The 57,671-nt window shown below is 56.4% G+C and carries 54 protein-coding genes (1 of these 54 cut by a window edge); 35 read left to right on the top strand and 19 right to left on the bottom strand.

The annotated features are described in order from the left end of the window. Positions 1-215 carry the 3' portion of a phosphohistidine phosphatase SixA gene (gene sixA, locus RAC60_RS18375; RefSeq protein ID WP_006120087.1) on the top strand. It extends 268 nt beyond the left edge of the window, so the window shows 215 of its 483 coding nt (coding positions 269-483); its start codon lies off the left edge, out of view; it ends in the stop codon at positions 213-215. 71 nt (positions 216-286) lie between these two features. Here sixA and RAC60_RS18380 read toward each other — a convergent pair whose 3' ends face one another. Together RAC60_RS18380 and smrB are read right to left on the bottom strand one after the other, a co-directional pair. After that, on the bottom strand, positions 287-2,107 hold the full coding sequence (locus RAC60_RS18380) for a methyl-accepting chemotaxis protein (protein WP_375094120.1): 1,821 nt from the start codon (positions 2,105-2,107) through the stop codon (positions 287-289). Positions 2,108-2,381: 274 nt separating this feature from the next. Next, positions 2,382-2,930 (bottom strand): endonuclease SmrB, encoded by a 549-nt coding sequence (gene smrB, locus RAC60_RS18385; RefSeq protein ID WP_039339724.1) that lies wholly within the window; start codon positions 2,928-2,930, stop codon positions 2,382-2,384. Between the two features lie 160 nt (positions 2,931-3,090). Here smrB and prmB point away from each other — a divergent pair, with 160 nt between their 5' ends. The 6 genes from prmB to RAC60_RS18415 are packed head-to-tail and all read left to right on the top strand — an operon-like array spanning position 3,091 to position 7,669. Next, positions 3,091-4,023, top strand: coding sequence for a 50S ribosomal protein L3 N(5)-glutamine methyltransferase (prmB, locus tag RAC60_RS18390; protein WP_006120083.1), 933 nt, complete (start codon positions 3,091-3,093; stop codon positions 4,021-4,023). Positions 4,024-4,069: 46 nt separating this feature from the next. Then, positions 4,070-5,155, top strand: coding sequence for a chorismate synthase (gene aroC / locus RAC60_RS18395; protein WP_185199207.1), 1,086 nt, complete (start codon positions 4,070-4,072; stop codon positions 5,153-5,155). Positions 5,156-5,159: 4 nt separating this feature from the next. Then, positions 5,160-5,978 carry a penicillin-insensitive murein endopeptidase gene (gene mepA / locus RAC60_RS18400; protein ID WP_172912996.1) on the top strand — a complete coding sequence of 273 codons (819 nt, stop codon included), beginning with the start codon at positions 5,160-5,162 and terminating at the stop codon, positions 5,976-5,978. Positions 5,979-5,986: 8 nt separating this feature from the next. Further along, complete coding sequence (locus tag RAC60_RS18405) at positions 5,987-6,790, top strand: sulfite exporter TauE/SafE family protein (RefSeq protein WP_375094121.1); 804 nt, start codon at positions 5,987-5,989, stop codon at positions 6,788-6,790. A gap of 19 nt (positions 6,791-6,809) precedes the next feature. Further along, a complete protein-coding gene (locus tag RAC60_RS18410; RefSeq protein ID WP_039339723.1) occupies positions 6,810-7,352 on the top strand; it encodes an elongation factor P hydroxylase in 543 nt (180 codons plus the stop codon). 32 nt (positions 7,353-7,384) lie between these two features. After that, positions 7,385-7,669 carry a YfcL family protein gene (locus RAC60_RS18415; RefSeq protein ID WP_006120077.1) on the top strand — a complete coding sequence of 95 codons (285 nt, stop codon included), beginning with the start codon at positions 7,385-7,387 and terminating at the stop codon, positions 7,667-7,669. Between the two features lie 28 nt (positions 7,670-7,697). On the opposite strand, the gene mnmC is transcribed toward RAC60_RS18415, so the two are convergent. Continuing rightward, positions 7,698-9,710, bottom strand: coding sequence for a bifunctional tRNA (5-methylaminomethyl-2-thiouridine)(34)-methyltransferase MnmD/FAD-dependent 5-carboxymethylaminomethyl-2-thiouridine(34) oxidoreductase MnmC (gene mnmC, locus RAC60_RS18420; protein ID WP_375094122.1), 2,013 nt, complete (start codon positions 9,708-9,710; stop codon positions 7,698-7,700). Between the two features lie 151 nt (positions 9,711-9,861). Here mnmC and fabB point away from each other — a divergent pair, with 151 nt between their 5' ends. Continuing rightward, on the top strand, positions 9,862-11,082 hold the full coding sequence (gene fabB, locus RAC60_RS18425) for a beta-ketoacyl-ACP synthase I (protein WP_033740697.1): 1,221 nt from the start codon (positions 9,862-9,864) through the stop codon (positions 11,080-11,082). An 85-nt stretch (positions 11,083-11,167) separates the two neighbouring features. On the opposite strand, the gene RAC60_RS18430 is transcribed toward fabB, so the two are convergent. Then, positions 11,168-12,607 (bottom strand): PLP-dependent aminotransferase family protein, encoded by a 1,440-nt coding sequence (locus RAC60_RS18430; protein WP_375094123.1) that lies wholly within the window; start codon positions 12,605-12,607, stop codon positions 11,168-11,170. 88 nt (positions 12,608-12,695) lie between these two features. On the opposite strand from RAC60_RS18430, the gene RAC60_RS18435 reads away from it, so the two are divergent. After that, positions 12,696-13,139 carry a rhodanese-like domain-containing protein gene (locus RAC60_RS18435; RefSeq protein WP_375094125.1) on the top strand — a complete coding sequence of 148 codons (444 nt, stop codon included), beginning with the start codon at positions 12,696-12,698 and terminating at the stop codon, positions 13,137-13,139. Position 13,140: 1 nt separating this feature from the next. On the opposite strand, the gene flk is transcribed toward RAC60_RS18435, so the two are convergent. The 4 genes from flk to RAC60_RS18455 all read right to left on the bottom strand — a co-directional run bounded on the left by flk (position 13,141) and on the right by RAC60_RS18455 (position 17,233). Beyond that, the gene (gene flk / locus RAC60_RS18440) at positions 13,141-14,181 is read right to left on the bottom strand and encodes a flagella biosynthesis regulator Flk (protein ID WP_033740689.1); all 1,041 of its coding nucleotides are present in this window, start codon (positions 14,179-14,181) and stop codon (positions 13,141-13,143) included. Between the two features lie 114 nt (positions 14,182-14,295). After that, on the bottom strand, positions 14,296-15,798 hold the full coding sequence (locus RAC60_RS18445; RefSeq protein WP_033740688.1) for a tripartite tricarboxylate transporter permease: 1,503 nt from the start codon (positions 15,796-15,798) through the stop codon (positions 14,296-14,298). Positions 15,799-15,808: 10 nt separating this feature from the next. Then, positions 15,809-16,240: a tripartite tricarboxylate transporter TctB family protein gene (locus RAC60_RS18450; RefSeq protein WP_375094127.1), complete on the bottom strand. Its 432-nt coding sequence runs from the start codon at positions 16,238-16,240 to the stop codon at positions 15,809-15,811. 12 nt (positions 16,241-16,252) lie between these two features. Beyond that, a complete protein-coding gene (locus RAC60_RS18455) occupies positions 16,253-17,233 on the bottom strand; it encodes a tripartite tricarboxylate transporter substrate binding protein (RefSeq protein WP_039339716.1) in 981 nt (326 codons plus the stop codon). A gap of 119 nt (positions 17,234-17,352) precedes the next feature. Here RAC60_RS18455 and tctD point away from each other — a divergent pair, with 119 nt between their 5' ends. Both tctD and RAC60_RS18465 read left to right on the top strand, forming a co-directional pair. Further along, positions 17,353-18,024, top strand: coding sequence for a transcriptional regulator TctD (gene tctD, locus RAC60_RS18460; protein WP_033740685.1), 672 nt, complete (start codon positions 17,353-17,355; stop codon positions 18,022-18,024). After that, positions 18,015-19,403 (top strand): sensor histidine kinase, encoded by a 1,389-nt coding sequence (locus tag RAC60_RS18465; protein WP_033740683.1) that lies wholly within the window; start codon positions 18,015-18,017, stop codon positions 19,401-19,403. Before tctD ends, RAC60_RS18465 begins: the two co-directional genes overlap by 10 nt. Here RAC60_RS18465 and RAC60_RS18470 read toward each other — a convergent pair. Further along, a complete protein-coding gene (locus RAC60_RS18470) occupies positions 19,384-20,283 on the bottom strand; it encodes a DMT family transporter (RefSeq protein WP_375094128.1) in 900 nt (299 codons plus the stop codon). The genes RAC60_RS18465 and RAC60_RS18470 overlap by 20 nt on opposite strands. A 148-nt stretch (positions 20,284-20,431) precedes the next feature. Between RAC60_RS18470 and pdxB the strand changes: the two genes are divergently transcribed. The 14 genes from pdxB (at position 20,432) to hisP (ending at position 33,729) form a co-directional block, all read left to right on the top strand. Continuing rightward, a complete protein-coding gene (gene pdxB, locus RAC60_RS18475; RefSeq protein WP_110268189.1) occupies positions 20,432-21,565 on the top strand; it encodes a 4-phosphoerythronate dehydrogenase PdxB in 1,134 nt (377 codons plus the stop codon). Positions 21,566-21,672: 107 nt separating this feature from the next. Continuing rightward, entirely contained in the window at positions 21,673-22,683 is a 1,011-nt protein-coding gene (locus RAC60_RS18480; protein WP_039339710.1) for an aspartate-semialdehyde dehydrogenase, read from the top strand. Next, the gene (truA, locus tag RAC60_RS18485) at positions 22,683-23,486 is read left to right on the top strand and encodes a tRNA pseudouridine(38-40) synthase TruA (RefSeq protein WP_006120062.1); all 804 of its coding nucleotides are present in this window, start codon (positions 22,683-22,685) and stop codon (positions 23,484-23,486) included. Before RAC60_RS18480 ends, truA begins: the two co-directional genes overlap by 1 nt. A 24-nt stretch (positions 23,487-23,510) precedes the next feature. Continuing rightward, positions 23,511-24,167 carry a DedA family protein gene (locus tag RAC60_RS18490; RefSeq protein WP_205955521.1) on the top strand — a complete coding sequence of 219 codons (657 nt, stop codon included), beginning with the start codon at positions 23,511-23,513 and terminating at the stop codon, positions 24,165-24,167. A gap of 155 nt (positions 24,168-24,322) precedes the next feature. Next, a complete protein-coding gene (gene accD / locus RAC60_RS18495; protein ID WP_033740674.1) occupies positions 24,323-25,237 on the top strand; it encodes an acetyl-CoA carboxylase, carboxyltransferase subunit beta in 915 nt (304 codons plus the stop codon). A gap of 91 nt (positions 25,238-25,328) precedes the next feature. After that, a complete protein-coding gene (gene folC / locus RAC60_RS18500; protein ID WP_262959319.1) occupies positions 25,329-26,597 on the top strand; it encodes a bifunctional tetrahydrofolate synthase/dihydrofolate synthase in 1,269 nt (422 codons plus the stop codon). Beyond that, complete coding sequence (dedD, locus tag RAC60_RS18505) at positions 26,587-27,366, top strand: cell division protein DedD (RefSeq protein ID WP_033740672.1); 780 nt, start codon at positions 26,587-26,589, stop codon at positions 27,364-27,366. Before folC ends, dedD begins: the two co-directional genes overlap by 11 nt. Before the next feature lie 252 nt (positions 27,367-27,618). Continuing rightward, positions 27,619-28,104, top strand: coding sequence for a colicin V production protein (gene cvpA, locus RAC60_RS18510; RefSeq protein ID WP_026021019.1), 486 nt, complete (start codon positions 27,619-27,621; stop codon positions 28,102-28,104). A 37-nt stretch (positions 28,105-28,141) separates the two neighbouring features. Continuing rightward, positions 28,142-29,659: an amidophosphoribosyltransferase gene (gene purF, locus RAC60_RS18515; protein WP_033740671.1), complete on the top strand. Its 1,518-nt coding sequence runs from the start codon at positions 28,142-28,144 to the stop codon at positions 29,657-29,659. A 101-nt stretch (positions 29,660-29,760) separates the two neighbouring features. Next, a complete protein-coding gene (locus tag RAC60_RS18520; RefSeq protein ID WP_006120055.1) occupies positions 29,761-30,330 on the top strand; it encodes a UbiX family flavin prenyltransferase in 570 nt (189 codons plus the stop codon). 267 nt (positions 30,331-30,597) lie between these two features. Beyond that, a complete protein-coding gene (gene argT, locus RAC60_RS18525; protein WP_006120054.1) occupies positions 30,598-31,380 on the top strand; it encodes a lysine/arginine/ornithine ABC transporter substrate-binding protein ArgT in 783 nt (260 codons plus the stop codon). A 167-nt stretch (positions 31,381-31,547) separates the two neighbouring features. Continuing rightward, positions 31,548-32,234 (top strand): histidine ABC transporter permease HisQ, encoded by a 687-nt coding sequence (locus tag RAC60_RS18530; RefSeq protein ID WP_033740669.1) that lies wholly within the window; start codon positions 31,548-31,550, stop codon positions 32,232-32,234. Then, positions 32,231-32,947, top strand: coding sequence for an ABC transporter permease (locus tag RAC60_RS18535; protein ID WP_033740667.1), 717 nt, complete (start codon positions 32,231-32,233; stop codon positions 32,945-32,947). The genes RAC60_RS18530 and RAC60_RS18535 overlap by 4 nt, the downstream gene beginning before the upstream one ends. 8 nt (positions 32,948-32,955) lie before the next feature. Next, positions 32,956-33,729: a histidine ABC transporter ATP-binding protein HisP gene (gene hisP / locus RAC60_RS18540; protein WP_033740666.1), complete on the top strand. Its 774-nt coding sequence runs from the start codon at positions 32,956-32,958 to the stop codon at positions 33,727-33,729. Here the strand turns inward: hisP and RAC60_RS18545 are convergent. Then, positions 33,722-34,696, bottom strand: a complete 975-nt coding sequence (locus RAC60_RS18545) for a sugar-binding transcriptional regulator (protein ID WP_375094140.1) — start codon at positions 34,694-34,696, stop codon at positions 33,722-33,724. The two genes, hisP and RAC60_RS18545, sit on opposite strands and share 8 nt — an antisense overlap. A gap of 192 nt (positions 34,697-34,888) precedes the next feature. Here RAC60_RS18545 and dalD point away from each other — a divergent pair, with 192 nt between their 5' ends. From dalD to RAC60_RS18560, 3 genes are read left to right on the top strand one after another with little or no spacing between them, the layout of a single operon-like run. Next, entirely contained in the window at positions 34,889-36,280 is a 1,392-nt protein-coding gene (gene dalD, locus RAC60_RS18550) for a D-arabinitol 4-dehydrogenase (RefSeq protein WP_375094129.1), read from the top strand. A gap of 9 nt (positions 36,281-36,289) precedes the next feature. Further along, positions 36,290-37,753, top strand: coding sequence for a xylulokinase (gene xylB, locus RAC60_RS18555; RefSeq protein WP_375094130.1), 1,464 nt, complete (start codon positions 36,290-36,292; stop codon positions 37,751-37,753). Positions 37,754-37,787: 34 nt separating this feature from the next. Next, on the top strand, positions 37,788-39,068 hold the full coding sequence (locus RAC60_RS18560; RefSeq protein ID WP_033740658.1) for an MFS transporter: 1,281 nt from the start codon (positions 37,788-37,790) through the stop codon (positions 39,066-39,068). A 29-nt stretch (positions 39,069-39,097) separates the two neighbouring features. Here the strand turns inward: RAC60_RS18560 and RAC60_RS18565 are convergent, their stop codons facing one another. Continuing rightward, positions 39,098-39,997 (bottom strand): TIGR01777 family oxidoreductase, encoded by a 900-nt coding sequence (locus tag RAC60_RS18565; protein ID WP_033740657.1) that lies wholly within the window; start codon positions 39,995-39,997, stop codon positions 39,098-39,100. Between the two features lie 183 nt (positions 39,998-40,180). Between RAC60_RS18565 and yfcF the strand changes: the two genes are divergently transcribed. Then, the gene (gene yfcF / locus RAC60_RS18570; protein ID WP_205958660.1) at positions 40,181-40,822 is read left to right on the top strand and encodes a glutathione transferase; all 642 of its coding nucleotides are present in this window, start codon (positions 40,181-40,183) and stop codon (positions 40,820-40,822) included. 110 nt (positions 40,823-40,932) lie between these two features. Continuing rightward, positions 40,933-41,457, top strand: coding sequence for an NUDIX hydrolase YfcD (gene yfcD / locus RAC60_RS18575; protein ID WP_033740653.1), 525 nt, complete (start codon positions 40,933-40,935; stop codon positions 41,455-41,457). A gap of 317 nt (positions 41,458-41,774) precedes the next feature. Here yfcD and RAC60_RS18580 read toward each other — a convergent pair whose 3' ends face one another. The 4 genes from RAC60_RS18580 to RAC60_RS18595 all read right to left on the bottom strand — a co-directional run bounded on the left by RAC60_RS18580 (position 41,775) and on the right by RAC60_RS18595 (position 46,322). Then, positions 41,775-42,599, bottom strand: coding sequence for an ABC transporter permease (locus RAC60_RS18580; RefSeq protein ID WP_033740651.1), 825 nt, complete (start codon positions 42,597-42,599; stop codon positions 41,775-41,777). A gap of 10 nt (positions 42,600-42,609) precedes the next feature. Then, positions 42,610-43,875, bottom strand: a complete 1,266-nt coding sequence (locus RAC60_RS18585; protein ID WP_375094131.1) for an ABC transporter permease — start codon at positions 43,873-43,875, stop codon at positions 42,610-42,612. A gap of 45 nt (positions 43,876-43,920) precedes the next feature. Continuing rightward, entirely contained in the window at positions 43,921-44,946 is a 1,026-nt protein-coding gene (locus RAC60_RS18590; protein WP_033740647.1) for an ABC transporter substrate-binding protein, read from the bottom strand. Between the two features lie 113 nt (positions 44,947-45,059). Further along, on the bottom strand, positions 45,060-46,322 hold the full coding sequence (locus RAC60_RS18595) for a 4-aminobutyrate--2-oxoglutarate transaminase (protein ID WP_039339696.1): 1,263 nt from the start codon (positions 46,320-46,322) through the stop codon (positions 45,060-45,062). Between the two features lie 117 nt (positions 46,323-46,439). Here RAC60_RS18595 and RAC60_RS18600 point away from each other — a divergent pair, with 117 nt between their 5' ends. After that, positions 46,440-47,933: a PLP-dependent aminotransferase family protein gene (locus RAC60_RS18600; protein WP_054633416.1), complete on the top strand. Its 1,494-nt coding sequence runs from the start codon at positions 46,440-46,442 to the stop codon at positions 47,931-47,933. A 265-nt stretch (positions 47,934-48,198) separates the two neighbouring features. After that, entirely contained in the window at positions 48,199-49,284 is a 1,086-nt protein-coding gene (locus RAC60_RS18605; RefSeq protein WP_039339690.1) for an ABC transporter ATP-binding protein, read from the top strand. 55 nt (positions 49,285-49,339) lie between these two features. Here RAC60_RS18605 and pta read toward each other — a convergent pair whose 3' ends face one another. Beyond that, positions 49,340-51,487, bottom strand: coding sequence for a phosphate acetyltransferase (pta, locus tag RAC60_RS18610; protein WP_006120035.1), 2,148 nt, complete (start codon positions 51,485-51,487; stop codon positions 49,340-49,342). A 69-nt stretch (positions 51,488-51,556) separates the two neighbouring features. Next, complete coding sequence (gene ackA, locus RAC60_RS18615) at positions 51,557-52,759, bottom strand: acetate kinase (protein WP_033740641.1); 1,203 nt, start codon at positions 52,757-52,759, stop codon at positions 51,557-51,559. A gap of 333 nt (positions 52,760-53,092) precedes the next feature. Between ackA and yfbV the strand changes: the two genes are divergently transcribed. The 3 genes from yfbV (at position 53,093) to RAC60_RS18630 (ending at position 54,852) form a co-directional block, all read left to right on the top strand. Beyond that, positions 53,093-53,542, top strand: coding sequence for a terminus macrodomain insulation protein YfbV (gene yfbV / locus RAC60_RS18620; protein WP_006120033.1), 450 nt, complete (start codon positions 53,093-53,095; stop codon positions 53,540-53,542). A gap of 142 nt (positions 53,543-53,684) precedes the next feature. Beyond that, positions 53,685-54,179 carry a YfbU family protein gene (locus RAC60_RS18625; RefSeq protein WP_006120032.1) on the top strand — a complete coding sequence of 165 codons (495 nt, stop codon included), beginning with the start codon at positions 53,685-53,687 and terminating at the stop codon, positions 54,177-54,179. A gap of 13 nt (positions 54,180-54,192) precedes the next feature. Then, the gene (locus RAC60_RS18630) at positions 54,193-54,852 is read left to right on the top strand and encodes a sugar phosphatase (RefSeq protein ID WP_006120031.1); all 660 of its coding nucleotides are present in this window, start codon (positions 54,193-54,195) and stop codon (positions 54,850-54,852) included. Between the two features lie 30 nt (positions 54,853-54,882). Here the strand turns inward: RAC60_RS18630 and yfbR are convergent, their stop codons facing one another. Both yfbR and RAC60_RS18640 read right to left on the bottom strand, forming a co-directional pair. Further along, positions 54,883-55,482, bottom strand: coding sequence for a 5'-deoxynucleotidase (gene yfbR / locus RAC60_RS18635; protein ID WP_006120030.1), 600 nt, complete (start codon positions 55,480-55,482; stop codon positions 54,883-54,885). A 70-nt stretch (positions 55,483-55,552) separates the two neighbouring features. After that, the gene (locus RAC60_RS18640; RefSeq protein ID WP_033740636.1) at positions 55,553-56,770 is read right to left on the bottom strand and encodes a pyridoxal phosphate-dependent aminotransferase; all 1,218 of its coding nucleotides are present in this window, start codon (positions 56,768-56,770) and stop codon (positions 55,553-55,555) included. Positions 56,771-57,671 lie beyond the last annotated feature (901 nt).

Here is a 57,671-nt window from a genome sequence, read left to right on the forward strand (position 1 = left end):
GCTATTTGCAGACGCTGGCAAACGAAGGGGTGAAATCGGTGCTGGTGATCTCTCACCTGCCGCTGGTCGGTTATCTGGTGTCGGAGCTGTGCCCTCAGGAAACGCCACCGATGTTCGCTACTTCGGCCATTGCCTGCGTGGATTTTGACCCGGCGGAAAGCCAGGGCAAGCTGCTCTGGCAGGTCAGTCCTAAAAAACTGGCAAAAGCGATGTAAACGCTGTCGGGCCATCCTCTGGCCCGACACTGAAAACGTTTGACTCACTTCACCCGTTTTCTTTCCACACGTTACGCAATCACAAAACGCGACACCGATCCTGCCAGCGTTTGCGCCTGATCGTGCAGCGCACTGGCGGCAGCGGACGACTGCTCCACCAGCGCGGCGTTCTGCTGCGTCACGTTATCCATCTCAACAATCGCGACGCCTACCTGCGCAATGCCGCGATTCTGCTCTTCCGACGCATGAGAAATTTCGTTCAACAGATCCGTCACGTTACTGACCGAGTTGACGATCTCCCCCATGGTGTTCCCCGTCTGACTCACCAGTTGCGAACCGGCATTAATACGCGCCACAGAATCATGAATCAGCGCTTCAATCTCCTTCGCCGCCTGCGCACTGCGTTGTGCCAGATTACGCACTTCGCTGGCTACCACGGCAAAGCCCCGACCTTGTTCTCCGGCCCGTGCCGCTTCTACGGCGGCATTGAGTGCCAGGATATTAGTCTGAAACGCGATACTGTTTATCACGGAGGTGATTTCTGAGATTTTGCCAGAGCTGGTGGTGATCTCATTCATGGTGCTGACCACATCCGTAACCAGCTGCCCACCGCGGCTGGCGGTGTCGAAGGTTTGCTGCGCCAGTCGACTGGAATGATGAATGTTGTCTGCGTTCTGCTTAACCGTTGCGGTCAGTTGCTCCATGCTGGCTGCGGTCTGCGCAAGGGCGGCGGCCTGGCTTTCTGTGCGGGCTGACAGATCATTATTGCCGGAGGCAATCTCCGCTGAAGCCTGACTGACGCTGGTCACGCCACTGCGGATACCGCTGATAATGCGACGCAGCTCATCGCTCATTTCACCGACTGCATGCATCAGTTCGCCCAGCTCATCCCGACGGGACGATTTCAGCACGGTGCTGAGGTTGCCACGCGCCATCTGATTAGCGACGTGCAGCAGTTCAGCGAGAGGACGCGTCAACTGGCGGGTAATAAACAGGGCGATAAGAATGCCTGCTACAATAGCGGCGGTGATAATCACCGTCATCAGCCAGACGGCCTGATTCGCGTCGTGATTGGTCGCATCTAACTGTTGGGTAAACAAGGCGTTGCTCATGTCGGTCAGGATTTTGCCCGCAGCCGCCAGTTGCACAGTGGCTGCGTCACCTGCCGCCACCGACGCCATCAGCGCATTGATATCGCCCTGTTTGGTCTCAAGCTGTGCGCTGACTTTTTCAAGCGCAGCACTGTCTGCGGCGTTAAGGCGCGGTTTGACCTGAGCCATCAGCTGCACGGTTTCCGACAGGAAGTTGCTCAGGGCGTTGCGATCTTCTTCTTTGTGCTCAAGGCCAAAGAGTTTGACACGTACCGCCACGCCGCCCAGGTGTTTATTGATTTCCTGTAACGCCGCGCTCGTCTGCGGGTCACTGCTGTTGCTTGCGGCCAGTTGGCTGATATCCCGCATCTCATCCGCCACGGACAGGTTCTGAAGCGCCTGTGCCCCGTTACGGACAGCCTGTACCGTATCGGCGCGTTTCTGCCGGTAAGTGGCAATAGCGGACGGCATCGCCGTAATCATCGCCTGCTGACTGTCATCCCAGTGAAAAACGCCCAGGTTTTTCAGATTCTGATCCACCTCTTTCAGCAGATTTTCGTTAACGTCGATGAATTTTTCATCATGCGTTTTCACGAACTGCAGTCGGGCATCTTTGGCCTGTGAAAACCGGTCATTAACGCTTTTCAGCTCCCTGAGCTTTTCGGCCCGGACGCTGATGTCGTTCAGATTTTTAATCCCGCATATCGCTACGGCCAGACTCAAAAGTAAAATCAGTCCAAAACCGAGCATCAGCTTTTTGCCCACTTTCAAATTCTCAAAAAAATGACTTAACCCGCTCATTCAAAAAGTTCCCTTGGTCAATGTGCCGAAATATTCAAACGTAATGTGCCTAAATGCTTAGACGTTATCGGCAGCGAGTAAATTGTATTCAGTATAAATAATTACATAAGCAAATAGTCTGCGTCAGTCTGAACAAAAACGGGCAGAACAGAGGACCAAAAACAGGCGCAAAAGTGAAAGAAAGCGGGCGTCGGTTAAACCGGTTTCCCCCGGCAAAGGGGGGAAGAAACGGGGCGAAACGGCGGGGTGAAAAAGACGTCTCAGGGCAGGAATATCAAGGCAGCTCTGGCGGTTGCCATTCTTCGACTTCAATCAGGACCAGCAGCGCGGCGTCGCCACCAAACATTTTGGGTGCCTGATGAAACGCCATTACCCAGGGATGCTGGGCCAGCCACAGCGGCGTTTGTTGCTTTAAAATATGTTTACCATGTCCGGTCATCACGCTGGCACAAAAAAGGTGTTCGCGACGGCAGGCGGCAATCAACGCGCCCAGTTCCTGTTTGGCCTGCATCTGTGTGAGTCCATGCAGATCGAGAAAAATTTCTGGCGTGTAATCGCCCCGACGCAGCTTTTTCAGCTCGAAATGGCTCACGTCCGCACGGACATAGCGCGTCGCCCCTTCTGTGGACAGCAGCGGCTGGAACTCATCGGAAAAATAATGGCTGTTGTCCGCTTGCTCAGACAGCAGGCGTTTAACCGGCACGTCGCGGGTTTTGACCACCGGCTTATGCACGATAGTATCTTGTTTCAGTTCTCGCGTGCCGGTCATTAACTGACGGAACAGCGCTTGATCATCCTGGCTCAGGGTCGGTTTTTTACGCATGGGTCGTGAATCATGTCTGAGGTGGCTGATTAACAGCAGAAGCCATTACCTTACCGTTTACTGTCATTAATTGTCAGCTTTTTCACCTTGCTGCGCTGAATTCTGCTCGGCTTCGTGGCAAACTATCGGCCGATTTAGTTAAAGGCCTGCGGAGGGCTATGTGGACAAAATTTTCGTCGATGAGGCAGTGAACGAACTGCACACCATTCAGGATATGCTGCGCTGGTCGGTCAGCCGCTTTACCGCGGCTGGCATCTGGTACGGACACGGCACAGATAATCCCTGGGACGAAGCCGTCCAGCTGGTTCTGCCTACGCTTTGGTTACCGCTTGATATTCCGGAAGACATGCGCAATGCCCGCCTGACCGCCAGTGAACGTCATCGCATTGTCGAACGCGTCATTCGTCGCGTTAACGAACGCATCCCGGTTGCCTATCTGACTAATAAAGCCTGGTTCTGCGGCCATGAATTCTATGTCGATGAACGCGTTCTGGTTCCCCGTTCGCCGATTGGGGAGCTGATTGAAAACCGTTTTGCCGGCTTAATTCCTGAAAAGCCGCGTCATATTCTGGACATGTGCACCGGAAGCGGCTGTATTGCCATCGCCTGTGCTTACGCCTTCCCGGACGCCGAAGTTGACGCGGTGGATATCTCCCACGATGCGCTGGCAGTGGCGGAACAAAATATCGAAGAGCATGGTTTGATCCACCATGTCACGCCGATTCGCGCCGATCTGTTCCGCGAATTGCCGCCTGTGCAATACGATCTGATCGTGACCAATCCGCCCTATGTGGATGCCGAAGATATGGACGATCTGCCGGGCGAATATCACCATGAGCCTGAGCTGGGTCTGGCGGCCGGAAGCGATGGCCTGAAGCTGGTCCGCCGTATTCTGGCCTGTGCGCCGGGTTACCTGAGCGAAAACGGCGTGCTGATTTGCGAAGTCGGCAACAGTATGGTGCACATGATGGAGCAGTATCCCGATGTGCCTTTCACCTGGCTGGAGTTTAACAACGGTGGTGACGGTGTCTTTATGCTCACCCGTCAGCAAATCGTTGATGCACAGCACCATTTCTCATTCTATAAAGACTAAAAAGAGGGGCGAGCGTTCGCCCGTCAAACCGTAACAAGGAATCTCAATGGCCGGAAACAGCATCGGACAGTTCTTTCGCGTCACCACCTTTGGCGAATCTCACGGCATTGCTCTGGGATGTATTGTTGATGGCGTGCCGCCCGGCATTCCGTTGACCGAAGCCGATATCCAGCACGATCTGGACCGCCGCCGTCCGGGCACTTCGCGTTATACGACGCAGCGCCGTGAACCGGATCAGGTCAAAATTCTGTCAGGTGTGTTTGAAGGTGTCACCACAGGGACCTCGATTGGCCTGCTGATTGAGAACACCGATCAACGTTCGCAGGATTACGGCGCCATTAAAAATCTGTTCCGACCCGGCCATGCGGATTACACCTACGAACAAAAATACGGTACGCGCGACTATCGCGGCGGTGGCCGTTCATCGGCACGTGAGACGGCGATGCGCGTGGCGGCGGGCGCCATCGCCAAAAAATACCTGCACATGCAGCACGGGATCGTGGTGCGGGGCTATCTGGCGCAGATCGGCGACGTGGCCTGTGAACTTAAAGACTGGACCATCGTTGAAGAGAATCCGTTCTTCTGCCCGGACGCCGATAAGCTTGAGGCGCTGGATGAACTGATGCGCGCGCTGAAAAAAGAGGGCGATTCTGTCGGTGCCAAAGTCACGGTCATGGCGGAAAATGTCCCGCCGGGCCTGGGCGAACCGGTCTTTGATCGCCTGGATGCGGATCTCGCGCATGCGCTGATGAGCATTAACGCCGTGAAGGGCGTTGAAATTGGCGACGGCTTTGCCGTGGTGAATCAGCGCGGCAGTCAGCATCGCGATGAAATTCGGGCTAACGGTTTTCAGAGTAACCACGCAGGCGGCATTCTCGGCGGTATCAGCAGCGGTCAGACTATCAGCGCCAATCTGGCGATGAAGCCGACCTCCAGCATTACCGTGCCAGGCAAAACCATCACCCGCCACGGGGAAGAAGTGGAGATGATCACGAAAGGCCGTCACGATCCCTGCGTGGGCATTCGTGCGGTGCCGATTGCCGAAGCCATGATGGCAATTGTGCTGATGGACCATCTGCTGCGCCAGCGTGCGCAGTGTGGCGATGTCAACTCCACCGTGCCACGTTGGTAACCTGATGAAAGTGATGCTGATGCTCAGCGCGCTGTTACTCAGCGCGGCAAGCCTGGCGGCGACGCCGTGGCAGCGTATTCAGCACCCTGTCGCGGGTGCACCGAATGCGATTGGCGGCTTTGCCAACGGCTGTATTGTCGGCGCGCAGGCTCTGCCGCTTAACTCACCGGATTATCAGGTCATGCGTCAGGATCAGCGCCGCTATTTCGGTCATCCCGACCTGATTCTGTTTATCCAGCGCCTGGCCATGCAGGCGCATAATCTGCAACTGGGCAACGTGCTGATTGGCGATATGGGCATGGCTGCCGGCGGACGCTTCAGCAGCGGCCATGCCAGCCACCAGACCGGACTCGACGTGGATATCTGGCTACAACTGCCGAAAACCCGCTGGAGTGCACAGCAGTTACTGAAACCTCAGCCGCTGGATCTGGTGGCCGCCGATGGCAGGAACGTCGTTGCGCGTCACTGGCAGCCTGAAATCGCCAGTCTGATTAAACTGGCGGCGAAAGATGAAGATGTCACGCGCATCTTCGTCAATCCGGCGATTAAAAAGCAGCTTTGCGCGGATGCGGGTACAGATCGAAGCTGGTTACATAAAGTACGGCCCTGGTTCGCGCACCGCGCCCATATGCACGTCCGTTTGCGCTGTCCACAGGGCAGCCCGGATTGTGAGGAGCAGGCTCCCCCGCCTCCCGGGGATGGCTGCGGGGCAGAGTTGCAGAGCTGGTTCCTGCCAAAGCAGCCGGGTTCTGCGCCTGTGAAGCGTGAACCCCCGCCGCTGCCGCCTGCCTGTCAGGCGCTGCTGGATAAACATTTACTGTAAGGGTTCCCATGGAGTGGTTCATTGCCAGCCCGCTGGCGGTTGTCCTGCTGTTTTTTATTGCGTTACTGGCTGGATTTATTGATTCGATTGCGGGCGGCGGTGGCCTGCTCACGCTTCCTTCTCTTCTGGCGGCAGGGCTGTCGCCGGCGCAGGCGCTGGCGACCAACAAACTCCAGTCGGTCGGCGGCTCTTTCTCTGCCAGCCTGTATTTTGTACGGCGGGGAGCCATTACGTTGCGTGAGCAACGGCTGAATATCGCCATGACCTTTCTGGGCGCGGTGGGCGGCGCGGTGCTGATTCAGCATCTTCAGGCCGATTTCCTGCGGCAAATCCTGCCGCTGCTGCTGATCGCCATCGGTATGTGGTTTTTGTTAATGCCGCGCATTGGCGAGGAAGACCGGGTGCATCGTCTCAGGGGGCTGCCTTTTGCCCTTATCGGCGGCGGCTGTATCGGTTTTTATGATGGTTTTTTTGGCCCGGGAGCTGGCTCGTTTTATGCGCTGGGCTTTGTGACGCTGTGTGGCTTTAACCTGGCGAAAGCGACTGCGCATGCCAAACTGCTTAACTTCACCTCAAATTTCGGCAGCCTGCTGTTCTTTATCTTTGGCGGGAAAGTGGTGTGGGGCACCGGCCTGATCATGATGCTGGGCGCGGTCTGTGGCGCACGACTGGGCGCAAGGCTGGTTCTGGCGCGTGGGCAAAAGCTGATTCGTCCGATGGTGGTGATCGTTTCGGCGGTCATGAGCATAAAATTGCTCTGGGACAGCCACGGCAGTGAGGTTCTGGCCTGGCTGGCGGCGCTGAATCTGTAATACTTTACGTGAATATTGAATGACAACACATGACTACCCGCAGCTCATTACGCTGTTTGACCGCTGCTTTAGCGAAGACTTTCAGACCCGTCTAATTAAAGGCGATGATGAACCGATTTATCTTCCTGCAGACAGCGAATCACCATGGAACCGGGTGGTGTTCGCCCATGGTTTTTACGCGAGTGCGCTGCATGAAATTTCGCACTGGTGCATTGCCGGTGAAGCCCGGCGCAAGTTAGTCGATTTTGGCTACTGGTATTGCCCGGACGGGCGGGATGCGCAAACGCAAAGCCAGTTTGAATCGGTTGAGGTGAAGCCGCAGGCCCTGGAGTGGATGTTTTGCGTTGCCGCAGGCTTTCCCTTCAATGTCAGTTGTGACAATCTCGATGGCGATTGTGAGCCCGATCGCATTGCTTTTCAGCGTAAAGTTCATGCCCAGGTCATGAGCTACCTGGCGTCGGGCATTCCTGCCCGTCCCGCACGCTTTATTTCAGCCCTGGCTGAATTTTATGGCAGGCCTTCTCTGACCGCATCACAGTTTCCATGGCCGGAAGATGTGTAATGCAGAAGGGATTATTTAACAGAGGAATTGAGATGATCGCAGAATTTGAAGCGCGTATTCTGGCCCTGATTGACGATATGGTTGAGCACGCCAGTGACGATGAGCTGTTTGCCAGCGGTTATCTGCGTGGCCATTTAACCCTGGCAGTCGCGGAAGTGGAGCAACTGGATGACCACACGCCGCAGGCGCTGCAGATTCAGGTCACCCGCAGCCTGCAAAATGCCATTGCCGCCGGAGAGTTATCGCCACGGGATCAGGCGCTGGTCATTGGCATGTGGGATAATCTGTTTTTACAGGCGCGTCAGCAGACTGCCTGATTGAGCAGGGCGGCATGCCGCCCTGGTGCTATTTCCCCGCTTTTTTGCCCTTCAGCAGCTTTCTGACCCAGTAACGATTAGGATTCAGCGCCGCCAGCGTGCTGGCATCCAGCGGCTGAGGTTCGCCGCTCAGCTGTGCCGCCAGGACTTCTGCCGCCAGCGGTGCGCTGCACAGCCCGCGCGAGCCAAGTGCGCCGAACAGATAAAGGCCGGGAAAGTACGGCGCCGCTGGGATCGCCGCTCCGCGGGCATTCTGCTGCGCCAGATCGGCATAAAGCGCAAGCGTCGCTGCGTAATCCGGCACACAGCCCACCATCGGTAAGTGATCCCGCGTGGCACAACGTACGCCGCTGCGCGCTGCGTTCTGACTGACATCCACCGCATTAACCCAGTCGCTGTGCGGCAGGCAATGCTGCAGGCGGCGGTGATTCTCCTGCTGATCCGCTTCACGAAAGGCGGTGGAGGTCTCGCCCCGGTGATAGCTGGCCCCGATACAGTGCGTCGCAAACTGGGGACTGGCGGGCGTGAGATAGCCATCGTAGCAGAGCACCGTCCTGAGCGCCGACAGCGCAGGCGATACGGGAACATGGCTGACCTGACCGGCCACCGGATACACGGGCAGCGCGTCGGTCTGGGGCAGGTCGGTGAGGTGATGGCCGTTCGCCAACACCACGGCAGCGTGATGCACATCGGGCTGCTCGCTAAAGGTTAACGTCCAGCCCTGCGCATTCTGACTGAGCGCGGTGACGCGATGCAGCCAGTGTACACGCAATCCCAGTTGCTCGCCCCTGGACAGCAGGGAAGAGGTCAGTTCGGCCGGGGCTAACCAGCCGCCCATCGGGTAATAGATGCCGCCGCAGTGCAGCGCAACCTTCGCCAGCGCCTCGGCTTCCTGTTGCGTCACGCCATGGGCAATCTCTTCAGGTAATCCCATCGCCAGCATCTGTTCAATCTTGCTGGCACTTTTATCGTCCCAGCCGAGCTGCAGGACGCCGCTCCAGTCGTGTTCGAACGGCAGATCCAGCGCGTCATACAGGCGACGGGCAAACGTGAAGGCGGCGGGGAAAAAGGTGGCAAGCGCCGGATCGTGCTGATTAAGCAAAGGGTATAGTGCGCCCTGACGATTGCTGGATGCGCCCAGCGCGGGGGCTTCGTCGGCGCAATACAGCGTAACGCGCCAGCCGCGGCGCAGTAAAGCCAGGGCCAGCGTCGCACTGGCGATACCGCCGCCCACCAGAGCAACCTCTTTCTCAGACGGCGCAGGCCGGGCATACCAGGGTTGGCGCGGGCACTGTGCTGGTGCCTGTTCAAGCGAGCCGCACAGCATTTCCCGTTTTGGACCAAATCCTTTACGGCGCGTGACTGCAAAGCCCGCTTCCTGCAAGCCACGACGTACGAAACCGGCGGCCGTAAAGGTGGCAAATGTGCCCCCTGGCCGGGCCAGCGCCGCCATCGACTGAAACAGTTCCGGCGTCCACATATCGGGATTTTTCGACGGCGCAAAGCCATCTAAAAACCACGCGTCGACCTGACGATGCAGACTGTCATCAAAATTATTAATTAGCGCATTAATATCGCCTAACCACAGATCCAGCGTGATGCAACCGGCATCTAATAACAGCCGCTGGCAGCCGGGCAGGGCCAATGGCCACTGACGCTGAAGTTGGTCGGCCCAGGGCGCAAGTTCAGGCCAGTGCTGATGGGCCGCCATCAGATCGGCCTGGGTCAACGGAAATTTTTCAAAGCTGATGAAATGCAGTCGCTTCAGCGCCGCATCGGGATGATGACGCTGGAACTGGTCAAACGCCTGCCAGAGCGTAAGAAAGTTAAGGCCAGTGCCGAAGCCGCTCTCGGCCACAATCAGCAGGTCGCGTGGATGGTGGTGAAATCGTTGGGGGAAATCATTGCCACCCAGAAACACGTAGCGCGTCTCTTCCAGACCATTGTCGTTGGAAAAGTAGACGTCGCCGAAGGCTCGGGAAACAGGTGTACCCTGTTCATTCCAGCTCAGTTGGGCATGTTCAACCGGAGACAGTTTCACAGTAAAGGCTCATTTTTCAGGGAATGGCAGGAGTTTATCGGCCGGGGGAAGATGACGCAAATTTACAAAGGAATTGGCTGATCGGACTTGTTCGGCGTACAAGTGTAAGCTAGAGTGCTCGTCAAATAACAGAAGTGTTGAGGAAGATTGAATGAAACGTGCTGTGATTACTGGCTTAGGGATCGTTTCCAGTATTGGTAATAACCAGCAAGAGGTGCTGGCATCTCTGCGTGAAGGCCGCTCAGGCATCACTTTTTCCCAGGAGATGAAAGATTCCGGCATGCGTAGTCACGTCTGGGGTAACGTTAAACTCGATACCACCGGCCTCATTGATCGCAAAATTGTGCGGTTCATGAGTGATGCGTCCATCTATGCTTACCTGTCAATGGAAGAAGCTATCAAAGATTCTGGCCTGAGCAACGAAGCCTACCAGAACAACCCTCGCGTAGGTTTGATTGCAGGTTCCGGCGGCGGTTCTCCACGTTTTCAGGTTTTTGGCGCGGATGCGATGCGCAGCCCACGCGGCCTGAAAGCCGTTGGCCCTTATGTGGTGACCAAGGCGATGGCATCCGGTGTTTCTGCCTGCCTGGCCACACCGTTTAAAATCCACGGCGTAAACTACTCTATCAGTTCAGCCTGTGCGACCTCTGCACACTGTATTGGTAACGCGGTTGAGCAGATTCAACTGGGCAAGCAGGATATCGTTTTTGCCGGCGGCGGCGAAGAGCTGTGCTGGGAAATGGCCTGTGAGTTCGATGCGATGGGCGCCCTGTCGACCCGTTACAACGACACGCCAGAAAAAGCGTCACGTACCTATGACAACGAGCGCGACGGCTTCGTTATCGCAGGCGGCGGCGGTATGGTCGTGGTGGAAGAGCTGGAACATGCGCTGGCTCGTGGCGCGCACATCTATGCTGAAATCGTGGGCTACGGTGCCACCTCTGATGGTGCTGATATGGTCGCACCGTCAGGTGAAGGCGCTGTACGCTGCATGAAGATGGCGATGCAGGGCGTGGACACGCCAATCGACTATCTGAACAGCCATGGTACCTCTACGCCAGTGGGCGATGTCAAAGAGCTGGGTGCTATTCGTGAAGTGTTTGGCGAAAACACACCGTACATCTCTGCGACCAAAGCCATGACCGGCCACTCCTTAGGAGCGGCGGGTGTGCAGGAAGCGATTTACTCACTGCTGATGCTGGAGCACGGCTTTATCGCCCCAAGCATTAACATCAGCTCGCTGGACGCCGCGGCAGAAGGCATGAACATCGTGACTGAGCCGACGGAAAAAGCCCTTACCACCGTGATGTCTAACAGCTTTGGTTTCGGCGGCACCAACGCCACCCTGACCCTGCGTAAATACCAGGCATAAGTGTGGCGAAGCGTCATGTTGCGCGCAGCATGACGCACACACATCCAAAAGGTCGGCGATTGCCGGCCTTTTTTGTTTCGGTCCATTAGTCACGTTGACGGGATGCGCTGCGTGACAGCAGCCTGACCAGACTGTCACATCCCGCCACAATTTCATCCGGCGTGAGCGCCGCAAAACCTAATAGCCAGCCTTGCCGGTTTGTTTTTTCGCTATACAGCGGGCTGAGCCGGGGTAACAGTAAGCCCGCGTTTGCCGCCTGTACGGTCAAAGCGCCTTCATCCCCCTGTAACAGGTTAACAGCCAGTTGCAGTCCGCCCGGACAGGGAAAGGGGGTGAGCCACGGCGTCAGACGCTGTTCAATCTGTTCCAGTAAGCGATCGCGACGGCTCTGGTAAAGCTGACGCATCAGGCGCAGATGACTGGCGAAGTGCCCCTGCTGCATAAACGCGGCGGTCACCGCCTGGGGAAGCAGGGCGCTGTGACCATCCAGAATGCTGCGTACGCGACCCGAGGGTTCCACCAGCGCCTCGGGCACGACCATCCATGCCAGGCGCAGGGACGGGAACAGGGATTTTGAAAACGTGCCTAAGGTTATCACCCGCTGATCCCTGTCGAGTGCGTGCAGCGCGGGGGCGGGGCGCTCATCATAGTGAAACTCACTGTCATAATCGTCTTCGATGAGCCAGCTACCGTTGCGGCGAGCCCAGTCGAGCCAGGCGAGACGACGTGGCAGACTCAAGGCAACACCTGTCGGATACTGATGGGAGGGCGTCAGGTGCATCAGCTTTGCCGCGCCAGGCTGAGGGACGGCGCCCTGGCCATCCACACTTATTCCGCTCACGCGGGCACCCGCAGCCAGAAAGGCGTTGCGTGCGCCCGCATAACCCGGCTCCTCCATCCACACGTTATCGCCAGGGTCGACCAGCATCAGCGCCAGTAGCTGAAGGGCCTGCTGCGAGCTGGTCAGAATCACGACCTGCTCAGGCTGGCAGTGAATGCCGCGCGACAACGCAAGGTAATCAGCCAGCGCGTGGCGCAGTGGCATATAGCCTGACGGATCGCCATAGCCCATCACGCTCTGGCCTGCGCTGTGCTGGATACGTGCGGTTAACCGCCGCCAGACCGCATGAGGAAACGCCCGCAACTCCGGAGAACCCGCTGCAAACGCACAGGGAAACGGCGCGTCCTGGCAGCCGCCTGTCGCCAGGACCTGCTGGCCGCGTCGTGACAACCGGGCCATGCGGCTGGCGCGAATGCGGGGAGCTTTGTCAGGGAGAGTGATGGCAACAAAACTGCCCCGGCCTGTTTCCCGCCGCAGATAACCCTCGCTTTCGAGCTGGGCGTAAGCCGCTTCCACCGTCACGCGTGACAGCGTTAAATCCGTGGCCAGCTGACGTGTAGAGGGCAGTTTCTGTCCGGCCTGAATGTGCGCGGTTTCTATCCACTGACGCAGCGTGGCGCACAGGCGGTCACGCAGACCGCCCGTGGTCTGATGATGAAACAGTTGCAGAAGCGGTGACGACATAATGGTCTTATCAACAGGTTCAGATGGGTCTTAGTCAGGCATCCACTTTGCCGTACACTGCCGTCATCACACAACAGGAGAAATGCCGATGTCATCCGTTTTACGTTTCCCTCCCGCCTCACCGTCGCAAAGCGTAGCGTATCTGCAGGCTAAACTGGCGTATTACACCGATGCCTGGGATCTGGCTGAGGATCTTTCCCGTCAGGTTCAGGGGATTATGGTCGTGGATGCGCGCCAGGCAGAGGCATATCGCGGCGGTCATATCTGTGGCGCGATCTCTTTCCCGCACCGGGAAATGAACGAAGCCAGCACGGCCCGCCTGGATCGCAATAAAGTGTACGTCACCTACTGCGATGGGATTGGCTGCAATGGCTCAACCAAAGCGGCGCATCAGTTAGCCTTGTTGGGCTTTCAGGTGAAAGAGCTGACTGGGGGGCTGGATTTCTGGAAGCGGGATGGTCACCCCATGGCATGGGGCGATGAGGCGGGCGAATGGCCGCAGACAACGGCTGCGGCATCCTGTGGTTGCTGACTTACAGCACCAGCCAGAGCAGAAAGGCCAGTACGATCAGCCCGACGACCGCGGCCAGTAAGGGGCGCTCAGCCAGCGGTTTCAGCGCGGGCGGCAGCGAGGCGGAAATCGGTGCCCAGATGGGGTGAGGATTCAACTCACTGTCGGCCAGCGCCTGCTCATGGGCTCGCTCTGCGCGCCGTGAAAACAGGAAGTTAAGCAGGTCCTGCGTCTGGGTCGGCGTCAACACCGTCTGCGGGGTAGCCTGGAACCGTTGCTGGCTGTAATCCTCCAGCATCTGCTGCTCACGCTTGTCCAGAGGATGTTTCAGTGAGCTTTCAATCAGCTGCAGCGTTGGCGCGCTGTGCTGGCTCAGCGTCTGGCGCACCTGGAGATACTGAGTCAGTAACGGGTAATGGCGTGAAGGAATCGGATCGCCACTGGTCAGGTTCACCAGCTTCAGCGCCGCCGTCCAGATTTTGCCGCTGGATTCGCCGGTGGCGGCCGCCAGGCGGACGATCTGCTGATTCAGCGCCTGGTGTTCGGCGGGCAGCAGAGAGCGATCGCTGGTGCGGCTCTGTTGCGGCTGGGGGATTGCCATCTGACCATTTTGCAGCATGGTTAACACCTGACGCAGCTGGTCCTGCGTCAGGGCACTCAGCACCGTCTGACCAAACTGCTGACGGATAAAATCACTGACAGCCTGACGATTGTTTCCTTTCGGCAGCAATTCGGTCAGTTGCGTCATCAGCTGACGTGTGGCATGGCCATTTTGCACCTGCGCAAGGCGGGCGTTGAGAAACTGCTCGGCAGCCGGGAAGTGGCGCGACTGCAGTTCCGCTTCACTCTTCACACCCACTTCATGGCGCAGCCCAGCCCAGAGCTCCGGCGCTTTTAACGTGCTGAGGGACATGATGCGCACGATCAAACGCTCAAGCGTCGTACGCTGGGCAGGCGACAGCGGTTGTTCACCGGCAACGCTGCCCGGACGTGAAGTGTCAGTTTGGGGATTAACAGATGAACGATCGCCGACCGGCACACCGGGGCCGCTGACAGGTTGCATGGCGGATTCCTTGGAAAACAGACTAGCGTGGGGTGCGCCGGAAACAGAATACGCTATGATAACAAAAGCCCCCTGGAAATCCACGGGGCTGATGTGTTTCAACCAAAGATTTACTTACTGATGCGCAGGCGTGGCTTTACGGCGCAGACGTTTCCATACAAACGGAACAATCAATACCGCCACGGCCAGGATCAGCAGCACTTTGGCAATCGGGCTCTCCCACAAAATCGCCATTTCACCATTGCTGATAGACAGCGCACGGCGCAGGTTCTGCTCCAGCATTTCGCCCAACACGAAACCTAAGATCAGCGGTGACATCGGGAAGTCCATTTTTCGCAGGATATAGCCAAAAACACCAAGCCCGACCATCAACAGCAGGTCAAAGGTGGTGCTGTGTACGGCGTAAACGCCAACCGCAGAAATGGCGGCAATGGCCGGTACCAGAAACCACAGCGGAATGGTCAGCATGCGCGCGAACACGTTGATCATCGGGATGTTCATAATCAGCAGCATCACGTTGCCAATTAACAGCGCCGCAATGAGCCCCCAGACGATATCCGGCTGTTCGGTAAACATCGCCGGACCGGGCGTGATGTTATATAGCGTCAACGCGCCGACCATCACCGCGGTGGTGCCAGAGCCCGGAATGCCCAGCGTCAGCATCGGAATAAACGATCCGCACGCCGAAGCGTTGTTGGCGGCTTCCGGCGCAGCGACACCACGAATATCGCCCTTACCAAACTGGTCGCTGCCGCTGATTTTTTTCTCTGTCATGTAGGCGATTGCGCTGGCGATGGTGGCACCGGCACCGGGCAAGACACCGACAAAGAAACCAATAAACGATGATCGCAGCGTCGCCCCGGTCGACTGAGCGGCTTCTTTCATGTTGAACATCATGCGGCCACTGGCGCGTACCACCTTTTGTCCCGTATGGGTGGATTCCAGCATCAGCAAAATTTCGCTCACCGAGAACAGGCCAATGACCACCACGACAAACTGAATGCCGTCGGAGAGGTGAACGCTGTCAAAGGTAAAGCGGTAAACGCCGGTGTTGGCATCCACGCCAACGGTCGCCATGCTTAAGCCAATCAGGGCGGACAGAAATGACTTGAGCGGATTCTGGCTCATCATGCTGCCCAGGCAGGCAATGGCAAACACCATCAGCGCAAAATACTCCGCCGGGCCAAACGCCAGCGACCAGCGCGCCAGCAGCGGGGCGAACAGGATGATGCCGATAATCGCAATGGTGGAGCCGACAAACGAACTCACGGCAGAGACAGACAGCGCTACGCCCGCTTTTCCCTGCTGTGCCATGGGGTAGCCATCCAGCGCGGTCATAATCGCGCCAGCGTCGCCCGGCACATTGAGCAGTATCGACGAGATGCGTCCGCCGTATTCGCAGCCCAGATACACCGTTGCCAGTAAAATCAGGGCAGACTCCGCAGGCAGGTGCAGCGCAAAGGCCAGCGGCATCAGAATGGCCACGCCGTTGATCGGACCCAGACCGGGCAGCAGGCCAACAATCGTTCCGATAAAGCAGCCAGTTAAGGCAATCAGCAGGTTTTGCGGTGTCATGGCAACGGCAAAACCCTGCATGAGAAAAGACCAGATATCCATTTTTCTCTCCTTAGCTCATCAGGCTGCCAGCCGGCAGGGTGACATCCAGCAGATGGTCAAAGGCGTAAAACAGCGCCCACCCCATAACCGCGCCGGACAGGACGGCGGCCCACCAGCGCGCGCCAAACAGCATGCCGATGCCGAAGGTCAGGAGCGCGGTGGATAGCGGGAACCCCAGACGTTCAAACAGCCAGCCATACACGAACAGCATGACGGCCAGCGCCACCAGACGTTTCATCGTCTGCGGTGCGGGCCACTGGATGGCATCGGGCTTTCTCAGTTGCAGCATGACGGCACACAGCGCCATCAGGGTGAGCAGCGCCAGCGGAAAAGGCCGCGGGCCGACGGGTTCATAACTGTATTCACTCTGGATTTGCCAGGCGACAACTAACCCTGCCAGACATAACACCAGCCACAGCGTGGCAAAAATACGATCGCTCATGATGCGCTCCGGTTACTTAGCCAGACCAAAGGATTTCGCCTGCTCACGGTAAGCGGCCACCTGATTCTTCACGTATTTATCCAGTTCTGCGCCAAAGAGATTGAACTCAAACAGGCCACGCAGTTCGCGCTGTTGCCTGAATTCGGGCGTTTGCACCATTTTTTCGAACGCGTTCTGCCACCACTGGTAATCCGCGTCGCTGACCTTCGGCCCCAGATAGAAGCCACGAATAATGGGCCATTCCACGTTAAACCCTTGCTCTTTCGCCGTCGGAATCGTGGCCAGCTGATCGGGCAGACGCTTGTCGGCCATCACCGCCAGGACGCGCAGTTTACCGCCTTGCAGGTGCGGCACCATTTCGCTGAGATCGCCCGACATCACCTGAATATGATTGCCCAACAACGCGGTGACGACTTCGCCCCCGCCTTCAAAGGCGACATAGCGCATCTTACGCGGATCGATACCGGCTTCTTTCGCCACCAGCGCGGTTTTCATCCAGTCCTGACTGCCGATGGAGGCACCCGCACCGACCACCACCTTGGTCGGATCTGCCTTCATGGCCGCCATTAATTCGCCCAGATTTTTCCACGGCGCGTCTTCCCGCACGGCGATCATGCCGTAATCTGTGCCGATGGCCGCTAACCACTTCACATCATCGACCGAGTAACGACCAAATTTTCCCTGCGACAGATTCAGCAGTGAGCCGCCCGAAAAGGCGACCACAGTGCCTGCTTCAGCCGGGCGCTGAGCCACAATAGCGTTATAGGCCACAGCACCCACGCCGCCAGGCATGTAGGTAATGCGCATCGGTTTTTCGATCTGTTTGGTTTCCATGAGTGAAACCTGAATCAGCTTACAGGTCAGATCGAAACCGCCACCCGGTTTGGCGGGGGCAATGCATTCGGTCCTGTCGGGGGCAGCGGCATTACCTGGCGACGGCAACATGAGAGCCAACAGGGCAGAGGCGAGGGCGGTGTGGATTATTTTTTTCATCGTGCGCTCCATCTTTCTTTCAGAGTGTGATTACTACCGACAATTCGGCGTTATTGAATTGTTAAATCGGTAACCTTTCATTTACCTTTCAGCCATCAGGTTTAGTGAAAGGATGTGATATGCGTCTCTTACTGGTGGAAGACACGGCCGAGCTGGCGCGATGGTTACAGAAGGCGTTAACGCAAAAAGGGTTTGCTGTGGACTGGGTCGCGGACGGCGTTTCGGCGGATCACAGCCTGCAAAGTGAAGATTATGCGCTGGTTGTGCTGGATGTTTCCCTGCCGCGTCTGGACGGCATTGAGGTGTTAACCCGGTTACGTCGGCGTGGACAAAATGTTCCGGTGTTGCTGCTGACCGCACGCACGACGCTGGACGACCGCGTGCGCGGCCTGAATACCGGCGCGGATGACTATCTGACCAAACCCTTCGAACTGGATGAGCTGGATGCGCGCCTGCGTGCGTTGCTGCGTCGTGCGCAGGGACACTCGGCCCGGCACCAGACCCTGGGCCAGTTGGTGCTGAACGGTGAAGGCTACTTTTTGCTGGCAGAGAAACCGCTCGCGCTGACACCGCGTGAATCCAGCGTACTGACCACGCTGATGCAGCGTCGGGGCCGCCCGGTCTCGCGGCAGCATTTGTATGAACAAACCTTCACCCTGGCGGATGACGCCAGCCCGGAAAGCATCGAGCTGTATGTACACCGGGTACGCAAAAAGCTGGCGGGCAGTAACGTGGGCATTGTGACGCTGCGCGGACTGGGCTACAGCCTGGAAACCCTGGCATGCGACTGATCACCTCGCTACGGGGCGAGTTACTGGCCTGGCTGGGGCTGCCGCTTTCCCTGCTGTGGGTGCTTTCTGTTTACACGCACTATCAGAGCGGACTGGCGGCGGCGAATCAGGCCTACGATCGCTCTCTGCTGGCCTCGGCGCGCACAGTCGCTGAACGGCTGGTGGTGCGTAACCAACACCTGGAGGTCGACGTGCCCTGGGTGGTGCTCGACAGCTTTGAGCGCAACATGAATGATCGCCTGTTTTATCAGGTGATTTCGCCTCAGGGGAAAACGCTGTCCGGCTATGACGGGCTTCCCCCGATCCCCGTCACCAGCGCGATGTCAGAGACCTATCCCGCGCTGGTCCATTTCTATGACGGCTATTATCAAAAGCAGCGCATCCGGGTGGCGGCCTTGTGGCAGCCCGTCAGCGAGACGGGCGCGGAAGGTATGGCGCTGGTGCTGGTCGCGGAAACCATCCATTCCCGTGAGGCTTTCGCGAAAGGGCTGATGCGCACGGCTTTGCTCAGCCAGAGCGCGCTGGTGTTAATTGCCGTGTTGCTGGCAAGCCTGATGCTACGCCGGGTGTTGCGGCCTTTACGCCGTCTGTCCCGCATTGTGCTGCGTCGCGATGGTGCTGAACTGACGCCGCTGCCGTCCCTGCCGTGGTCGGAGCTACAGCCGCTTATCGTGGCATTTAATCGCTATCTGGAACGGCTGCGGGGATTGCTGGCGCGTCAGGATCGGTTCAGCGCCGACGCCGCTCATCAGCTTCGCACGCCGCTCACCATTCTGAAAACCCAGATCGGCACGGCGCTGGACAGCCATCAGCCCGAACAGTGGCGGGAAAGCCTGCAGAGCATGCGCTACACGCTGGATGACACCATCCTGCTTACCGACCGGCTGCTGCAACTGGCGCGTATCAAAGCCCGACACGGCGAAGATAAACCCATGGTGAAAGTGGATCTGGCGACGGTGGTGCGCGAGGCGTGCCTGAGCCGCTATGCGGCTGCGCGTGCGAAACAGATTGACCTGGGTTACGAAGGTGATGCGCACGGCGACGTCAAAGGCGATGCGCTGCTGCTGGGCGAGCTGTGCGCCAACCTGCTGGATAACGCTATTACCTATACGCCGGTGCAGGGTACGGTGACGGCGCGCCTGGAGAGCGGCAGATTATACATTGAGGATTCAGGGCCGGGCATTCGCCCGGAAGAGCAGCAAAGCGCTTTACGGCCATTTATCCGGCTGGATAACGCCGCGATGCAGACGGGAGCAGGTATCGGGCTGGCGCTGGTGCACGATATTTGCGCCTGGCATGGCGCAACCGTCACGCTGGATAGCAGCCCGTCACTCGGTGGGCTGCGTGTCACTATCCGGTTTAATGCGGATCGGCCTTAAGCGATTCCCGTCGCGTTAACGGCCTGCGCAGACGCTGTGCCAGCAGAACGCCTGCCAGCGTCAGACCGCCGCCAATCCAGTGATAGCTGTGCAGATGTTCATGCAAAAACAGCACCGCAATCAGGGCGGTAAAGAGCGGTGTCAGATTCATAAAAATACTGGTGATGCTGGCCCCCAACTTTTGTACGCCATGAATCCACAGCCACGGGGCCAGAATGGAGGCGAACAGGCTGGCAAAGGCCACCAGGGGAAGATTCCGTGGCGTGAGCGAGACATCCGGTGTCATCAGAAAACCGGGCAGCAACAGCATCACGCCAGCGGCAATTTGCACATACAGACTCTGCCAGACGGGCAGGGGAATCGACCAGCGTTTTGTCATCACGCCGTAAAGCGCATAGCAGGCTGAGGCCGCCAGCATCAGGGCTTCGCCCGTACCGATGCCGTGATGCAGCAGCTGGTCAGGATTGCCTTCACTGACCAGCCAGATTAAGCCACAGAAGGAGATCAGACTGCCGGCCAGAATCCCCACGGTCGGGGCAATCCGCAGAATAAGGACACTGAGCAGCACGGTGAGTAGCGGGATGAGCGCGGCGATAATGCCCATAAACAGGGCACTCACGCTATGGGCGGCGTAATAGGCCAGACTCTGATACAGCGCCATGCCCAGCAGGCCCAGAATCATCAGTCGTCCCAGATGCGGCCGGATCGTCTGCCATTGCCGCAGCACGCCCGGCAGGACAAAAGGCGTCAGCACCAGCAACGCCAGCAGCCAGCGATAGAACGAAATTGCGGCAGGCTCAATGGCACCTGCCGATAATTTATTCACGATAGCGTTAACCGACCAAATCAACACCGCAAACAGCGGAAATAAAAAGACCATAACAAGGCTCCCGTCTCAGACCCGCGGCAGTGTACGCCTGTGATGCCCCTTTCTGCCAGCCTTACCCGCCCCTGCACTGCGTGGTTAGGCGAATGTCAGGCTTTTGTGCCAGAATAGCGGCCTTCAATACACAGACAGGAAAGCCGTGGTGAAAATTCTCGTCGATGAAAATATGCCGTATGCCCGTGAACTCTTTAGTCGTACGGGCGATGTGGTCGCCGTACCTGGCCGACCGCTTCCTGAAGCCGAGCTGGCGGATGCCGATGGTCTGATGGTGCGTTCCGTCACCCAGGTCAACGCCGCGTTGTTGCAGGACAAACCCGTTAAGTTTGTCGGCACTGCCACGGCGGGCACGGATCATATTGACGAAGCGTGGCTGCAGCAGGTGGGCATCGCCTTCTCTGCGGCCCCCGGCTGTAACGCGATTGCGGTGGTTGAATACGTGTTTTCTGCCTTGCTGCTGCTGGCAGAGCGGGACGGTTTCCAGTTGCGCGATCGTACTGTTGGCATCGTGGGCGTGGGAAATGTGGGCGGACGCCTGCAGAAGCGGCTGGAAGCCTGGGGCGTGAAAACCCTGTTATGCGATCCCCCGCGTGCCGATCGGGGTGACGACGGCGAGTTTCTCTCGCTTGATGCGCTGGTGCAGCAGGCCGATATTCTGACCTTTCACACGCCGCTGTTTAAATCGGGCCCTTATAAAAGCTGGCATCTGGCCGATGCCGCGCTGCTGATGGCTCTGAAACCGAAGACGATTTTGATTAACGCCTGCCGTGGCCCGGTGGTCGACAATGCCGCACTGCTTGAGGTGCTGAACCTGCGTCACGATCTGAGCGTGGTGCTGGACGTCTGGGAACCGGAGCCGGATCTCTCCCTCGCGTTGCTGGATCGGGTTGATATCGCCACGGCGCACATTGCCGGTTACACCCTTGAGGGCAAGGCGCGCGGCACCACCCAAGTGTTCGAAGCCTGGTGCGACTTTATTGGTCAGCCGCAGCAGGTGCCCCTGAGCAGCCTGTTGCCTACGCCAGAGTTCAGCCAGATCAGCCTGAATGGGCCGCTCGATCAGTCAACGCTGAAACGTCTTGTGCATCTGGTGTATGATGTGCGCCGCGATGATGCGCCCCTGCGAAAAGTGGCGGCAAAACCGGGTGAATTTGACCGCCTGCGCAAGCAGTATGAAGAGCGTCGCGAGTGGTCATCATTGCAGGTGAACTGCGATGAGGCCGCGACCGCAGAAATGCTCACTCAGTTGGGCTTTAACGCCGTATTATCCTCCACCTGATTGTCAGCCTGCGTAAAACGCGGGCACAGGTGCAGGGATAAATCTGAATCCCTGGGCGGTGACATCACCGCCTTCTGTTTTTATGTCATTGTCTGAGGTAAACCAACATGTCTGACGGCTGGAATATTGCGCTTCTTGGCGCAACAGGCGCAGTAGGGAACGCTGTACTGGAACTGCTGGCTCAACGCCAGTTCCCGGTTGGTGAATTGTATTTGCTGGCAAGCGATAACAGCGCCGGTGAAAGTAAACGTTTTGAAGGGCGCTCTCTGCGGGTTGAAAACGCCGCGGAGTTTGACTGGTCACAGGCGCAGCTGGCCTTCTTTGTTGCCGGTCGTGACGCCTCGGCCCGTTATGCGGAAGAGGCGGCGAGTGCGGGTTGCCTGGTTATCGACAGCAGTGAGCTGTTTGCCCTGTCGCCGGATGTGCCGCTGGTGGTGCCGGATGTGAATCCGCAGGTGCTGGCCGATTACCGTAATCGCAATATCATCAGCGTGGCCGATAATCTGGTGAGCCAACTGCTGACGGCTATCAAACCGCTGGTCGATGCCGCCGGTTTAGGCCGTTTGCAGGTCACCAATCTGATCTCCGTCTCCACGCACGGCAAAGTGGCTGTGGATGCGCTGGCCGGGGAGAGCGCCCGCCTGCTGAACGGCGTACCGGCGGATGACCACCATTTTGGTCGTCAGCTGGCTTTTAACCTGCTGCCACAACAGGCCGATGCAGAGGGCAGCGTGGAGAGCGAGCGTCGCCTGGTTGATCAGGTGCGCAAAGTGTTGCAGGACGACGGTTTGCCCGTGGCGGTCAGCAGCGTTCAGGCACCGGTGTTTTATGGCAATGCCCAGATCGTCCACATTGAAAATCTGCGCCCGCTGTCGGCAGACGAAGCCAGAGCAGAGCTGGCCCTGGCCGCCGATATTCGCCTGAGCGACGAAGAGGACGTTCCCACGCCGGTAACGGATGCCTCAGGTAGCGATGCGCTGAGTATCGGCAGTGTACGTAATGACTACGGTATTCCGGAGCTGTTGCAGTTCTGGTCCGTGGCGGACAACGTTCGTTTCGGTGGCGCGCTGATGGCGGTGAAAACCGCAGAGAAGCTGGTGCAGGAGTATATGTACTGATGTCGGAAGGTCAGACAAGAAAGCTGGCACTGGGCATCGAGTACGACGGCAGCCGATACTACGGCTGGCAACGGCAGCAGGAAGTGCGCAGCGTGCAGGAAAAGCTGGAGCGGGCGCTGTCGAAGGTCGCAGACCATCCGGTGAGCGTATTTTGCGCCGGGCGTACCGATGCTGGCGTGCACGGCACCGGACAGGTGGTGCATTTTGAGACCGTGGCGCAGCGAGCGGATGCCGCCTGGACATTGGGTGTCAATGCCAATCTGCCGGACGATATCGCTGTACGTTGGGTGAAAGCCGTGCCGGACGAGTTTCATGCACGTTTCAGCGCCACAGCCCGGCGTTACCGTTACCTGATTTACAACCAGCGCTTACGCCCGGCTATCCTGGGCAAGGGCGTGACGCACTTTTACTATCCGCTGGATGTGGAAAAGATGCAGCGTGCCGGGCAGAGCCTGCTGGGCGAGAACGATTTCACCTCGTTTCGCGCCGTACAGTGCCAGTCGCGTACGCCATGGCGCAACGTGATGCACCTGAACGTCAGTCGTCACGGGCCCTATGTCATTGTGGACATTAAAGCCAACGCTTTTGTGCACCATATGGTGCGCAACATTGTCGGTAGTCTGATGGAAATTGGCTGTGGTAATCAGCCAGAATCCTGGATGGCAGAACTGCTGGCCGCCAAAGATCGCACGCTGGCGGCGGCCACGGCAAAAGCCGAAGGGCTTTACCTGGTGGCGGTGGATTATCCCGCGCACTTTGCTTTACCTCAGCCGCCGATGGGGCCGTTGTTCCTCGCGGATTAATCAACCTTAGCTAAAGGGATCGTTATGGAGTTCATCCATTTTGTGGTCGATTTTATTTTGCACATTGATGTGCATCTGGCCGAATTAGTCGCGCAGTATGGCATCTGGATTTACGCCATTTTGTTCCTGATTTTATTCTGCGAAACCGGCTTAGTGGTCACGCCGTTTTTGCCAGGCGACTCGCTGCTGTTTGTCGCGGGGGCACTGGCGGCATTGCCCGGTAACGATCTGAACGTCCACCTGATGGTCGCGCTGCTGGTTATCGCGGCGATCCTGGGTGATGCGGTGAACTACACCATCGGTAAACTGTTCGGTGAACGCCTGTTCAGCAACCCGAACTCGAAAATTTTCCGCCGCAGCTATCTGGATAAAACCCATGCGTTTTATACCCGTCATGGTGGAAAAACCATTATTCTTGCCCGTTTCGTGCCGATTGTGCGTACCTTTGCCCCTTTTGTCGCCGGCATGGGCCACATGTCCTATCGGCATTTTGCCCTGTTTAACGTTACCGGTGCGCTGGCATGGGTGCTGCTGTTTTCCTATGCAGGCTATCTGTTTGGCGATTTGCCAGTGGTGCAGGAAAATCTTAAGCTGCTCATCCTGGGCATTATCGTGGTATCGGTTCTGCCGGGCATTATCGAAATCTGGCGTCATCGCCGCCAGGCTAAGCAGCAAAATTAACCCTGAGCAGGCTTACCGCTCAGGGGTAAGACCAGATTTTTATCCACAGTCTTAACTGGTTGTGGTTTAATGAGCGACATTTACCGTCTGCTGAAGCGGTTTTCAGCAGCATCAAGACGACTGGACCAGGTCAGTTTTTAACAGAAAGGTCATCAATGAGCTGGATTGAACGCATTCTTAATAAAAGCAATATTACGCCTGCACGTCGTGCCAACATTCCGGAAGGAGTGTGGACGAAATGCGACAGCTGTGGCCAGGTACTTTACCGTGCCGAGCTGGAGCGTAATCTTGAGGTCTGCCCGAAGTGCGACCACCACATGCGCATGCACGCCCGTGAGCGTCTGGCGAGCCTGCTCGATCAGGGCACGCTGGTTGAACTGGGCAGCGAGCTGGAACCCAAAGATCTGCTGAAGTTCAGGGATTCCAAAAAGTACAAAGATCGTCTGGTTGCGGCACAAAAAGCGACAGATGAAAAAGATGCGCTGATCGTCATGAAAGGCCAACTGCACGGTATGCCGGTTGTCGCGGCGGCCTTTGAGTTCGCGTTTATGGGCGGTTCAATGGGCTCTGTTGTCGGGGCGCGTTTTGTTCGCGCGGTCGAGCAGGCGCTGGAAGACAACTGTCCGCTTATCTGCTTCTCCGCCAGCGGCGGTGCCCGTATGCAGGAAGCGTTAATGTCACTGATGCAGATGGCGAAAACTTCTGCGGCGCTGGCGAAAATGCAGGAACGCGGTCTGCCCTATATTTCGGTGCTGACTGACCCAACCATGGGCGGTGTTTCCGCCAGCTTCGCGATGCTGGGCGATCTGAACGTGGCCGAACCGAAAGCGCTGATTGGCTTTGCGGGTCCACGCGTTATTGAGCAGACCGTGCGTGAAAAACTGCCGCCGGGCTTCCAGCGAAGTGAATTTCTGATTGAAAAAGGCGCGATTGACATGATCATTCGTCGTCCGGAAATGCGCTTTAAACTGGCAAGTCTGCTGGCAAAAATGATGAACCTGCCGGCACCGTTGCACGATGGTGAAGAGTTCGCACCTGCGACGTCCCACCCGGAGAGTAACGAGGCCTGACAGGAGACAGAAGGCGCGCCGGTCGCGCCTTCCACCCATGCACCCTATACCTTGTTGCTTTCACCAGGTATAAATTTGCAAAACGGGACATATGGACAATCTTCACCTCCCTCAAGCCACGTCGCCTTTGGCCACGTGGCTTTATTATCTTGAGCACCTCCACACTCAGGCAATTGAACTGGGCCTGGACCGTATTCGCCAGGTGGCGCAACGTCTGGACCTGCTGAAGCCTGCCCCTTTTGTTTTCACCGTTGCCGGTACCAATGGTAAAGGCACTACCTGTCGGACGCTTGAAACCCTGTTGATGGCCGCGGGCTATCGCGTGGGCGTTTACAGCTCGCCGCATCTGGTGCGTTACACGGAGCGTGTCCGGGTGCAGGGACAGGAGCTGAGTGAAGCGCAACACAGCGCCAGTTTCGCTGATATTGAAGCGGGACGCGGTACTATCTCCCTGACCTATTTTGAATTCGGCACGCTGTCGGCACTTAACCTGTTTCAGCAGGCGAAGCTTGACGTGGTCATTCTGGAAGTCGGGCTGGGTGGGCGGCTGGACGCAACGAATATTGTGGATGCCGATGTCGCGGTGGTGACCAGTATTGCGCTGGACCATACCGACTGGCTTGGCCCGGATCGCGACAGCATTGGTCGGGAAAAAGCGGGCGTATTCCGTCAGGGTAAACCTGCGGTGGTGGGTGAACCTGCTATGCCGGTGACGATTGCCGATGTCGCCAGGGAAAAGGGCGCTCAGCTCATTCAGCTTGGCCGTGACTGGCACTATCATGCGCAGGCAGAAAGCTGGTCTCTGCGCGATGCGCACGGTGAACTGAGCGATCTACCGCTGCCGCAGGTGCCCCTGCCGAATGCGGCAACGGCGCTGGTGGCGCTGCGTGCCTCGGGCCTCAACGTCAGCGACGCACATATCCGCGCCAGCCTGCCACTGGCGGTGCTACCCGGGCGCTTTCAGACCGTCAGTGAGTCGCCTCGCGTGATTCTGGATGTGGCGCATAACCCGCATGCAGCAGGCTACCTGGCATCGCGCCTGGCTGCCTTGCCGACGCGGGGGCACGTTCACGCCGTGGTCGGGATGCTGCATGATAAGGATATCGCCGGGACGCTGTCCGCGCTGGCCCCGCAGGTCGACTTCTGGTACTGCGCGCCGCTGCCCGGCCCGCGCGGTGCCAGTGCAGAACAACTCATGGCACACGTAACGTCTGCCCGGGCATTCGCAGATGTCGAACAGGCCTGGCAACAGGCGCGGCAGCAGGCTGAACCGCAGGACATCATCCTGGTATGCGGCTCTTTCCTGACCGTCGCGCAGGTGATGGAATCGATTGAAACGGAGAGAGGACGTGGCGAGTAAGTTTCAAAACCGTTTAGTCGGTACCGTTATTCTGGTGGCCATCGGCGTGATTGTGTTGCCGGGGCTGCTGGATGGTAAGAAAAAACACTATAAAGAAGAGTTTGCGGCGATTCCACTGGTCCCGAAACCGGACGACCAGCAGGACAGCGAAATGGTGCCGCCGGTCACCCAGTCGCTGCCAGCCCATCCGCCTGCCGGCGCGGGCAGTGCGGTAAGTCATCCTGACGGGGGCAACTCACAGGCGCAAGAGGGCAGCACGCAGCCCGAGCAAAACAGTGCGCCGAGTGTCGTATCACCGCCGCCTGTACATTCGACGACAGCGAAAGAAAAACCAGCTGAGACGACAAAACCGAAACATACCGAGCAGGCTAAACCGAAGCCGGTAGAACAGACGCAGAGCAAACCGGTCGAGAAAACCAAACCGGTTGAGCAAGCGAAGCCCGTTGAAAAAACCAGGCCGGCCGAGCAGGCAGCGCGCACCGAGGAAGCGGCCCCGGCAGAGCAACCGAAAGAGACGCAACCCTCGGGACAGGCGTATGTTGTCCAGTTGGGCGCATTGAAGAACGCCAGCAAGGTCAACGAGATTGTCGCGAAGCTGCGCCTGTCGGGTTACCGGGCCTATACGGTGCCGTCAACGCCGGTGCAGGGACAAATCACCCGCATTTATGTGGGACCGGATGCGTCTAAAGCGAAAATGCAGGCGGCAGTGGGCGAGCTGAAAAACGTCTCGGGTCTAAGCGGCGTGGTTAAACCCTACAGCGCGCGTTAAACCCGCGATTGGCGCTGCCGATAAGAATAACAGGCAGCGACAATCAGCCCTGGTTAAGCGGGGCGGGCAACGTTTAGCCTGGCTTTTCAAGGGGTTAACCGGATAACAATCTCACAGGCGAAGTTCGTTTTTTTCTTCGCCTTTTTTATGGATGCAGAACCTGAAAACCCCTACGCAAACGTTTTCTTTTTCTGTTAGAATGCGCCCCGAACTGGATGCAGGGGTGCAATGGCACTGGCGCTGGAAGAGTTCATGATCTGGATTGATTACGTCATTATTGCGGTAGTTGGTTTTTCGGCTTTGGTCAGCCTGGTTCGAGGGTTTGTCCGCGAAGCCTTATCTCTTGTTACCTGGGGATGCGCGTTTTTTGTCGCCAGTCATTACTATGCCTACCTTGCTGTCTGGTTTACAGGTTTTGACGACGAACTGGTTCGGAACGGAATCGCCATTGCGGTGCTGTTCATTGCGACCCTGATTGTGGGGGCGATAGTGAACTACGTTATCGGCTCGCTGGTAGAAAAAACCGGCCTGTCGGGAACCGATCGGGTATTAGGCGTTTGTTTCGGGGCCTTGCGTGGTGTGCTTATTGTAGCCGCTTTGCTGTTCTTCCTGGATACATTCACGGGTTTTTCAAAAAGCCCGGACTGGCAGCAGTCTCAACTTATTCCCGAGTTCAGTTCTATAATCAGGTGGTTTTTTGACTACCTGAAAAGCACGTCGAGTTTTTTGCCCCGGTGAGACCATCGGGCGTACGGCTTAATGAGGAAATGACAACATGTGCGGTATTGTCGGTATCACCGGTTTCATGCCGGTAAACCAGTCGATCTATGACGCGTTAACGGTGCTCCAGCATCGTGGGCAGGATGCCGCAGGCATTTGTACGATTGATGCGCTCAACTGCTTTCGCCTGCGTAAGGCCAACGGCCTGGTCAGCGATGTTTTCGAAGCCCGTCATATGCAGCGTTTACAAGGCAACATGGGGATTGGTCATGCACGCTATCCTACAGCGGGCAGCTCCAGCGCTTCTGAAGCGCAACCGTTCTACGTCAACTCGCCGTACGGGATTTCTCTTGCACACAACGGTAACCTGACCAACGCACATGAACTGCGTAAGCAGCTGTTCGAAAAAGGCCGCCGTCATGTGAACACCACGTCAGACTCAGAGATCCTGCTGAATATCTTCGCGCAGGAACTGGATCGTTTTCAGCACTATCCGCTGGAAGCCGACAACATTTTTGCCGCTATCGCCGCCGTGCATCAGCAGGTTCGCGGCGCGTATGCGGTGGTCTCGATGATTATCGGTCACGGCATGGTCGCCTTCCGCGATCCTAACGGGATTCGTCCGCTGGTGCTGGGCAAACGCGTCATTGCGGATGGCCGTACCGAGTATATGGTGGCCTCAGAAAGCGTCGCGCTGGATACACTGGGTTTTGAATTCATCCGTGACGTCGCGCCGGGTGAAGCGGTGTACATCACGGAGCAGGGCCAGCTTTCGACCCGTCAGTGTGCCGAGAACCCCAAGAACAATCCGTGCCTGTTCGAATACGTCTATTTTGCCCGACCAGACTCCTTCCTGGACAAAATTTCGGTCTACAGCGCGCGCGTCCGCATGGGCACCAAGCTGGGCCAGAAAATTGCCCGTGAATGGGAAGATCTGGATATCGATGTGGTGATTCCGATTCCGGAAACCTCCATGGATACGGCACTGGAAATCGCCCGCATCCTTGATAAGCCTTACCGCCAGGGATTTGTGAAAAACCGCTATGTCGGTCGTACCTTTATCATGCCGGGTCAGCAGCTGCGCCGCAGCGCCGTGCGCCGCAAACTCAATGCTAACCGCGCCGAATTCCGCGATAAAAACGTCTTGCTGATCGATGACTCTATCGTGCGTGGCACCACGTCTGAGCAGATTATTGAAATGGCACGCGAAGCAGGGGCTAAAAAGGTTTATCTCGCCTCTGCGGCTCCGGAAGTGCGCTTCCCTAACGTCTACGGCATTGATATGCCGAGCGCCACTGAGCTGATTGCCCATGGCCGCGAAGTCGAAGAGATTCGTCAGATTATCAAAGCAGATGCGCTGATTTTCCAGGATCTCAATGACCTCATCGAAGCCGTACGCGAAGAGAATCCCGATATCGTTCAGTTCGAGTGCTCCGTTTTTAACGGGGTTTACGTTACTAAAGATGTGGATCAGGGCTACCTTGAATATCTGGAATCCCTGCGTAACGACGACGCGAAAGCCATTGCGCGGCAGAACGAAGTCGAAAATCTTGAACTGCATAACGAAGGCTAATCAGGCCTAATGCAAAAAAAGAGGGCGGGACTTATCCCGCCCTCTGTGTTTTTTGTCGCGCTGCGCTATTATGGTGCACTTTGCCACTGCAAGGTTGAACGATGAAACGACTCATTATTGGTATTTCCGGCGCAAGCGGTGTGATTTACGGCGTGCGGTTACTGCAGGTCTTGCAGCAGGTCAGCGACGTGGAAACCCATCTGGTCATCAGTCACGCGGCGCGTCAGACGCTGAGCCTGGAAAGTGACTACAGTCTGCGCGATGTTCAGGCGCTGGCCGATGTGGTTCATGATGTGCGCGACATTGCCGCCAGCATTTCCTCCGGGTCGTTTAAAACCCTGGGCATGGTGATTTTACCGTGTTCAATGAAAACCCTGTCGGGCATTGTGCACAGCTACAGCGATTCCCTGCTGACGCGCGCGGCGGACGTGGTGCTTAAAGAGCAGCGCAAGCTGGTACTCTGCGTACGTGAAACGCCGCTGCATATTGGCCACCTGCGGATGATGACGACCGCCGCTGAATTAGGGGCGATTATCATGCCGCCGGTACCGGCGTTTTATCATCGTCCGACAACCATTGACGAACTGGTCGATCAAACAATTAACCGGGTTATCGATCAGTTCGACATTGAACTGCCTCAGGATTTGTTTGTGCGCTGGCAAGGTGCATAAGGTTCAGCTTGTGCACTTATTTAGTGCAAAAGCGCGGGAGCGATCACTGTTCCTGCATTTGATGAACTAAAAGTTCACAACATCGCTTTTTCTCTGTGACTTCACTGATATATTCCTTTCACAAACCCAGCCTTTATGTGGCAAAAAAGGCGGGCTGGGTGCGCGGCAGACCTGCATAACTGGCACGAAACGTGCACAGGTTAATGGCAGTGTTCGTTGCAAACACACATCATGCATCACATAACAATAATTTGCTGAGGGTAATCTATGAAGAAGCGTGTTCTGGCTCTTTCTTTAATGTTGGGCCTGTCCAGTGTGGCCAGCGTATTTGCAGCCGTACCGGCCTCGATTCGTGTCGGCACTGACCCAACATACCCGCCGTTTGAGTCAAAAAACGCGCAAGGACAGTTAGTCGGTTTTGATATCGATCTGGCTAACGAAATCTGTAAACGTATTCAGACCAAATGTACCTATGTGGAAAGCGACTTTGATGCGCTGATTCCGTCGCTGAAAGCTAAAAAAATCGACGCTATTATCTCCTCGCTCTCTATCACCGCGAAACGTCAGGAAGAGATTGCTTTCTCTGACAAACTCTATGCGGCCAACGCCCGTTTAGTCGCGCCTAAAGGTTCGAAAATTCTGCCGACGGTTGAATCGCTGAAAGGCAAAAACGTCGGTGTGCTGCAAGGCACCACGCAGGAAACCTATGCTAACCAGTACTGGCGTCCAAAAGGTGTGACCGTCACGCCTTATGCGAACCAGGATCTGGTGTACCAGGATCTGACTGCGGGCCGTATTGATGCCGCATTCCAGGATGAAGTGCAGGCGGCTGAAGGCTTCCTGAAGCAGCCTGTCGGTAAAGACTACGCTTTTGCCGGTCCGGCCGTGAAAGATGACAAGATTTTTGGTGTCGGTACCGGTATAGGATTACGTAAAGATGACACCGAGCTGAAAGCGGCCATTGATAAAGCGTTTGAATCCATGCGCAAAGACGGTACGTACGACAAAATTGCGAAGAAATACTTTAATTTCAACGTGTACGGTGACTAACCTGTCGACTTTGCCTCTGGTAATCGCCTGACCGGATAACGCCTGGTTGCCCTGGCCGCACTGGCCCCGGCAACCTCTGCGTTGTGGTTGATGCCTTACCAGAAGCAACGCTGCCCGCCCACGTGGCGGGTTCAGCGCCGTTTCCACCCCACGACAGGATCTTTTCCATGTTGTATGGCTATTCTGATGTCATTTTAAAAGGCACGTTGGTCACGCTGGAGCTGGCACTGAGTTCCGTGCTGCTGGCGGTGATTCTCGGGCTGATTGGCGCAGGCGCGAAGCTGTCACGTCATCGCCTGCTGTCGCTTATTTTTGAGGGCTACACGACGCTGATTCGTGGCGTGCCCGATCTCGTCCTGATGCTCCTGATCTTCTACGGTCTGCAGATAGTGCTGAACCACATCACCGATGCGCTGGGTCTGGCGCAGTTCGATATCGATCCTATGGTCGCGGGCATTATCACCCTGGGCTTCATCTACGGGGCCTATTTTACCGAGACGTTTCGCGGGGCCTTCATGGCCGTGCCCAAAGGGCAAATCGAAGCCGCGACCGCGTTTGGTTTTACCGGTTCCCAGGTTTTCCGTCGCATCCTCTTTCCGGCGATGATGCGTTATGCGCTGCCCGGGATTGGTAATAACTGGCAGGTGATCCTGAAAGCGACCGCGCTGGTCTCGCTGCTGGGGCTGGAAGATGTGGTTAAAGCCACGCAGCTGGCGGGCAAGAGCACCTGGCAGCCGTTTTATTTCGCCATCGTCGCGGGTGTGATCTATCTGGTGTTTACCACGCTGTCTAACGGCGTGCTGTGGTGGCTCAATCGCCGCTACACGGTTGGCGTGAAGAGGGCAGAGCTATGATTGAGATTATCCACGAGTACTGGAAATCACTGCTCTGGACTGACGGTTACCGCTTCACCGGCGTGGCGATTACGCTATGGCTGCTGATTGTTTCGGTGGTGCTGGGCGGCTGTATGGCGGTACTGCTGGCGATTGCACGCGTGTCGCCGAATCGCTTTATCAGCCTGCCGGTCTGGCTCTTTACCTATGTTTTTCGAGGTACGCCGCTGTATGTTCAACTGCTGGTATTCTATTCCGGCATGTATACGCTGGAGATCGTGAAAGGCACCGAGTTGCTGAATGCGTTTTTCCGCAGCGGGCTGAACTGTACCTTACTGGCGTTTACCCTGAATACCTGCGCCTATACGACGGAGATTTTCGCCGGTGCGATTCGTGCTGTGCCTCACGGGGAAATTGAAGCCGCGCGCGCGTATGGTTTCTCAACGTTTAAACTGTATCGCTGTATTATTTTGCCTTCTGCGCTGCGCACCGCCTTGCCGGTTTACAGCAATGAGGTGATATTGATGCTGCACTCGACCGCGCTGGCCTTTACGGCAACCGTGCCTGATTTGCTCAAAATCGCCCGGGACATCAACGCGGCAACGTATCAGCCCTTTACCGCGTTTGGCATTGCGGCCGTCCTGTACCTGATTATTTCCTACACACTGATTAGCCTGTTCCGCCTGGCGGAGCGTCGCTGGCTGGCCCATGTGAAACCTTCTTCATCGCATTGAGTAAGACTATGGCTGATAACAAATTAAGCGTCACCGAACTGCATAAACGTTACGGTGAACATGAAGTATTAAAAGGCGTGTCTTTACATGCTAATGCGGGCGATGTCATCAGTATTATTGGATCGTCCGGCTCAGGGAAAAGTACCTTTTTGCGCTGTATTAACTTCCTCGAAAAACCGAGCGAAGGCACCATTACGGTCAATAACACCGCCATTTCGCTGGTCCGTGATACCGACGGTCAGCTAAAGGTGGCCGACAAAGAGCAGTTGCGCCTGCTGCGCACCCGCCTGACGATGGTGTTTCAGCACTTTAATTTATGGAGCCACATGACGGTGCTGGAAAATGTCATGGAAGCGCCGATTCAGGTGCTGGGCCTGAGCAAAGCCCAGGCGCGCGAACGCGCTGTCACCTATTTGAATAAAGTCGGCATTGATGAGCGGGCGCAGTCAAAGTATCCGGTGCACCTGTCAGGCGGCCAGCAGCAACGTGTGTCGATTGCCCGCGCGCTGGCGATGGAGCCCGAGGTGCTGTTGTTTGATGAGCCAACTTCTGCCCTTGACCCGGAACTGGTCGGGGAAGTGCTGCGCATCATGCAGAAGCTGGCCGAAGAGGGCAAAACCATGGTGGTGGTGACGCATGAAATGGAGTTTGCCCGTCACGTTTCCAGCCATGTGATTTTCCTGCATCAGGGTAAGATTGAAGAGCAGGGGCCGCCGACAGAGTTGTTCGGCAATCCCAAAAGCCCGCGCCTTCAGCAGTTCCTGAAAGGTTCTCTTAAGTAAGCCGATCCGCGCCTGTTGAGCCATTGCTTAACAGGCGCGTGGCGGTAGATTCGTCCGTGACCAGACCCGAGATCCAGCCGCCTGTTAATGCCGCCCGAATGGCGGCAAATTTGCGCTCGCCGCCTGCAAAACCGATGATCGGACGCGTTGTCCGGCTTTCCAGCGTGACGCTGGTGAGCAGCGCATCGGTCTCGCCCATCACACGTTCACCCTGTTGATTGAAAAAGTGGCCAAGCATTTCGCCAACGACGCCGCGCGCGTTGAGTGCCTGAACCTGGCTGTCGGTGATAAACCCTTCAGCATGGAGCGGACAGCCGGGTGTGACTTCGCCGATGCCGAGAAAGGTCATACTGGCCTGTAAGGCCCGACTGACCACGCGTTGATAGACCTGATGCTGGCACCACATCTGTTTATCTTCCGGACTGTCGGCATACAGCGGCGCAGGAATAAAGAAATACTTGCCCTGCATTTTTTCAGACAGCTTGAGCGGCACGTCATAGCGGGTGCCGGAGTCGTCTCGCGCAATAGCACCAATCATGGAAACGCACTGGTGCTGGGGCCGCTCCACCCAGGGCAGGGCATCAATAATCGCCCGCAGAGTTTTACCCGAACCGATACCAAACACCTGCGGCTGGTCATCGTTGATAAACTGCGACATAACCTCTGCGCCTTCGACCGCCAGCATTTGCTGAATAGCGTCGTCATCCAGCCCGGCAGAAGGGACGACACGACAGTGCTGCAGGCCAAAGGCTTCCTGCACCGCGTGTGCCAGGCGCAGGCAGTGCGTGACAGGATGGTCAATCTTGACGCTGACCATACCCATTTCGCGTGCGCCTGAAATCAGGCGCTGGGCAACCTGCCTGGAGAGTCCCAGCGCCCGGGCAATCTCTTGCTGTGTTAACCCGGCCACGTAATACATCCAGGCGGCGCGTGCAGCCAGTTCCTGCTTTTTCTCTTCTTTGTTCATCACGGCATTCCCTTCTCAGCGAATCGCTAGTTTATCGCGTATAGCCGGCAAAAACCTATCAGGGCAAAAGCTCAGGTATTGGGCAATTGCTTTTATCGTGAGATCTGTCACAGATAATACTCGTAACCTCTGATTAACATACAGCGTTCGGGCAATTGCCCTCTGTTATGACAAATGCTTATTGAGGTGACTATGACAACATCCGTGTGGATGCATATTGGGGCAGGCTCTTTTCATCGCGCTCATCAGGCATGGTATCTGCACCGGCTGATGCAGCAAGGGGACAGTCGGTGGCACATTGCGCTGGGAAACATCCGTGAGGATGCGTCACCGCTGTTGACCCAGTTGGCTGCGCAGCACGGCGAGTATGTGCTGGAAACGGTCACGCCGCAGGGCGAACGCGACTATGAAACGATTACCTCGATTCGCAAGATTCTGCCCTGGGATAAGGCGCTTCGCGCCCTGGTGCATCAGGGCGCCGATCCTGCCACCCGGATCCTTTCTTTTACCGTGACGGAAGCCGGTTACTACCTGACGACGGAACATGCGCTGGATCTACAGCAGCCCGATATTCGCGCGGATCTGCAGGGCGAGGCGCGCACCCTTTACGGTGCGCTGGCGCGGATCCTGGCAGCGCGCGTCGCGAACGGCGGCGGCCCCGTTACCTTGCTGAACTGCGATAATCTGCGCCATAACGGTGAGCGTTTCCGCCAGGGCTTTTTGGCGTTTCTTAACGCACAAGGGAACGAGGCGCTGGCTGACTGGGTGCGGACTCACACCACCTCGCCGAATACCATGGTGGACAGGATCACACCGCGTCCTACGGCGGATATTGCCGGACGTGTGCTGGCGGCCACGGGTAAAGATGACGCGGTGCCGGTGATGGCGGAATCCTTTATCCAGTGGGTGATTGAGGATGACTTTATTGCCGGGCGTCCGGCGCTGGAGCAGGTCGGCGTTGAGCTGGTGGAGTCGGTGTTGCCCTGGGAAGAAGCCAAGATCCGCATCCTCAACGCCACCCATAGCGCGATTGCCTGGGCGGGCACGCTGATCGGCTTGCGCTACATCGACGAAAGTACCCGGCAGAAAGCGATTCATCAGATGGCCCGGGAGTATGTTTCGCGGGATGTCATCCCGTCGTTGTCCCCCAGTCCCTTAAATCTGGCTGAATACCGCGATGTCGTACTGTCGCGCTTCAGTAACCCCTGGATCAAAGACACCAACCAGCGTGTGGCGGCGGATGGCCTGTCGAAAATCCCGGCGATGGTCACGCCCACTTTGCAGGCGTGCTATAAGCGCGGAACGCCACCTGCGGCCAGCGTGGTGTTACCGGCCCTGTTTTATCTGTTTTTGCAGCGCTGGGCGCTGGGCGAACTGCCTTACGACTATCAGGATGGTGTTCTGCAACCCGACGTGATTCAGCAGTGGTTCACCCAGCCCGATCCGTTGCGGACCTATATGACGCAGCCTTCCCTGTTTGGGGCGCTGGCGACTTCCGCCGATTTTCATGCACGCCTCACCGCTACCGTGGCCGGGCTCACGACATGGCTGGCCCAGCCGGAACAGAAACTGGCTGTGGCATAGGGGAACGACATGTACCTGGGTATCGATATTGGCACATCCGAGCTGAAAGCGCTGATCCTGAATGCGCAGGGCGACATTGTGGCATCTGAACATGCCACCTTGCAGGTGCAGCGGCCGCATCCGCACTGGGCAGAGCAGCATCCGCATGACTGGTGGCACGCCTGCCAACAGGTGATGGCGCGTCTGCGCCAGCAGGCGCCTCAGGCCTGGTCGGCTGTCACGGCGATAGGCCTGTCCGGCCAGATGCACGGTGCGGTGCTGCTGGATGAACAGGGCGACATTTTGCGGCCCTGTATTTTGTGGAACGACACGCGCAGCGCGGCGGAATGTAACTGGCTACATCAGCACCATCCCGAGATGATGCAAATCAGCGGCAACATGATCATGCCGGGCTTTACGGCACCCAAACTGCGCTGGGTTGCGCAGCATGAGCCCGCCTGCTTTAGCCGCATCAGCAAAGTGTTATTGCCGAAAGATTACCTGCGCTGGCGCTTAACCGGACGGTGGGTGACGGATCCCTCCGATGCCGCCGGAACATTATGGCTGGACGTGGCGACGCGCGACTGGTCAGACGCGCTACTGGCCGCGACAGGGCTGCGTCGCGAGCAGCTGCCTGAAATCGTGGAGGGCAATGCGGTCAGCGGCACGTTGCGACCTGACCTTGCCCGCGAATGGGGCCTGTCGACAGCGGTGATCGTTGCCGGCGGCGGTGGCGATAACGCCACGTCAGCGGTCGGCGTCGGTGCCATTCACCCAGGCGATGCGTTTATTTCCCTTGGGACCTCCGGCGTGATTTTTGTGGTTAACGAGCGGCTACGGGCCGATCCGCAGTCCGGTGTGCATGCGTTCTGCCATGCGCTGCCTGGTCGCTGGCACCAGATGAGCGTCATGCTCAGTGCTGCAAGCTGCCTGCGCTGGGTATGTCAGCTGCTGTCGGTCAGTGAAAATCAACTGCTTGAGGACGTGGCTGAGCTGAGCCCAACACAGAAACAGCGGGCCCCACTTTTCCTGCCCTATCTCTCTGGCGAGCGCACGCCGCATAACGACCCTGATGCCACGGGCGCGTTTTATGACCTGCGCCATGAAACCCAGCGCGCCCTCATGGGGTACGCGGTGCTGGAAGGTGTCGCGTTTGGCCTGGCCGACGGTCTGGCCGTTCTGGGCGACGGACGGCAGGACATCACGCAGTTCAGCCTGACCGGTGGCGGCGCGCGCAGCAGCCTGTGGGCGCAGCTGATTGCCGATGTGCTGGACTCTCCGGTGGTGACGCATCCGGCCAGCGCGTCCGGCGCGCTGGGGGCGGCGCGACTGGCCTGGCTGGCGACGGGCGGTGATGAAGCGACCGTATGCCGCAAACCGTCCGTGCAGGCGCGCTATCTGCCGGACCCCGAATTTCGCGCGGTGCTGCAACAACGTCTGGCACGATTCCGCGCGCTATATCACCAACAAGTTCAGACCCGTTCACTGGCCTGATTCACCTGTAACCGAACAGAGAAGGACCATCGTTATGCATGCAACTGCGTACTGGTTTGGCTTGCCTAAACAGCTGATCTGGGGATTCGTCGCCATTGCGATTTTTATGGCAGGAGACGGTTTCGAAATGGCATTTCTGTCACGCCATATCACCGATATGGGCTTCACGCCGGGCCAGTCGGCGCTGGTGTTTACCTGTTACGGTTTAGCGGTCGCGCTGGCCGCCTGGGCCTCCGGCGTGGTGGCGGAACTGATTACGCCTCAGCGCGCCATGTTAATCGGTTTTGTCTTGTGGATTGTCATGCATGCCCTGTTCATGAGCCTGGGGCTGGGACTGCGTAATTATCCCCTTATGCTGCTGTTCTACGGCATTCGCGGCCTGGCTTATCCGCTGTTTATCTATTCTTTTATGATGCTGCTGGTCCAGGTGTTACCGCGTGAACGCCTCGCGGCGGCGACGGGCTGGTTCTGGGCAATGTATTCGGTAGGGATTGGTGTGGTAGGGAGCTATCTGCCCAGCCTGATTATTCCCTCTCTTGGTGAAACCGGGACATTATGGCTGGCGATTGCCTGGGTGGCCTGCGGTGGCGTACTGGCGTTTTTTAGCCTGCGCCATGTGCCGGTCGACCGCTCACGCGTGAACTTACCGATGCGCGAGAAAATGACGGAAATGTCCCGGGCGGTGACCATCCTGTTTACTAATCAGCATGTGTTTTACGCCTGCCTGATCCGCATTATTAATACGCTGTCGCTGTTTGGTTTTGCCATCATCATGCCGCTGCTGTTTGTGGATCGGCTGGGTTTCACCTTGTCGGAATGGTTACAAATCTGGGCGGTGTTTTTCTTTGTCACCATCTTCACCAATATCTTCTGGGGCATCATGGGCGAGCGGATTGGCTGGATCCGTCAGGTGCGCTGGTTTGGCTGTCTGGGCATGGCGCTCTCCAGTCTGGCATTCTACTATCTGCCCGTTTATGCCGGTCATAACTTCATGGTCGCCCTTATTCCGGCCGTCATGTTGGGGATTTTCGTCGCGGCGTTTGTGCCGATGACAGCCGTCTTTCCCACGCTGGAGCCGCATCATCAGGGCGCGGCGGTCTCGGTTTATAACCTGTCAGCGGGGATGAGCAATTTTGTCGCGCCGGCCATCGCCTCTATGCTGTTGCCGTTTTTTGATATCGTCGGGGTGGTGTGGGCTTATACCGGCTTGTATCTGTTTGCCGGGGTGCTGACGTTTATTATCCGTGTGCCGCAGCCTCATCATGGCGCGCAACGTACAGCGCGCAAGTCAGGGTCCGCAGTAACATCGCAATAGAAGAAGGGGAGCCACAGGCTCCCCCGGCATTACCCCTTAACCACGTCCTTTAAGGCATCATGCAGGTCATACCAGCGGAAGCGAAACCCTGCGGCCTCCAGCCGTTTAGGCAGCACATGTTGTCCACCGAGCACCAGCACCGAGGATTCGCCCATCATCAGCTTAATGGCGCTGGCGGGCGTGCGCATGAAAGCCGGGCGGTGCATGACCTCGCCCAGCGTGGCGGCAAACTGCTCGTTGCGCACCGCATAGGGCGCGACCATGTTATACGGGCCCTGGCAGTCGTCATGATCCAGAAGCCACAGGATGCCGTTGACCATGTCATCGATGTGGATCCACGGCATATACTGTTTACCGCTGCCGAGCGGGCCACCGACGCCGAGCCTGAACGGCAGTTTCATTTTGCTCAGGGCGCCGCCCTCACGCGCCAGCACCACGCCGGTGCGCAGCAGGCAGACGCGCGTCCGGTCACTTTGTGCCGTCAGTGCCAGCTGTTCCCAACGGGCACAGAGCGTATGCGTAAATTCATTCTGGCCGGGATCCTCTTCGGTCAGGACTACTTCACCACTGTTGCCGTAAAAGCCGGTCGCCGACCCCGAAATCAACACGCGCGGCGGCGTGGTGCTGGCATTGATGAGTGAGGCAATACGTTCTGTGATTTGCCAGCGGCTCTCGCACAGTTGCTGCTTATGCGGCTCGGTCCAGCGTTTATCGGCAATCGGTTCACCGGCCAGGTTGATCACGGCATCCACCCCATCCAGCGAATGCTGCTGTGCGAGGCCAGACCAGAAGGCGATATTTTCGCCCAGCGTTTCCCGTGCGGCTACGACATCGCGGGTCACCACGCTGATCGTGTGACCACGCGCCTGTAACTGCGGAATAAGATGGCGGCCAATAAGCCCGGTTCCACCGGTCATTAAGATATGCATAGTGCGGCTCCGTCTGATTTTTTATTTTTTGCTTACTTCATCATAGAAGAGTCGTTCCCGGCTGGCGTGAGCCGCTTCGTAATTTCGTGCGGTGGCGGCAAACATCGGACCAGCACCGGGTTGTTTTCAGAAATAAAAATCGGTAAACATGATGCACCCCTGTCAGCGATATCGAGGTAGCAGATGAATTACCCCTCCATTACCCTGTGGTCAGATTCATCGTTTTTCAGTCCTTATGTGATGTCGGTTTACGTTGCGCTGACGGAAAAGGGGATCCCTTTTAGCGTCAGGCGCATTGATTTATCCCAAAACCAGCAGCTTGACGACACCTACCGTAGCCTGTCACTGACCTGCCGTGTGCCAACGTTACAGGTTGATGAGTTTATGCTGAGTGAGTCCTCAGCCATTTGTGAATACCTTGAAGAGCGCTTTGCCGCGCCAGAATTTGAACGGCTCTATCCTAAAGATCGCGAGAAACGCGCGCGCGCCCGGGAGATTCAGGCCTGGCTACGCAGTGATTTGCTGCCGATCAGACAGGAGCGTCCCACAGAAGTGCTGTTCGCCGCAGAGCGCTTTGCGCCGCTTACGCCCGCTGCGCTTCAGGCGGCCGATAAGCTGATAAGTGCCGTACAGCGGCTGTTACCGGAAGGGCAGCAAAACCTTTTTGGTGAGTGGTCGATTGCAGATACCGATTTGGCTGTCATGCTTAATCGACTGGCGCTTCACGGTGATCCCTTGCCAGCCCGTTTACAGCATTATGCTGAGTTTCAGTGGCAGCGTGCATCGGTGCAGTTGTGGTTGACGGAGAGCGGTAAACATCGCTAGCGATCGGCGCTTGCTCAAGTTGTCATAAGTGATTACCTTACGACACACTATGATATAGATGTGGCAAACAGCGCGTGCATGAAGACACGCTAAACAGGAAAGGGTTACGGATGGTGGATCAAACTGCTGGTGGCGAGATCGAGTGGGTCGATATCGTAAGCGAAGAGAATGAAGTCGTTGCGCAGGCTACGCGCGCGCAGATGCGTGCACAATGCTTACGTCACCGCGCGACCTATATCGTGGTTCACGATGGTATGGGGAAAATACTGGTTCAGCGCCGTACTGAAATCAAAGATTTTATGCCGGGTAAACTGGATGCGACGGCAGGCGGCGTGGTGCAGAGCGGTGAGGATATGCTGGAATCTGCCCGACGTGAAGCGGAAGAAGAGCTGGGTATTGCCGACGTGCCCTTTGCGGAGCATGGCAAGTTCTATTTCGAAGATGAGCACTGCCGCGTCTGGGGCGGATTGTTCAGTTGCGTCTCTCACGGCCCGTTTGCGATGCAGGAAGAAGAGGTTGATGAAATCTTCTGGATGACGCCGGATGAAATCACCGCCCGTTGCGACGAGTTTACCGATGATTCACTCAAAGCGCTGTCGTTGTGGCTGAGCCGCAATAACGAAAACAGCAACTGAGTTTTCTGCTTTGCGAACGCCTTGCCGTTCGCAAAGCATCCTTCCTTCTTTTGCGGCAACGCGCTCCACAATACGATTGACGGCAGCCTTTTCCTGGCGGGCAGCGTCATTCTTCCTCGGGCGTCGGCTTTCGCTTTTCCGCCACCGCGCCAGTCTGTCTTGACGATGTCTCAGTCGGGTATTGCATTAAGACGTTTGATCGTTAACCCATTGTGGGGATCGTGGCTGACATCACGCGCCTGTGCCCGGGATCAATAAAAAATCGCCCTCTCAGTGTAAAGGGCGGTGTGGTGCGTGCGCAAAGCAAGTAAAGAGGATCAGACCGGCTGCGGCTGACGCATTTTTTCGCCACGGCGGCGCAGCACTTCCATCACGATCAGGAGCAACAGAGAGGCCGCAATCATAATGGTGGCTGCCGCTGCAATGGTGGGATCGAGGTTCTCGCGGATACCGGCAAACATCTGAATCGGTAGCGTCCGCTGCGTAGGGCTGGCAAGAAACAGCGTGACGACCACTTCATCAAAGGAGGTCGCGAAGGCAAATAACGCCCCGGAAAACACGCCCGGTGCAATCAGCGGCAGGGTGACTTTACAAAACGCCAGCAGTGGTGAGGCGCCGAGACTGACGGCGGCGCGTGTCAGGTTGGTGTCGTAACTTTTCAGGACGGCCACGACCGTGATCACCACAAACGGGACGCCCAGCAGCGCATGAGCCAGAACCAGCCCGAGATAGCTGTTTAGCAGGGACAGTTTGGCAAAGAAGAAAAACATGCCCACCGCGATGATCACCACCGGTGCAACCATCGGTGAAATGATGACTGCCATCACCAGCGCTTTACCGCGAAAGTCGCCCCGTACCAGGCCCATCGCGGCCAGTACGCCCAGCACGGTGGCCAGCAGGGTGGCCAGCGGAGCCACCAGCAGGCTGTTCATCAGCGCGCCCAGCCATTCGTTAGAATGGAAAAACGCGTCGTACCAGCGCAATGAAAAGCCACTGAGGGGATAGCTTAAAAACGAACTGGCGTTAAACGACAACGGCACGATCACCAGCACCGGCACTATTAAAAACAGCAGGGCGGCGGCACCGTAAAAATTAAACAGGTAACGCCAGACCCGCAGCAGCGTGGAACCTTGTTGTCTCATCATTTGCTCCTTAACGCACCGCGGCTTCAGAAGAAGTGCGGGTAACGCGCGAATAGACCACATACAGTAACGTGACAATGATCAGTAACTGGCTGCCCAGGGCGGCGGCCATGCCCCAGTTCATCGTGCTGTTAGTAAAGAAGGCGACAAAGTAGCTGACCATCTGGTCGTCCGGGCCGCCCAGCAGGGCTGGCGTCACGTAGTAGCCAATCGCCATCATAAACACCAGCAACGCACCTGCGGTGATCCCGGCAAAGGTCTGCGGCACATAGACGCGCCAGAAGGCGACAAACGGATGCGCGCCCAGCGACACCGCTGCGCGGACGTAGCTGGCGGATATGCCTTTCATTACGGCATACAGCGGCAGCACGATAAAAGGCAGCAATATATGTGTCATGGAGATGTAAACCCCCACCCGGTTAAACACCAGGGTGAGCGGGCTGTCGATAAGCCCGGTGCCCATCAGCGTGCGGTTGATTAATCCGCCGGACTGTAACAGCACAATCCAACTGGCCGTCCGCACAATCAGTGAGGTCCAGAAGGGCAGCAGCACCATAATCATCAACAGATTGGCCCGGTTAGAAGGCTGTTTCGCCAGCCAGTAGGCCAGCGGATAACCCAGCCCCACGCACAATAACGTCACGACGGTGGCCATCCATAAGGTGCGCAGCAGGACGTTGACATACAGCGCCTGATCCGGCGACTGCGCGGTGATTTCACCCGTTCTGGCATCGACTTTATGGTCAAACACCGACAGCAGGTAATAGCTGGTATAAGGCTTTGCTACGCGCTTCAGGGTTTGCCAGGTGGATAACTCGCCCCACAGGGGCTGTTTGTCGATAAGGGTGGCTTTGACGTTAAGGCCATCCTCGGGCGCCTGGCGCGGTACGGCCAGGATCAGGCGGCGAAACGCGTTATCTTCATAACTTAACCGCTTCGCAATCCCCGAAATCTGGCCCTGTTCGCGTGCCGCGCTGACTTCTTTTGCAAGCAGTGCATACAGGCTCTCATCCGGTAGCGCTTTACCGTCCCATTTCGCCAGGGCCTGGCTGGTTTGGGGTAGGGCGTCATTAAGCTCAGGATTGCTCACGCTCATGCTGAGGATAGAGCCGATAGGGAATAAAAAGCACACCACGACGAAAATCAGTAACGGGGCCACTAAAAACAGAGAGCGTTGTGTTTTTAACCAACCTGCCCGGTTGAACGAGTGGCGCAGACTGAACGCGCGTTCCGTACGGCTGACGGGCGCTGAATCCATCAAGGGATTTTGACTCATGCCGACCTCCTGAAAAGGGGCTGCCGGATCGCGTCCGGCAGCAGGTTATTTCGCGGCCCAGGCGTTAAAACGCTGTTCCAGTTCTTCACCATGCTCCAGCCAGAACGTGGCGTTAACCTGTACGGCTTTGGCCATGTTTTCGGGCGCTGTTGGCAGTTGAGCCAGACGATCCGCCGCCAGCAGTTTGCCTGCTTTGATATTGGCGGGGCCATAAGGAATATTTTCGGCATAGACCTTTTGGTTCTCAGGCTGCAGCGAGAAGGCGATGAATTTCTCTGCCAGCGCTTTATGTTTTGAGCCTTTCACAATCGCCCAGTTATCGAAGTCATACAGGTTGCCATCCCAGACGATTTTAAAGTTATGGCCTTCTGCCTGGGCGGTGCCGATACGGCCGTTATAGGCCGAGGCCAGCGTAACGTCGCCTGATACCAGCCACTGCAGCGGCTGTGCCCCGGATTCCCACCACTGAATATGGGGCTTGAGTACATCAAGCTTCTTAAAGGCGCGATCCACGCCCGCAGGTGTGGCCAGCACCTTATAAACATCTTCACGCTTCACGCCATCCGCCATCAGCGCGATTTCCAGGGTATATTTTGCGCTCTTACGCAGCGCACGTTTGCCCGGGAATTTTTCTACATCCCAAAAATCGGCCCAACTCGTGGGGGCGGTTTTCAGTTTGTTGCCATCGTAGGTCAGTACCGTTGACCAGACGAAGAAACCGGCCCCACATTCGCTGACGCTGCCTTTGGCAAAGTCCGCTTTATTGCCAATTTTGCTCCAGTCCAGGGTTTCAAACAGACCTTCTTCACAACCGCGCTCCAGTTCCGGAGTTTCCAGTTCGACGACGTCCCAGCCGATCTGTTTGGTTTCGACCATGGCGCGGATGCGGGCCATCTCACCGTTATATTCGCCTGCTTCGATGCTGTCTTTTCCCGCGGCCATGAACGGCTTATAGAACGCTTTATCCTGTGCGTCTTTATTCGTCCCGCCGAAGGACACTACCGTGAGGGTTTCCGCCTGTGCCTGCAGCGCCACGGCTGCCAGCACCATTGCCGCTATTTTTTTCATCATCCCCGAACTCCTGAATTATTCTTGTCAGGCAGAACTCACTGCCTGGTGTTTGCGTTGCAATCCTGATGCCATCAGCTCAGCTGACTGCGGAACGGGCAGCCAGCCAGCTCAACTTAGTGTTGACCGAGAATGCGATTCAGCAGATTTAATGCCGTCCGGAACTGTGCATCCGGGATGGTCAGCGGATAAAGGAAGCGAATCACGTTACCGTGGACACCGCAGGTGAGCAGAAGTAAGCCTTCGTCCAGTGCCGCCTGCTGGATGGCTTTGGCGATGTCCGCGCGCGGTTTTCCTGTGCTGTCGCAGAACTCAGCCGCAATCATCGAACCCCGCCCACGCACGTCCGCCAGCGCGTTACAACCCGCGCCTTTCAGCGTTTCGGCCAGCTGCCCGCCCAGTTGCAGGGCGCGCTCGCACAGGTTCTCCTCACGAATCACCTCCAGTACGGCCAGTGCGGCTGCAATGGCAGGAGGACTTCCCGCATAGGTGCCACCCAGCCCGCCGGGTAACGGGGCATCCATAATCTCAGCCCGTCCGGACACGGCCGACAACGGCATCCCGCCGGCCAGGCTTTTCGCCATGGTAATCAGGTCAGGCTGCACATCGGAATAGTACTCACTGGCAAACAGTTTCCCGGTGCGGGCAAAACCACTTTGAATCTCATCGGCAATCAGCAGGATGCCGTGTTCATCGCACAGCTTACGTAGCGCGGTGACGAAGGCCGCCGGTGCGACATTGAAACCGCCTTCACCCTGGATCGGCTCATAAATGATCGCTGCGACCTGCTGCGGGCTGATATCGCAGCGAAAAATCGTTTGTACACTCTCCAGCGCGTCCTCGACGCTACAGCCATGCAGTGCATTCGGGTAGCGGGCATGAAATACTGAGCCAGCAAAAGGGCCGAAACCGGTTTTGTACGGGGTCACTTTGCCGGTCAGCGACATCGTCATGTTGGTGCGCCCGTGAAACGCGCCGCTAAACGCGATGATGCCGGGACGGCCGGTCGCCGCGCGGGCAATTTTTACCGCGTTCTCAACCGCTTCCGCGCCGGTGGAGAAAAAGGTGGTTTTAGCAGGGCCGTTGACGGGCACCCGCGCATTCAGTTTTTCCGCAAGGGCGATGTAATTTTCATAGGGCACGATCTGAAATGCAGTATGGGTAAAACAGTCGAGCTGTTCCTTGATGGCGGCGATGACCTTAGGATGACGGTGTCCGGTGTTCAGTACGGCAATGCCGGCACTGAAATCGATGATTTCGCGGCCCTGGTGATCCCACAGCGTGGCGTTTTCAGCTTTCACCGCATAGAAATCGCACATGACGCCCACGCCGCGTGGCGTGGCATTGAGACGACGGACCTGCACTTCACTGTTACTCATAACGCGACCTCGTGGTGTTTGTTTCCATATTGTTACAGTGGAATTTGCCTTCTTGGTTTTAGCGTTTTCAGGGTTTTATAATCCAGAGCCAGTTTTTTTTATTTTGAGGTACCAATTTTGCGAAGCTTACTCGGTGACCTGCTTGCACAACGGCTGGCCGCGCTGTCCGGCGGTACGCTGAATAAGCGACTGTATGACGCGCTGCAGGCGGCGATTCAGGATGGATCCATTGCCACCGCAACACGGCTGCCCGCCAGCCGCGACCTTGCTCGCGAACTCGCGGTCTCACGCAATACCGTACTGGCCGTGTATGAACAGTTGCAGTCAGAGGGGTACTTACAAACCCGCACAGGTAGCGGCACGTTTGTCAGTGCGGTGCTGCCTGAAGAGGTGCCAGGCGGGCCGCTGGTCAGGCCGGTTTCGCCGCCAATGAAGCCCGTCAGGCTGTCCCGTCGGGGATCGCGATTACTGGCAAACAGCGGTGCCGGAAGTCATCAGTGGGGGGCGTTTATGCCCGGCGTACCGGATGTCAGTCACATGCCGCACGACATCTGGCGCAAAATCCAGCTTCGTCTGAGCCGACGCCTGCCCGTTGAGAACCTGAGCTATGCCAGCCACGGCGGCTGCACCGAGCTGCAACAGGCGCTGGCCGATTACCTGCGGGTGATTCGTTCCGTCAACTGCAGCCCCGAGCAGGTACTGGTGACCGCAGGCACGCATCAGTCGCTGGATCTGCTGGCAAAGATGCTGTGCGATCCGGGTGACCGGGCGCTGGTAGAGGAACCTGGCTACTGGGGCATTCGTAACGTGCTGGCGGTGAACGGCGTTACGCTGATCCCTACGCCGGTTGACGAGCAGGGGCTGGTGCTGCCCCCGGAGCAGCCTGACAGCCCTGCGCCGCGTTTAATCTGCGTGACGCCTTCCCATCAGTATCCACTGGGTGCGGTGATGAGCCTGCAACGGCGGCATGAGTTACTGGAGCGTGCGAAGCGCAGCGGCAGTTGGGTGGTGGAAGATGACTACGATGGCGAGTTCCGTTTTTCCGGCAGCCCGATGCCCGCGCTGCAAGGGCTGGCGGCGGATGCGCCTGTCATATACCTGGGGACGTTCAGCAAAACGTTGTATCCCGGCATTCGACTCAGTTACATGGTGGTGCCTAAATCCATGGCTACGCGTATGAAAATGGCGCACTCCGAGCTCTATCGCGGCGGTTATGGGCTGGTGCAGCTCACGCTGGCCGCGTTTATCCGCGAAGGGCACTATGCGGCTCATGTACGGCGGATGCGGCAGATCTACAGTCGTCGCCGCGCGGCGCTGGTCGCCGTGATCAGCCAGTCGCTGGGGGCCGACTGGATTGTGCATCACAGCAATGCGGGGCTGCATCTGGTGCTCAGACTGCCCGACAGCATCGACGATGTGGCGTTCAGCGCTGAGCTTGAACAGTGCGGTGTGCTGACGCGCCCGCTGTCTTCCTACTACCTGCAAGGCACGCCGCAGCGTGGGTTACTTTTGGGCTATGCCTGCGTTGACGAAGCGGATATCCCCAATGCGTTCGCGCCTGTCCTTGCCCGTCTGGAACACCACCTGCAAATCGCCTCAGTTTCCCCCTGAGGCACCACAAGTGTGCACCCTCTTACCTTGCCTGATTCTGTGATCTTATTCACGTTAATGTAATGTTAAATTTAAAAAGGCAATAAAATACAATGGTCTGCAAGAAGGTTTTGCAAGCCTGTTCGTTTTATTTTGTCAAATTCTGCTTGTGCGAATCAGCGGCGTTATGGTAGTGCTAAAAAAAGGCCCGCCAGGATTCGCATGTCAAACGGATGATGCATGAATCGTGCCGAAACCCTTTCCATCCTGTTTTCGAGAGTACGCCATGAGAAATTTTGTCAGTTTCAGGAATATCAAAAAGAGCTACGACGGCGACAAGCTGGTGGTGCGCAACCTTAATCTGGACGTGGCAGAAGGGGAGTTTTTGACGCTGTTAGGGCCCTCAGGATCGGGGAAAACCACCAGCCTGATGATGCTGGCGGGCTTTGAAACGCCCACCGATGGCGAGATTCTGCTGCGTGATAAACCCCTGCACACGCTGCCGCCCCATCAGCGTGATATCGGCATGGTGTTTCAGAATTATGCGCTGTTTCCCCATATGACCGTGGCGGAGAATCTGGCATTTCCCCTATCCATACGTCGCCTGAGCAAAGCGGATATCAAAGTGCGGGTTAAGCGCGTGCTGGATATGATTAAACTGACCTCGCTGGCCGATCGCTATCCTGCCCAGATGTCGGGTGGCCAGCAGCAACGTGTAGCGCTGGCGCGGGCACTGGTTTTTGAACCCAGGCTGATCCTGATGGATGAACCGTTAGGGGCACTGGATAAACAACTGCGTGAGCATATGCAGATGGAAATCAAACAGCTGCACAACCTGCTTGGGCTGACCATCGTTTACGTCACGCATGACCAGAGCGAAGCAATGACCATGTCAGACCGGGTCGCGGTGTTTAATGATGGCATGATTCAGCAGATGGACAGCCCGAGTAAGCTTTATGAGCAGCCAGATAATGCCTTTGTTGCACAGTTTATCGGCGAAAATAACTGCCTGTTAGCCACACAATCGGGTCAAAAGGGCGAGTATTATCAGGTGGCACTGGATAATGGCGTTCATCTGGACGCGCTGAAAGTCCGACCCAGTTCGCCTGGCAAACGTATCCAGCTCAGCATCCGGCCCGAACGCATCAACGTGAACGCACCAAAACCGGGCGACCAGTCTGTGCAGGCTACCATTCAACAGTTTATCTATCTGGGTGATCATGTCCGCATGCTGACCGACGTGGCCGGGCAGGGGAATTTTATGGTGAAACTGGCCTCATCCGATGTCGCGCCTGAGTGGAAACCGGGGAGCGAGGTTATGCTTTCCTGGCAGCCACAGCATTTACGTGCGCTGGATGTGACATTGCAATAAAAAAAGAGCATGCGGGCTGCATGCTCTTTGTTCTCACTACCGGTCAGGCGGTTTGTTACTGGCCTTCCGCCTGGAGTGACTGAATCGCTGTCAGGGCAATGGTATAGACGATGTCGTCCACCAGCGCACCGCGCGACAGGTCGTTAACGGGTTTACGCATCCCTTGCAACATCGGTCCGATAGAAATCAGATCGGCTGAGCGCTGCACCGCTTTATAGGTGGTGTTACCGGTATTCAGATCCGGGAAGATAAATACCGTTGCGCGACCCGCGACCTGCGAGTTTGGCGCTTTCGATTTCGCGACGTCTTCCATAATCGCCGCGTCATACTGCAGCGGACCGTCAATGACCAGATCCGGGCGTTTTTCCTGTGCCAGACGGGTAGCTTCGCGCACTTTTTCGACGTCGCTTCCTGCCCCGGAGTTACCGGTCGAGTAGGAGATCATCGCCACGCGCGGATCAATACCGAAGGCTTTGGCGGAATCGGCAGACTGGATAGCAATTTCAGCCAGCTGTTCAGCGGTAGGATCCGGGTTAATCGCGCAGTCGCCATAGACCAGCACCTGCTCCGGCAGCAGCATAAAGAATACCGACGAGACCAGAGAACTGTTCGGGGCGGTTTTAATCAGCTGTAACGGCGGACGAATGGTATTGGCCGTGGTATGCACCGCACCTGAAACCAGGCCGTCTACCTCGCCACGCTCCAGCATCATGGTACCGAGCACCACGTTGTCTTCCAGCTGTTCCTGCGCCACCACTTCGGTCATGCCTTTGTTTTTACGCAGTTCAACCAGACGCGGAACGTAGTTCTGGCGAACCACTTCAGGGTCAACAATCTCAATGCCTTTACCCAGCTCAACGCCCTGTACTGCGGCCACGCGCTGAATTTCATCCGGGTTACCTAACAGCACGCAGGTCGCAATGCCGCGATCGGCACAGATCGCGGCCGCTTTCACGGTGCGAGGCTCATCGCCTTCTGGCAGGACGATGCGTTTACCGGCTTTACGTGCCAGCTCGGTCAACTGATAACGGAATGCCGGCGGGGACAGACGACGGCTGCGTTCAGAGGTGGCGGTCAGCGACTCAATCCAGTCTGCATTGATGTAGCCTGCGACATATTCCTGCACTTTCTCAATGCGCTGTGTGTCGTCTACCGGCACTTCCAGATTGAAGCTTTGCAGACTCAGTGATGTCTGCCAGGTATTGGTTTTGACCATAAAGACCGGCAGACCGGTCTGGAACGCGCGTTCGCACAGTTTGGCGATCCGCTCGTCGATCTCGTAGTTACCGGTTAACAGAATAGCCCCAATCTCTACGCCGTTCATGGCGGCCAGACAGGCGGCAACCAGTACATCCGGACGGTCTGCGGAGGTGACCAGCAGCGAGCCTGGACGGAAGTGCTCAAGCATATGAGGAATGCTGCGGGCACAGAAGGTTACCGACTTCACGCGGCGCGTCTGAATTTCACCTTCATTAATGATGCGCGCGTTCAGGTGGCGGCACATATCAATCGCGCGGGTCGCGATCAGATCAAAGCTCCACGGCACGCAACCCAGGATGGGCAACGGGCTGTTGGCAAACAATTGGTCGGGATTGATATTGGCAATGCTGGCCTTCGTGGAATCATCGAAGATTTCAGACAGGTCGGGACGCGTCCGGCCCTGTTCGTCGACCGGCGCGTTCAGCTTGTTAATAATGACGCCGGTGATGTTTTTATTCTTCGCACCGCCAAAGCTGCTTTGCGTCAGTTCGATACGTTCTTTAAGCTGGGCCGGCGAGTCATTACCCAGCGCGGTCACAAACACAATTTCAGCGTTCAGTGTTTTGGCAATTTCGTAGTTAAGGGCGCTGGCAAACTGATGTTTGCGCGTGGGCACCAGGCCCTCCACCAGCACCACTTCTGCATCCTGCGTATTTGCATGATAGCGGGCAATGATTTCTTCCATCAGCACGTCCTGCTGATTGGATCCCAGCAAGGATTCAACGCGTGACATGGGCAGCGGTTCTGCCGCAGGAATACCGGAATTTTTGCGTACGATGCTGGTGGTTTGGTCGGGCGCATTGCCACCGGCGCGTGGTTGAGCAATGGGTTTGAAAACGCTCAGTCGAACGCCTTTACGTTCCATGGCGCGAATAACGCCAAGGCTAACGCTGGTCAAGCCGACGCTGGTGCCGGTCGGAATGAGCATAATTGTACGTGACACGATTGCACCTCTCAGAGTTCACTGGGTGTCAAAATAACACCGTCAGCCTGAGCTGACGGAGAAAGGATATCAGGCGGTAAGACGCGCGGCGTCCCTGGCGATGACTAACTCTTCATTCGTTGGGATAACCAGTGCCGGACGCGTGCCCTCTTTGTTGATGAAGCCCGCTTTACCAAAACGCGCGGCCAGGTTGCGGTCATGATCGAGTTCAAAGCCCAGCAGAGCCAGTTTCTTCAGCGTTAACTCGCGGACCATCGCCGCATTTTCACCGATACCACCGGTGAAGATCACGCCATCAAGACGGCCGTCCATCAGCGCAGTATAGCTGCCGATGTATTTGGCGAGGCGATGGCAGAATACGTCCATTGCGCGTTTGGCATCGTCTTTCGTGGCGTAATTATCTTCAACGTAGCGGCAGTCGCTGGTGACTTCGGTCAGCCCTAACAGACCGGACTCTTTGGTCAGCATCTTGTTGATTGCATCCACGTTCATGCCCAATGTATCGTGCAGGAAGAAGATGATGGCCGGATCAATATCCCCGCTGCGGGTGCCCATCACCAGGCCTTCCAGCGGCGTCAGCCCCATGGAGGTATCCACACATTCGCCGTTACGGATGGCAGAAACCGATCCACCGTTACCGAGGTGACAGGTGATGATATTCAGGGTTTCCAGCGGCTTATTCAGCATTTTTGCCGCTTCGTGGGTCACATAGTAGTGGCTGGTACCGTGCGCACCGTAGCGACGCACGCCGTGATCTTTGTAGAGCGCATAGGGCAGCGCATAGAGATAGGATTCTTCCGGCATTGTCTGATGGAAAGCGGTGTCAAAAACCGCCACATTCTTGTCAGACAAATGGGGGAAGTTTTTCATCGCTTCATCAATGCCGATCAGGCCCGCAGGATTATGCAGCGGTGCAAAAGAAGCGGCATCTTTGATACCCTGAACGACAGCGTCAGAGATCACGACCGATTGCGTCAATTTTTCACCGCCGTGGACGATGCGATGACCTATTGCAGCGATTTGTGCCGAAAGCTCTGGTTTTTGTGCCAGAATTGTTTTAACAATGAAATTCAGTGCTTCGCTGTGGGCAGCGCCAGCACCTAAAGGTGCTTCCTGTTTTTGGCCGTCAAGCTTCCACTTGATCCGCGCTTCGGGCAGGTGAAAACATTCAGCCAGACCTGACAGAAATTCGTCTCCGGTGGTGGGATTCAGAATGGCAAACTTAAGGGATGAGCTGCCGCAGTTCAGGACCAGTACTAACTTACTCGACATGGAAGTACCTATTTGTTAAAAGTGGCTAAAAAAAACGCAATCAGACATACAGCGTAGCCTATTGAAGCTGCCAGATTAATGACAAAAGTCATACCCGGGTCAAAATAATGCGTTATACGCAAAAAAAGTTGAGTTTTTACGCATAAATTTTAAATCACGCTTAAAACGGGTCTTATCGCCTCTGTGACAAAGAAGGTTGCGACACTGACGCGACTAAAACGGCGTCAGAATAGCCGGAGTCACCTTTAAAGACAAAAAGATTTGAAGGATGTTACGTAAAGTTGTGTCGTTATAGTTATTTTTCAAAAAATACAGCATTAGTTGAGGCGAGCCATGGCGAATCAATCTAACACGGGCTGGTTCCGGATGTTTCAGCGCGGACAGCATTATATGAAGACGTGGCCCAATGATAAACGTCTGGCACCAGTCTTTCCCGAAAACCGGGTATCAACGGCCACGCGTTTTGCCATTCGCTTTATGCCCCCGCTGGCGGTGTTTACACTGACCTGGCAGATCGCGATGGGTGGGCAACTGGGCCCTGCCGTCGCGACAGCGCTTTTCGCCTGCAGTTTACCGATGCAGGGATTGTGGTGGCTGGGCAAACGTTCGGTCACGCCACTGCCGCCGACGCTTCTGCGCTGGTTTCATGACGTGCGCACCAAACTGGAAGCCGCAGGGCAGGCGATTGCGCCGGTTGAAGGCACGCCAACCTATCAGGCGCTTGCCGATCTGCTGAAGCGCGCCTTTAAGCAACTGGACCGGACTTTTCTGGACGATCTCTAACCTGCAGCGTGCCGAAATATTGCATGTGAATCTGTGGTTAAATCAATGAAAAGCGATGTGGCAACCTCCGCATCGCTCCCCCTGTGTCATCATCCTTCCATCGTATAAAACCTGAACAGCCTCTGGGCTGAGGGAGAGAAAGATGGAAATGACCCACGCACAACGCTTAATTCTGGCGAACCAGTACAAAATGATGGCGATGCTGGAGCCTGAGAATGCGGAGCGCTTTCGGCGTTATCAGACCATTATTGAGCGCGGCTACAGCCTGCAGATGCGTGAACTGGATAAAGAGTTCGGCGAACTCTCTGAAGCCACCTGCCGTACGCTCATCGACATCATGGAAATGCACCATGCGCTACAGATTTCCTGGTCTAATCTGAAAACCGAAGGAGAGATCGATACCCGGCGCCTGGCGTTTCTGGGATTTGATGCGGCTACGGAATCCCGCTACCTTGGCTATGTACGTTTTATGGTGAATACGGAAGGGCGCTACACGCATTTTGATTCCGGCACGCACGGCTTCAATGCACAAACACCGATGTGGGAAAAGTATCAACGCATGCTGGCTTTATGGCAGACTTGTCCCCGCCAGTACCATTTAAGCGTAAACGAGATTGCGCAAATCATTAACGCCTGATGAGGAGTGACGTGTGGAGTACAGTGGTTTTTTGTTTGATTTAGACGGCACCTTAGTGGATTCATTACCGGCGGTTGAACGTGCCTGGTCTAACTGGGGCGCACGTCATGGCATTGCGGCTGATGAAATTCTGGACTTCATTCACGGTAAACAGGCAATCACCTCCCTGCGTCATTTTATGGCCGGTCAGTCAGAGGCCGCGATTCAGGCCGAGTTCCTGGCACTGGAAAAAACGGAAGCGGAAGATACGGACGGTGTGAAGGCGTTACCAGGTGCCCTGGCGCTGCTCACTCAGCTTAATGAACTGCAGATCCCCTGGGCGATTGTTACTTCAGGTTCTGTGCCAGTGGCTCATGCCCGCCACAAAGCGGCGGGCCTGCCTCTGCCTGCGGTCTTCATTACGGCTGAGCAGGTAGCAAAGGGTAAGCCTGAACCCGATCCCTACCTGCTGGGTGCCGAAAGGCTGAAACTGTCTCCAGCCGACTGTGTTGTGGTTGAAGATGCGCCTGCTGGCGTGATCGCCGGGCTGTCGGCGGGCTGTGCCGTCATTGCTGTCAATGCGCCAGACGAGACACCGCGACTGGATGACGTGGCGCTGCGCCTGACTTCACTGGCGTCACTAATCATTACCAGACAGCCAGCGGGTAAGTTTGCCTTTCACAGCCAGCCTTAAGTGCAGAGTGGCGGCATCGGGCCGCCCGAATCAGAGCGGTGTATCTTGCGAGATTTCGTCCAGAGACAGGCTAAAGCTTGGGATAAACACCTCAACAAAATAGCTCATCTCAGGCGAGCGACGCTGAGTCAGGGTTTTTTCCAGCCGCGCCTTGGCGAGTAAGAATTCATTGTTGCCTGCCGACAACTCTTCCAGGCATTTAACGTAGGCGCAGAGTGCGTCGGCCTGCTTCACTACCGCTTTCTCATCTTCACTGTGCAGATGTTCATCAATCAGCGGGCGATAAACGTCCTGCAACTCGTCGGGCAGCATCTCAATCAACTTCTGCTGCGCGATTTTCTCAATCTTTTTGTATTCATGGGCAATCTGCGCGTTGTAATACTTCACCGGGGTAGGCAAATCGCCCGTGAGCACTTCACTGGCATCATGGTACAGCGCCATCATCGCGATGCGCTCGGCATTCAGGTTACCGTTAAACTTTTTGTTCTTGATGATGGCCAGCGCATGGGCGACCATCGCCACCTGTAAACTGTGTTCAGAGACGTTTTCGGTCCGCACGTTACGCATCAGTGGCCAGCGGTTAATCAGTTTGAGGCGTGAGAGGTGGGCGAAGAAATGGCTTTGAGTCATGGTCATTCCTGTTTACGACAGGGGAGAGGTTAACTCTCCCCAAAATGACATCAGTATAGATGCAACAGGACTACTGGCGGTAGCCTTGCAGGAAACGGCCAAACTTATTGATGGCCATTTCCAGGTCATCGACGCGCGGCAGGGTTACGATACGCAGATGATCGGGCCACGGCCAGTTAAACGCGGTGCCCTGCACCAGCAGCACTTTTTCCTGTAACAGGAAGTCCAGCACCATCTTCTGGTCGTCCTGAATATTGAATTTTTTGGCATCAATTTTCGGGAACATGTACAGCGCTCCCTCCGGCTTCACACAGCTGACGCCGGGAATATCGTTGATCAGTTCCCAGGCTCGCTGACGCTGTTCGTAGAGACGACCACCCGGTGCGATGAACTCGCTGATGCTCTGATATCCCCCCAGGGCGGTCTGAATTGCGTGCTGCGCCGGAACGTTGGCGCACAGGCGCATGGAAGCCAGCATTTCCAGCCCTTCTATATAGCCTTTTGCGTGCTTTTTCGGGCCATTCAGCACCATCCAGCCCTGACGGAAGCCCGCCACGCGGTAGGTTTTTGACAGGCCGTTAAACGTGACCGTTAACAAGTCCGGTGCCAGTGCGGCAATAGAGTGGTGCTGTGCGGCATCGTAGAGGATCTTATCGTAGATCTCGTCAGCAAATATAATCAGGTTATGCTGACGGGCTATCTCAACCACGTCCATCAGCAGCTCTTTGCTGTAAACCGCACCGGTGGGGTTGTTGGGGTTGATGATAACAATGCCGCGAGTGCGTGGCGTAATTTTGCTACGAATATCGTCCAGGTCCGGGAACCAGCCGGCGGACTCATCACACAAATAGTGCACGGCTTTTCCGCTCGACAGCGACACGGCTGCCGTCCAGAGCGGATAGTCCGGTGCCGGAACCAGCATTTCATCTCCGCTGTTCAGCAGCGCCTGCATCGCCTGAACGATCAGTTCTGAGACACCGTTTCCAATGTAGATATCTTCTACTGTGACATCGCGCATATCCCGCGCCTGATAATGCTGCATGATGGCCTTTCGGGCGGAATAGAGCCCTTTGGAATCGCAATAACCTTGTGCACTGGGCAGGTTACGGATCACATCCACCAGAATTTCATCGGGCGCTTCAAAGCCAAACGGCGCGGGGTTACCGATGTTCAACTTGAGAACTTTATTACCTTCTTCTTCCAGGCGCTTGGCCTCTTTTAAAACCGGCCCACGAATGTCATAACACACATTGTCCAGTTTGCCGGATTTATCAATTTGAAAAGTCATTTTTGGCCGCCTTAATATGCAGAATCCTTTTGCCTGCCGCTGAAAACAAACCTGCACAATGTACTCTCCTCACGAACACAAAAGAAGGGCGCGAGGTGGTTTTGGCGTCTTCAGCATCTTTGTCTCCGTCCAGACGACGTAATGCATATTGCTTATGACCCTGCATGGTTTAAAAGTCTGCTTTAGTCATCATTAATGGTTTTTTATGCTGCATGATAAAAAGGCTTTGTTTGGCGCGTTGCTGTTTTTTTTATGCCGACAGGGAACGTAATCCACATAGTGAAATCAGAACAGGCCTAATGCGTCATAAATGAAATAGTTTAATTATGCTTTATTGATGCATAAATTTTGCACGATAGTGCATAGCGTAAGTAGGGTGTGACAGCCGTGCATTAATCGTTAATACGGTTAACTATTTTATCTCTAAGGACTTTTTTCCGTTTTTTGAAGCCAGGCTAAAAAACAGAGAGCATCTTTAGTACAGGTTTACCTGTCTAAAAGTCTTATTCACTGTTTTTGGGCGGGTTGAATGCGCACAGGACGTGCGGGATGTGTTGGAAAATGCGATCCGATCAAAATTTGCAATGCTTTTCATAAAAACATTTCCATTTTGCGGTCAAAAATGATTAAGTATAATTTACTATTTGATGTGATTAAACGCGATACAGCGTGTGTGTATGACAGACCCATTTACCCCGGCGTAATGACTTTTTTGGGGTTGAAAAAGACAACTACACAGCTTCCCGCAATTTTGCATCCAGTGCCTTCGGTACAGAAGTTGTCTCTGTCTTCAGGTCACGGCTTCCGTGTTTTACAGGAACGTGCCGTGCGCCTTCGTAAGTAAATTTTATGTCGGCCCTGTGATGGGACGGCATGAAGCATCATTACCGCTTATCGCTTT

This window comes from Pantoea sp. BR_17, from assembly GCF_041955125.1.
GTDB classification, from domain to species: Bacteria; Pseudomonadota; Gammaproteobacteria; order Enterobacterales; family Enterobacteriaceae; genus Pantoea; species Pantoea stewartii.

Excerpts from the sequence above, each read along its gene's own strand:
- folC (WP_262959319.1), top strand. The coding sequence starts at position 25,329 with ATGGACAATCTTCACCTCCCTCAAGCCACGTCGCCTTTGGCCACGTGG.
- RAC60_RS18565 (WP_033740657.1), bottom strand. The coding sequence starts at position 39,997 with ATGCATATCTTAATGACCGGTGGAACCGGGCTTATTGGCCGCCATCTT.
- RAC60_RS18380 (WP_375094120.1), bottom strand. The coding sequence starts at position 2,107 with ATGAGCGGGTTAAGTCATTTTTTTGAGAATTTGAAAGTGGGCAAAAAG.
- RAC60_RS18625 (WP_006120032.1), top strand. The coding sequence starts at position 53,685 with ATGGAAATGACCCACGCACAACGCTTAATTCTGGCGAACCAGTACAAA.
- cvpA (WP_026021019.1), top strand. The coding sequence starts at position 27,619 with ATGATCTGGATTGATTACGTCATTATTGCGGTAGTTGGTTTTTCGGCT.
- RAC60_RS18560 (WP_033740658.1), top strand. The coding sequence starts at position 37,788 with ATGCATGCAACTGCGTACTGGTTTGGCTTGCCTAAACAGCTGATCTGG.
- RAC60_RS18595 (WP_039339696.1), bottom strand. The coding sequence starts at position 46,322 with ATGAGTAACAGTGAAGTGCAGGTCCGTCGTCTCAATGCCACGCCACGC.
- RAC60_RS18640 (WP_033740636.1), bottom strand. The coding sequence starts at position 56,770 with ATGACTTTTCAAATTGATAAATCCGGCAAACTGGACAATGTGTGTTAT.
- argT (WP_006120054.1), top strand. The coding sequence starts at position 30,598 with ATGAAGAAGCGTGTTCTGGCTCTTTCTTTAATGTTGGGCCTGTCCAGT.
- RAC60_RS18530 (WP_033740669.1), top strand. The coding sequence starts at position 31,548 with ATGTTGTATGGCTATTCTGATGTCATTTTAAAAGGCACGTTGGTCACG.
- RAC60_RS18435 (WP_375094125.1), top strand. The coding sequence starts at position 12,696 with ATGTCATCCGTTTTACGTTTCCCTCCCGCCTCACCGTCGCAAAGCGTA.
- RAC60_RS18490 (WP_205955521.1), top strand. The coding sequence starts at position 23,511 with ATGGAGTTCATCCATTTTGTGGTCGATTTTATTTTGCACATTGATGTG.
- RAC60_RS18535 (WP_033740667.1), top strand. The coding sequence starts at position 32,231 with ATGATTGAGATTATCCACGAGTACTGGAAATCACTGCTCTGGACTGAC.
- RAC60_RS18415 (WP_006120077.1), top strand. The coding sequence starts at position 7,385 with ATGATCGCAGAATTTGAAGCGCGTATTCTGGCCCTGATTGACGATATG.
- yfcD (WP_033740653.1), top strand. The coding sequence starts at position 40,933 with ATGGTGGATCAAACTGCTGGTGGCGAGATCGAGTGGGTCGATATCGTA.
- RAC60_RS18480 (WP_039339710.1), top strand. The coding sequence starts at position 21,673 with ATGTCTGACGGCTGGAATATTGCGCTTCTTGGCGCAACAGGCGCAGTA.
- RAC60_RS18545 (WP_375094140.1), bottom strand. The coding sequence starts at position 34,696 with ATGAACAAAGAAGAGAAAAAGCAGGAACTGGCTGCACGCGCCGCCTGG.
- RAC60_RS18430 (WP_375094123.1), bottom strand. The coding sequence starts at position 12,607 with ATGTCGTCACCGCTTCTGCAACTGTTTCATCATCAGACCACGGGCGGT.
- RAC60_RS18455 (WP_039339716.1), bottom strand. The coding sequence starts at position 17,233 with ATGAAAAAAATAATCCACACCGCCCTCGCCTCTGCCCTGTTGGCTCTC.
- aroC (WP_185199207.1), top strand. The coding sequence starts at position 4,070 with ATGGCCGGAAACAGCATCGGACAGTTCTTTCGCGTCACCACCTTTGGC.
- flk (WP_033740689.1), bottom strand. The coding sequence starts at position 14,181 with ATGCAACCTGTCAGCGGCCCCGGTGTGCCGGTCGGCGATCGTTCATCT.
- accD (WP_033740674.1), top strand. The coding sequence starts at position 24,323 with ATGAGCTGGATTGAACGCATTCTTAATAAAAGCAATATTACGCCTGCA.
- purF (WP_033740671.1), top strand. The coding sequence starts at position 28,142 with ATGTGCGGTATTGTCGGTATCACCGGTTTCATGCCGGTAAACCAGTCG.
- RAC60_RS18445 (WP_033740688.1), bottom strand. The coding sequence starts at position 15,798 with ATGGATATCTGGTCTTTTCTCATGCAGGGTTTTGCCGTTGCCATGACA.
- xylB (WP_375094130.1), top strand. The coding sequence starts at position 36,290 with ATGTACCTGGGTATCGATATTGGCACATCCGAGCTGAAAGCGCTGATC.
- yfbR (WP_006120030.1), bottom strand. The coding sequence starts at position 55,482 with ATGACTCAAAGCCATTTCTTCGCCCACCTCTCACGCCTCAAACTGATT.
- RAC60_RS18410 (WP_039339723.1), top strand. The coding sequence starts at position 6,810 with ATGACAACACATGACTACCCGCAGCTCATTACGCTGTTTGACCGCTGC.
- truA (WP_006120062.1), top strand. The coding sequence starts at position 22,683 with ATGTCGGAAGGTCAGACAAGAAAGCTGGCACTGGGCATCGAGTACGAC.
- RAC60_RS18405 (WP_375094121.1), top strand. The coding sequence starts at position 5,987 with ATGGAGTGGTTCATTGCCAGCCCGCTGGCGGTTGTCCTGCTGTTTTTT.
- tctD (WP_033740685.1), top strand. The coding sequence starts at position 17,353 with ATGCGTCTCTTACTGGTGGAAGACACGGCCGAGCTGGCGCGATGGTTA.
- RAC60_RS18520 (WP_006120055.1), top strand. The coding sequence starts at position 29,761 with ATGAAACGACTCATTATTGGTATTTCCGGCGCAAGCGGTGTGATTTAC.
- fabB (WP_033740697.1), top strand. The coding sequence starts at position 9,862 with ATGAAACGTGCTGTGATTACTGGCTTAGGGATCGTTTCCAGTATTGGT.
- yfcF (WP_205958660.1), top strand. The coding sequence starts at position 40,181 with ATGAATTACCCCTCCATTACCCTGTGGTCAGATTCATCGTTTTTCAGT.
- mepA (WP_172912996.1), top strand. The coding sequence starts at position 5,160 with ATGAAAGTGATGCTGATGCTCAGCGCGCTGTTACTCAGCGCGGCAAGC.
- RAC60_RS18450 (WP_375094127.1), bottom strand. The coding sequence starts at position 16,240 with ATGAGCGATCGTATTTTTGCCACGCTGTGGCTGGTGTTATGTCTGGCA.
- hisP (WP_033740666.1), top strand. The coding sequence starts at position 32,956 with ATGGCTGATAACAAATTAAGCGTCACCGAACTGCATAAACGTTACGGT.
- dalD (WP_375094129.1), top strand. The coding sequence starts at position 34,889 with ATGACAACATCCGTGTGGATGCATATTGGGGCAGGCTCTTTTCATCGC.
- smrB (WP_039339724.1), bottom strand. The coding sequence starts at position 2,930 with ATGCGTAAAAAACCGACCCTGAGCCAGGATGATCAAGCGCTGTTCCGT.
- RAC60_RS18465 (WP_033740683.1), top strand. The coding sequence starts at position 18,015 with ATGCGACTGATCACCTCGCTACGGGGCGAGTTACTGGCCTGGCTGGGG.
- ackA (WP_033740641.1), bottom strand. The coding sequence starts at position 52,759 with ATGTCGAGTAAGTTAGTACTGGTCCTGAACTGCGGCAGCTCATCCCTT.
- RAC60_RS18470 (WP_375094128.1), bottom strand. The coding sequence starts at position 20,283 with ATGGTCTTTTTATTTCCGCTGTTTGCGGTGTTGATTTGGTCGGTTAAC.
- RAC60_RS18585 (WP_375094131.1), bottom strand. The coding sequence starts at position 43,875 with ATGAGTCAAAATCCCTTGATGGATTCAGCGCCCGTCAGCCGTACGGAA.
- RAC60_RS18605 (WP_039339690.1), top strand. The coding sequence starts at position 48,199 with ATGAGAAATTTTGTCAGTTTCAGGAATATCAAAAAGAGCTACGACGGC.
- RAC60_RS18580 (WP_033740651.1), bottom strand. The coding sequence starts at position 42,599 with ATGAGACAACAAGGTTCCACGCTGCTGCGGGTCTGGCGTTACCTGTTT.
- RAC60_RS18590 (WP_033740647.1), bottom strand. The coding sequence starts at position 44,946 with ATGATGAAAAAAATAGCGGCAATGGTGCTGGCAGCCGTGGCGCTGCAG.
- yfbV (WP_006120033.1), top strand. The coding sequence starts at position 53,093 with ATGGCGAATCAATCTAACACGGGCTGGTTCCGGATGTTTCAGCGCGGA.